At 60.5% G+C, this 46,060-nt stretch carries 38 protein-coding genes and 3 pseudogenes; 24 read left to right on the plus strand and 17 right to left on the minus strand.

Translation table 11 applies throughout. The annotated features are described in order from the left end of the window. Positions 1 to 177, plus strand: a pseudogene (locus tag R6U53_RS07280) (IS5/IS1182 family transposase); the annotation flags it as partial. Positions 178 to 222: 45 nt separating this feature from the next. On the opposite strand, the gene R6U53_RS07285 reads toward R6U53_RS07280, so the two are convergent. Then, positions 223 to 1,320: a Gfo/Idh/MocA family protein gene (locus R6U53_RS07285; RefSeq protein WP_410321702.1), complete on the minus strand. Its 1,098-nt coding sequence runs from the start codon at positions 1,318 to 1,320 to the stop codon at positions 223 to 225. A gap of 351 nt (positions 1,321 to 1,671) precedes the next feature. Next, positions 1,672 to 2,754 (minus strand): 2,3-butanediol dehydrogenase, encoded by a 1,083-nt coding sequence (locus R6U53_RS07290; protein ID WP_410321703.1) that lies wholly within the window; start codon positions 2,752 to 2,754, stop codon positions 1,672 to 1,674. Between the two features lie 143 nt (positions 2,755 to 2,897). Here R6U53_RS07290 and R6U53_RS07295 point away from each other — a divergent pair, with 143 nt between their 5' ends. Then, positions 2,898 to 3,701 carry a sugar phosphate isomerase/epimerase family protein gene (locus R6U53_RS07295; protein ID WP_410321704.1) on the plus strand — a complete coding sequence of 268 codons (804 nt, stop codon included), beginning with the start codon at positions 2,898 to 2,900 and terminating at the stop codon, positions 3,699 to 3,701. A 262-nt stretch (positions 3,702 to 3,963) separates the two neighbouring features. Further along, entirely contained in the window at positions 3,964 to 5,118 is a 1,155-nt protein-coding gene (gene iolM, locus R6U53_RS07300; RefSeq protein ID WP_410321705.1) for a scyllo-inosose 3-dehydrogenase, read from the plus strand. A gap of 11 nt (positions 5,119 to 5,129) precedes the next feature. On the opposite strand, the gene R6U53_RS07305 is transcribed toward iolM, so the two are convergent. Further along, a complete protein-coding gene (locus R6U53_RS07305; RefSeq protein ID WP_410321706.1) occupies positions 5,130 to 6,101 on the minus strand; it encodes a C-terminal binding protein in 972 nt (323 codons plus the stop codon). Positions 6,102 to 6,168: 67 nt separating this feature from the next. Between R6U53_RS07305 and R6U53_RS07310 the strand changes: the two genes are divergently transcribed. Further along, positions 6,169 to 7,161 carry an aldo/keto reductase gene (locus R6U53_RS07310; protein ID WP_410321707.1) on the plus strand — a complete coding sequence of 331 codons (993 nt, stop codon included), beginning with the start codon at positions 6,169 to 6,171 and terminating at the stop codon, positions 7,159 to 7,161. A gap of 121 nt (positions 7,162 to 7,282) precedes the next feature. Here R6U53_RS07310 and R6U53_RS07315 read toward each other — a convergent pair whose 3' ends face one another. Then, entirely contained in the window at positions 7,283 to 8,512 is a 1,230-nt protein-coding gene (locus R6U53_RS07315; protein ID WP_410321708.1) for a mandelate racemase/muconate lactonizing enzyme family protein, read from the minus strand. Positions 8,513 to 8,644: 132 nt separating this feature from the next. Beyond that, positions 8,645 to 9,385: an IclR family transcriptional regulator gene (locus tag R6U53_RS07320; RefSeq protein WP_410321709.1), complete on the minus strand. Its 741-nt coding sequence runs from the start codon at positions 9,383 to 9,385 to the stop codon at positions 8,645 to 8,647. A 477-nt stretch (positions 9,386 to 9,862) separates the two neighbouring features. Between R6U53_RS07320 and R6U53_RS07325 the strand changes: the two are divergent. After that, a pseudogene (locus R6U53_RS07325) lies at positions 9,863 to 10,551 on the plus strand (IS6 family transposase). Between the two features lie 214 nt (positions 10,552 to 10,765). Here the strand turns inward: R6U53_RS07325 and R6U53_RS07330 are convergent. Next, positions 10,766 to 11,212: a ferritin-like domain-containing protein gene (locus R6U53_RS07330; protein WP_410321710.1), complete on the minus strand. Its 447-nt coding sequence runs from the start codon at positions 11,210 to 11,212 to the stop codon at positions 10,766 to 10,768. Between the two features lie 200 nt (positions 11,213 to 11,412). Here R6U53_RS07330 and R6U53_RS07335 point away from each other — a divergent pair, with 200 nt between their 5' ends. Together R6U53_RS07335 and R6U53_RS07340 are read left to right on the plus strand one after the other, a co-directional pair. Next, positions 11,413 to 11,649, plus strand: a complete 237-nt coding sequence (locus R6U53_RS07335; RefSeq protein WP_410321711.1) for a hypothetical protein — start codon at positions 11,413 to 11,415, stop codon at positions 11,647 to 11,649. A gap of 122 nt (positions 11,650 to 11,771) precedes the next feature. Continuing rightward, positions 11,772 to 13,280 (plus strand): SLC13 family permease, encoded by a 1,509-nt coding sequence (locus tag R6U53_RS07340; RefSeq protein WP_410321712.1) that lies wholly within the window; start codon positions 11,772 to 11,774, stop codon positions 13,278 to 13,280. Between the two features lies 1 nt (position 13,281). Here R6U53_RS07340 and R6U53_RS07345 read toward each other — a convergent pair whose 3' ends face one another. The 3 genes from R6U53_RS07345 to R6U53_RS07355 all read right to left on the minus strand — a co-directional run bounded on the left by R6U53_RS07345 (position 13,282) and on the right by R6U53_RS07355 (position 15,221). Beyond that, positions 13,282 to 13,971 carry a helix-turn-helix domain-containing protein gene (locus R6U53_RS07345; protein WP_410321713.1) on the minus strand — a complete coding sequence of 230 codons (690 nt, stop codon included), beginning with the start codon at positions 13,969 to 13,971 and terminating at the stop codon, positions 13,282 to 13,284. Between the two features lie 179 nt (positions 13,972 to 14,150). Next, positions 14,151 to 14,483 (minus strand): hypothetical protein, encoded by a 333-nt coding sequence (locus R6U53_RS07350; protein WP_410321714.1) that lies wholly within the window; start codon positions 14,481 to 14,483, stop codon positions 14,151 to 14,153. A gap of 438 nt (positions 14,484 to 14,921) precedes the next feature. Beyond that, a complete protein-coding gene (locus R6U53_RS07355) occupies positions 14,922 to 15,221 on the minus strand; it encodes a rubredoxin-like domain-containing protein (protein WP_410321715.1) in 300 nt (99 codons plus the stop codon). A 760-nt stretch (positions 15,222 to 15,981) separates the two neighbouring features. Here R6U53_RS07355 and R6U53_RS07360 point away from each other — a divergent pair. The 3 genes from R6U53_RS07360 to R6U53_RS07370 all read left to right on the plus strand — a co-directional run bounded on the left by R6U53_RS07360 (position 15,982) and on the right by R6U53_RS07370 (position 19,260). Beyond that, a complete protein-coding gene (locus tag R6U53_RS07360; protein WP_410321716.1) occupies positions 15,982 to 16,731 on the plus strand; it encodes a GNAT family N-acetyltransferase in 750 nt (249 codons plus the stop codon). A gap of 15 nt (positions 16,732 to 16,746) precedes the next feature. Further along, the gene (locus tag R6U53_RS07365; protein WP_410321717.1) at positions 16,747 to 18,051 is read left to right on the plus strand and encodes a hypothetical protein; all 1,305 of its coding nucleotides are present in this window, start codon (positions 16,747 to 16,749) and stop codon (positions 18,049 to 18,051) included. A 210-nt stretch (positions 18,052 to 18,261) separates the two neighbouring features. Next, positions 18,262 to 19,260, plus strand: a complete 999-nt coding sequence (locus R6U53_RS07370) for a hypothetical protein (protein WP_410321718.1) — start codon at positions 18,262 to 18,264, stop codon at positions 19,258 to 19,260. A gap of 112 nt (positions 19,261 to 19,372) precedes the next feature. Here R6U53_RS07370 and R6U53_RS07375 read toward each other — a convergent pair. Further along, positions 19,373 to 19,568, minus strand: a pseudogene (locus R6U53_RS07375) (hypothetical protein); the annotation flags it as partial. A 58-nt stretch (positions 19,569 to 19,626) separates the two neighbouring features. Then, positions 19,627 to 20,382: a hypothetical protein gene (locus R6U53_RS07380; protein WP_410321719.1), complete on the minus strand. Its 756-nt coding sequence runs from the start codon at positions 20,380 to 20,382 to the stop codon at positions 19,627 to 19,629. Between the two features lie 133 nt (positions 20,383 to 20,515). On the opposite strand from R6U53_RS07380, the gene R6U53_RS07385 reads away from it, so the two are divergent. The 5 genes from R6U53_RS07385 (at position 20,516) to ppc (ending at position 27,422) form a co-directional block, all read left to right on the plus strand. Next, entirely contained in the window at positions 20,516 to 20,971 is a 456-nt protein-coding gene (locus tag R6U53_RS07385) for an Hsp20/alpha crystallin family protein (RefSeq protein ID WP_410321720.1), read from the plus strand. Positions 20,972 to 20,980: 9 nt separating this feature from the next. Beyond that, entirely contained in the window at positions 20,981 to 21,610 is a 630-nt protein-coding gene (locus R6U53_RS07390; protein ID WP_410321721.1) for a phosphoribosyltransferase, read from the plus strand. Positions 21,611 to 21,964: 354 nt separating this feature from the next. After that, positions 21,965 to 22,729 (plus strand): IclR family transcriptional regulator, encoded by a 765-nt coding sequence (locus tag R6U53_RS07395; RefSeq protein WP_410321722.1) that lies wholly within the window; start codon positions 21,965 to 21,967, stop codon positions 22,727 to 22,729. A gap of 134 nt (positions 22,730 to 22,863) precedes the next feature. Beyond that, positions 22,864 to 24,357: a CoA-acylating methylmalonate-semialdehyde dehydrogenase gene (locus R6U53_RS07400; RefSeq protein ID WP_410321723.1), complete on the plus strand. Its 1,494-nt coding sequence runs from the start codon at positions 22,864 to 22,866 to the stop codon at positions 24,355 to 24,357. 386 nt (positions 24,358 to 24,743) lie between these two features. Next, positions 24,744 to 27,422: a phosphoenolpyruvate carboxylase gene (ppc, locus tag R6U53_RS07405; RefSeq protein WP_410321724.1), complete on the plus strand. Its 2,679-nt coding sequence runs from the start codon at positions 24,744 to 24,746 to the stop codon at positions 27,420 to 27,422. A gap of 21 nt (positions 27,423 to 27,443) precedes the next feature. On the opposite strand, the gene R6U53_RS07410 is transcribed toward ppc, so the two are convergent. Continuing rightward, the gene (locus tag R6U53_RS07410; RefSeq protein ID WP_410321725.1) at positions 27,444 to 28,340 is read right to left on the minus strand and encodes an MBL fold metallo-hydrolase; all 897 of its coding nucleotides are present in this window, start codon (positions 28,338 to 28,340) and stop codon (positions 27,444 to 27,446) included. A gap of 218 nt (positions 28,341 to 28,558) precedes the next feature. Between R6U53_RS07410 and R6U53_RS07415 the strand changes: the two genes are divergently transcribed. Continuing rightward, positions 28,559 to 28,987 (plus strand): hypothetical protein, encoded by a 429-nt coding sequence (locus R6U53_RS07415; RefSeq protein WP_410321726.1) that lies wholly within the window; start codon positions 28,559 to 28,561, stop codon positions 28,985 to 28,987. Between the two features lie 920 nt (positions 28,988 to 29,907). On the opposite strand, the gene R6U53_RS07420 is transcribed toward R6U53_RS07415, so the two are convergent. Next, entirely contained in the window at positions 29,908 to 30,558 is a 651-nt protein-coding gene (locus R6U53_RS07420; RefSeq protein WP_410321727.1) for a cyclase family protein, read from the minus strand. A gap of 163 nt (positions 30,559 to 30,721) precedes the next feature. Between R6U53_RS07420 and R6U53_RS07425 the strand changes: the two genes are divergently transcribed. From R6U53_RS07425 to R6U53_RS07450, 6 genes are all read left to right on the plus strand, one after another. Then, complete coding sequence (locus R6U53_RS07425; RefSeq protein ID WP_410321728.1) at positions 30,722 to 31,921, plus strand: MFS transporter; 1,200 nt, start codon at positions 30,722 to 30,724, stop codon at positions 31,919 to 31,921. Positions 31,922 to 31,991: 70 nt separating this feature from the next. Beyond that, positions 31,992 to 32,762: an IclR family transcriptional regulator gene (locus R6U53_RS07430; protein WP_410321729.1), complete on the plus strand. Its 771-nt coding sequence runs from the start codon at positions 31,992 to 31,994 to the stop codon at positions 32,760 to 32,762. 76 nt (positions 32,763 to 32,838) lie between these two features. Further along, positions 32,839 to 34,191 (plus strand): MmgE/PrpD family protein, encoded by a 1,353-nt coding sequence (locus tag R6U53_RS07435; protein ID WP_410321730.1) that lies wholly within the window; start codon positions 32,839 to 32,841, stop codon positions 34,189 to 34,191. A 954-nt stretch (positions 34,192 to 35,145) separates the two neighbouring features. After that, positions 35,146 to 36,129 (plus strand): LLM class flavin-dependent oxidoreductase, encoded by a 984-nt coding sequence (locus R6U53_RS07440; protein WP_410321731.1) that lies wholly within the window; start codon positions 35,146 to 35,148, stop codon positions 36,127 to 36,129. Between the two features lie 114 nt (positions 36,130 to 36,243). Then, the gene (locus tag R6U53_RS07445; RefSeq protein WP_410321732.1) at positions 36,244 to 36,732 is read left to right on the plus strand and encodes an ester cyclase; all 489 of its coding nucleotides are present in this window, start codon (positions 36,244 to 36,246) and stop codon (positions 36,730 to 36,732) included. Between the two features lie 237 nt (positions 36,733 to 36,969). Further along, positions 36,970 to 37,446, plus strand: coding sequence for a YbaK/EbsC family protein (locus tag R6U53_RS07450; RefSeq protein ID WP_410321733.1), 477 nt, complete (start codon positions 36,970 to 36,972; stop codon positions 37,444 to 37,446). 3 nt (positions 37,447 to 37,449) lie between these two features. Here the strand turns inward: R6U53_RS07450 and R6U53_RS07455 are convergent, their stop codons facing one another. From R6U53_RS07455 to R6U53_RS07465, 3 genes are all read right to left on the minus strand, one after another. Then, positions 37,450 to 38,685 (minus strand): Zn-dependent hydrolase, encoded by a 1,236-nt coding sequence (locus R6U53_RS07455; RefSeq protein ID WP_410321734.1) that lies wholly within the window; start codon positions 38,683 to 38,685, stop codon positions 37,450 to 37,452. A 119-nt stretch (positions 38,686 to 38,804) separates the two neighbouring features. Beyond that, on the minus strand, positions 38,805 to 40,286 hold the full coding sequence (locus tag R6U53_RS07460) for a CoA-acylating methylmalonate-semialdehyde dehydrogenase (protein WP_410321735.1): 1,482 nt from the start codon (positions 40,284 to 40,286) through the stop codon (positions 38,805 to 38,807). 324 nt (positions 40,287 to 40,610) lie between these two features. Further along, positions 40,611 to 41,951 (minus strand): aspartate aminotransferase family protein, encoded by a 1,341-nt coding sequence (locus tag R6U53_RS07465; protein WP_410321736.1) that lies wholly within the window; start codon positions 41,949 to 41,951, stop codon positions 40,611 to 40,613. 458 nt (positions 41,952 to 42,409) lie between these two features. On the opposite strand from R6U53_RS07465, the gene R6U53_RS07470 reads away from it, so the two are divergent. Next, a complete protein-coding gene (locus tag R6U53_RS07470) occupies positions 42,410 to 42,931 on the plus strand; it encodes an Lrp/AsnC family transcriptional regulator (protein ID WP_410321737.1) in 522 nt (173 codons plus the stop codon). Position 42,932: 1 nt separating this feature from the next. Here R6U53_RS07470 and R6U53_RS07475 read toward each other — a convergent pair whose 3' ends face one another. After that, entirely contained in the window at positions 42,933 to 43,976 is a 1,044-nt protein-coding gene (locus R6U53_RS07475) for an LLM class flavin-dependent oxidoreductase (RefSeq protein ID WP_410321738.1), read from the minus strand. A 264-nt stretch (positions 43,977 to 44,240) separates the two neighbouring features. Here R6U53_RS07475 and R6U53_RS07480 point away from each other — a divergent pair. Next, positions 44,241 to 46,060 (plus strand): hydantoinase/oxoprolinase family protein (locus R6U53_RS07480; RefSeq protein WP_410321739.1); only part of this gene is annotated, 1,820 nt, incomplete at its 3' end.

The raw sequence follows: 46,060 nt of genomic DNA on the forward strand, positions 1-46,060 counted from the left end.
AACGCGCTCATCCGGGCGAAGGGCTACACACAGCGATGGATGGCAGAAACATCCTACTCGACGGTCAAGCGAACGCAGGACTCCGCCCTGCGTTCGCGGTTCTGGTACCGACAGTTCCGGGAGATCGTCCTCTCGTTCGCTCTCAACAATCTCAAGAAGCTCGTCAAAACGCTATGATCCGACTCACGTCCCGCATTTTCAATAGAGCAGACGGAATAGCCATCAAACGAGGATCCAGGATCCGTCCTCGTTGCTTTGCTGGATCGCATTAACCACTCGATGGACGGCTACCCCTGTCTCGAAGTCCGGGCTGTACGAGCGACCCTCCTCGATCGCGGAGAGGAACTCGTAGTGTTCATGAACGAACGTGTGTTCCCACCCGATGATATGACCGGTGGGCCACCACGCGTCCATGTATGGGTGGTCGTCGGCCGTGACGAGAACGCGCTCGAACCCATCGTCGTCCCTCGTGTAGACCTCGAGTTCGTTCAGCCGCTCCATGTCGAACCGGAATCCACCCCTGGAGCCGTACAACTCCAGCTCGTTTCCGCCCTCCCTGGTCGTAGCGACACGGGATCCTTCGAAGACACCTGTCGCACCGTTTTCGAACGTGGCGATCGCGGAATACTCATCGTCAGTCGTGACCGGCCGCGTTTCGTCCCCGCCAGCAACGGGACGCTCCGTAACGAACGTATCGAGGCGACCACAAACGCGATCGATCCCGCCGATTAGCCACCGAGCCAGATCGATCGTATGAGCGCCGACGTCCCCGAGCGCGCCGGAACCGGAACGTTCCACATCGTTACGCCAAACCCACTCGTCGTCGGGGTCGGCTTGCCATCCTTGAAGATACTGTCCCCGGATCCGCCTGACATCCCCAAACTCGCCGGCGTCTAGCATCCGCTTTGCGAGTTGCAGCGCCGGGACGTAGCGATAGTTGTATCCGACACCCGCGATCGCATCGCTTTTGCGTGCCGCCTCGGCCATTTTCTCTGCCCCCGCTGTTTGCGGTGCCAGTGGTTTCTCACAGAGGACGTGAATATCCCGGTTCAGCGCAGCAACGGTCGGGTCAACGTGGATCCGTGTCGGCCCGAGATTATAGAGGATATCGATATCGTCGAGTGCTGCCTCCCAGTCGGATTCGATTCGGTTGAAACCGAGCGTGTCGGCGGCCTCTTCGAGTGCTTCAACTGTGCGTCCAATGAGAACGGACCGCTCGACCTCCGGTGCGTCGGGGAAGAACATCGGCAACCGAGCGAGCGCGTTCGCGTGTGCTTTACCCATTAATCCGTATCCCAGGAATCCGGCTTTGAGTGTCATGATGGTGTGTGACTCTGAACTAACGGCATGTTGTTTTCCGTTCGATACCGGCTCGAGCTGGAATCGAAGGCACGACAGGAGTAACGAATCGAGATGAGCCCGTTCGTCATACGATCCGCGTTGCTCTCGAGAAACCTACCACAGGGGCGTGTACATCCGGGACATCGTTCGCTCCCCGTGTCTCTCGATGTGGTACTCATAGCCGTTCCGCCGTTAGACTTCGGGGCAGTATCGTTTCCCTGTCGCTGATAGTCTCGTTTATTTTCATGGGGGTAAGTATGTGATTTAACCACGCTGTGTGTTATCAATTTTTTGTTAGCGTTCCGTTGGTTGCTGAACCCTTCTGGAGTGCTACGGTTCGACGAGTATCTTGACGTGTTCCGTATCGGGGTCTAACAATGCGTCGTAGCCGTCTTCGACGATGTTTTCGAGCGGAATACGATCGGTGACGAACGTGTCCGTTTCGATGTGGCCGTCGGCGATCGCTTCGATAATCGCGTCGAATTCGGTCCGGAAAGAGGAGGGCGGAAAGCCATAACAAAACGTTCCCGTGACTGTCCGCTCATTCAGGACGAGTTCGTCGACATCCGTCGTAATTTCGTCTTTGCTGATGCTGCCGACGGTAATGGAGCCCCCCCGGCGCGTACTTCGGATCGCCGAGTTGAATGCGGGACCGATCCCAGCAAATTCGAAGGCGGCGTCGACGCCGCCCTCGGTCGCGTCGGTGATCGTCTCGACGACATCGTCCGCAAACGGGTCAAGAGCGACGTCCGCCCCCAACTGACGAGCGATCCCGCGCCGACTATCGTTCGGTTCGGAAGCAAATATTTCCTTCGCGCCCGCTCTCCGTGCGGCTTGTACCGCCGTGAGACCGATCGGTCCGCAGCCGAAGACCGCGACCGAGTCGCCGGCTTGCATGCCGGAGCGACGAACCGCATGGAGCCCGACCGCGAGCGGCTCGACCAGCGCACCTTCCCATAGTTCGACACCGTCGGGAAGGGCGTGGACCTGCTGTTCCGGGACAACCGCGCTCTCGGCGAACCCGCCGGAGTCCGTCTCGAATCCGATTCCGAGGCTGTTGTCGCAGTGGTTATACTCCCCGTCCGCACAGTACACACAGTCGTGACAGGGAATGTTCGGGTGCACTGCGACGTGATCGCCCACGATAAACCGGCTCACATCCTTGCCGAGCTCGCTAACGGTGCCGCTGAACTCGTGACCGATGATTACCGGCCGACTCGCCCCGGTTCGCGGATGTTCGTGTTCGGGTGTAAACTCCGGTTCCCTGTACTCGTGGAGGTCGGAGCCACAGATACCGCAGGCTTCGACATCGATCCGTACGTCCGTCGGTCCGACGGAACCGGGATCGACCTCATCATCGATTCCGATATCCGTTTTTCCGTATAGGCGTGCTGCTTTCATGAGTATGTACACAGGTGGCTTACGGTAGCACACCTCTATAAGAGTGGTCACCGGAAGTCACATACATTTTTCGGTCCCTCCCCTTCGAATCGCGGGAGCACATACGGGAGACCACAACCATCAAAGCTATTGTGATGAGACTGAAAATGTGTCTCATGGGACTCGGATACACGACTATGATGTACGACGAGGAATCGATCCAGGAGGGGATCAGTGATATCGCCGCCTGCCAATACGACGGCGTCGAGATGGGTTTGGAGAAACTTCGCCACGTCGGTCCGGACACCGTTTTGAACTGGCTTGACAAATACGCCCTAGAGTGTTACTGTGTAATGGGCGAGTGGCCCGTCAACGACGCTGCCATCGAACGTATCCGTGAGGGAGCAAAACTAGCCGCCGAGGTTGGGGCGACATACTACGGGGTTCTCCCACCCGAACGGCACCGCGAAGAACAAAAAACAGTCGCCGACTGGCTGGACGGGATCGGGGCTGCTGCCGAAGACGCCGGTATTACACCACTCATCCATCACCACGGTGCGACCGAAATCGAACAGCCCGACGAAATCGAACACTGGCTCGAGGTTGCTCCGGACAACTTCGAACTGCTGTTCGATACGGCACACTATTATCCATACGGTGATCCGATCGACGGCATCGAGCGATTCGCTGACGATATCGCTTACGTCCATCTCAAGGACGTCGATCCGTCGGCCGACTTCGACGCCCATACCGCCGCCCTCTCGAACGATGAATACCACCTCGATAACGTGATCAACTACTTCCGGGCGTTTACCGACCTCGGCCACGGCGTGCTTGATTTCGAAACGATCCATCGGACGCTGATCGAGACTGACTTCCAGGGGCATTTCACGATCGAGGTGGAAAACCGGACTGACCCCCGGCTGATCCACGCGAAACAGAACTTCGATTTCTGGACAGATATTACCGGCCAGAACTGATCCGAGATGGACCGTCATCGAGTACAACAGCGATCGGTGGGGATGCACACTCGAACGCACGATCGCGCCACGACCGATATGCGATCACTGTCGTCGGTTTCCGTACTATCGCCGAACCATGGGGGCTTGCCGATGAGCTACGATAGACCGTATGGAGCCAGCGCTGGCGTCATCGCCCCCGGGTAGCGGTATCTCGACTGTGAACGGACGATACCGATACGGCCACCCAATGTTTATCGTATCCCGGCTATTGGGTTCGATTATGAAGGCACTAGTGCTTGATGCGGAATGGAATCCACAGCCGCAATACGATCTCAGTGATCACGAACGGGAGTCCCAACGCGCCTCGAACAGTTCCAAAGTGTGGCAGGAACCGACCCTGCACCTGGAGGACCGCGATCGACCGGAGCCGGGCGAAGACGAGGTTCTGGTGCGCGTTCGATACGCTGGCGTCTGCGGGAGCGACGTGTCGATGGCCGGAAGCGACGACGAGGGCTACACGCATTATTCGGCCTACACGAGATTCCCGACGGTGATCGGCCACGAGTTTTCGGGGGAGGTCGTTGAGACCGGCGATAACTGTTCGCTCTTCGAGCTGGGGGATCCAGTAACGGCCGAGGTGACCGACTACTGTGGCCGCTGTCATATGTGTCGGCAGGGCTTCCACGGCCACTGTGAGAATTTCGAACAGCTCGGCTTCACGATCGACGGCGCATTCGCCGAATACGTCACCGTTCCGGAAAAGATCCTCTGGGACGTGTCATCGCTCGCAAACCAGTTCAAAGACGAGGACCGGATGTACAAAGCTGCCGCGACTATCGAGCCGAGTACGATCTCGTATTACGGCCTGTTCAAGCGGGCGGACGGAATCCTTCCGGGGGATTACTACGTCTTTCACGGGATCGGTCCCATCGGACTCACGGGAATGAACGTCTCACGGGCGGCCGGTGCGGGAAAGGTCATCGCGTTCGAACCCTCGGACCCCCGCCGTGAGATCGCCCACAAGCTCGGTTTCGAGCACGTATATAATCCTCTCGAAACCGATCCCGCCGCAAAGGTCGACGACGTGACCGGCGGCGAAGGTGCGGACGTACACGTCGAAACGAGCGGGGCCGTCAACGCGACGTATTCGGTGATGGAGGACTCTCTTTCTGAGCGAGCAAACGTCGTCCACATCAGCAACGCCGCGAGCGCCCCCGAAGTCGATCTGCGGAAGTATCAAGCTGCCAGCGCGCAGATCTATGGCACGGAAGGACACACTGGACAACGGGTCTATCCGCGAACGATCAGGATGATGGCGGCCGGGCAGTTGGATAACCTCCCGATAGTGACTTCAACGTTCAGCCTCGATAACGCCGTAGAGGCGGTCGAACAGGCCGCAAAACGGGTCGATGGAAAGGTTCTGATAGAAATGTAGGAGCGGTCAGCTCACAGCCATTCTTCCTCGAGTTCGACGGGATGTTCCGGCGATTCCCCCTTCAGGACGCGGCCGACATCCTCGCATACGCTTCGGGTAAGATCGCGTCGTGATTCCTCCGAATAAAATCCGACGTGTGGGGTGAGAATGACGTTCTCGAACGACGACAGCTCGGAATCGGACGGTGGTTCTGTCTCCCGGACATCCAGACCGGCACCGGCTAAGGTCCCTGAATCGAGCGCATCGATGAGATCGTCTTCGTCAACGATCGGACCGCGGGCAGTGTTTATCAAAATCGCGTGATCCGGCATCGTTTCGAAAGCGTCGGCATCGAACATCCCCTTGGTATCGTCGGTCAGCGGCGCGTGGACAGAAACGTAATCCGAATCGGCGAGCAAGCGATCGAACCCCACGCTCGTGACGTCGAATCCGGCGAGATCGGCCGAGGAAATGTACGGATCGTAGATGAGTATGTCGACCCCGAAGCCACGGAGCTTTGCGGCAAAACTGCGGGCGATACTGCCGAAGCCCACGATCCCGACAGTCCGCCCCTGGATGCGGTACAACGGCTGTGAACCCTCCCATTCCCATTCGCCACGTTCGACCGATCGGCTCAGCTGTGGCAGCTTTCGGGCACAGGACAGCAGCATCGCCAGCGCGTGGACGGAGACTTCGTCGAGACAGTAGTCGGGGACGTTTACGACAGCGATATCTTGATCCCGCGCAGTCTGGATATCGACGTTGTCGACACCGATTCCCGACCGCCCAACGACCTGAAGCGAATCGAGTTCCCGGAGAACGTCGGCTGTCACTTGCGTTGAGGCATCGACGATGAGCGCATCGGCGTCCGCTGCGGCGTCAATTAGTCCCGTTGGATCCCTGGCTGTGATCGTCTCCATCGTCACGTCGACATCAGGGAACGCAGTTTTGCTCGTTTCGATATCGATGACTTTCGAATCGGAAATCAGTATCTGATACGTCATACTAGTTTGTTATCCCATACTGATAAAAGTCTAATCGTTTAAGTGGGTCGTGGAGTAATACAGTCGTATGCGACATCGAACACTCGGAAGTACCGACATCCCGGTGACCGAAATCGGGCTGGGAACGTGGGAAATCGGCGGCGATTGGGGAAACGTTTCCGAACAGGAGGGGATGGAAGCGGTCACTACTGCGCTGGATTCGGGAATAGATTTTCTCGATACGGCCGATGTGTACGGTGATGGCCGAAGCGAACGGCTCATCCGGCGTGTTCTTGATACTGCGGACGTAGACCCCGAATCAATAACCATCGCGACCAAAGCGGGGCGGCGACTCGATCCACACACCGCCGACGGATACACTCGGGAGAACCTAGAGGGGTTCATCGATCGATCGCTCGAAAACCTCGGGCTCGAAACGCTCGACGTACTCCAGCTCCACTGTCCACCGACGGATGTATACTACCGCCCACGCGTCTTCGAAGGGCTCGAGGCGTTGAAACAAGCGGGGAAAATCGCTCACTACGGTGTCAGCGTCGAAAAAGTCGAGCAGGCGCTCAAAGCCATCGAATATCCGGGCGTCGAAACGGTCCAAATCATCTTCAATCCGTTTCGACAACGGCCCGCCGAGCTCCTTTTCGAGGAGGTCAAAAGGCGTGATATCGGTATCATCGTCCGAGTGCCGCTGGCATCCGGCCTCTTGACGGGTGTTTTGAACCGAAACACGGAGTTCGCTCCGGACGACCACCGGAACTTCAACCGCGATGGCTCCGCATTCGATCGGGGCGAGACGTTTGCCGGGCTCCCGTACGAGGAAGCGATCGAAGCCGTCAAGCAACTCCGCCCGCACGTCTCATCGGAGATGACGATGGCCCAGATGTCGCTTCGCTGGATCCTCGATCACGATGCCGTCTCGACGGTCATTCCGGGATCGACATCCCCACAGCATATTCACGACAACGCCGCAGTCAGCGATTTCGAACCGCTTTCGAACGAAACACACGGTGCGATCCGGGACTTATACGAGTCGTCAGTCTATGAGTTCGTCCACCACCAGTGGTGAGACCGGCGGACAGAAGACAACACGCGCGGGATCGCCGGATCGCGATGCCCGCTCCGCCGAGCCCTATGTGCCCGCAATCGCTGTGTGCGTGATTTCCCCAGCAGTGTGAGGGGAACTCAGTTCACTGTTTTTCGTGTTCCTTGACGACGTCCCAGTCGAGTTCGATACCCAATCCAGGTTCGTCCGGGACCTCGATCGTTCCGTCCTGTATGAGGTCCTCGCCGACGACGAGATCCTCCCACCATCCGACCTCGCGTGCGTGGTACTCGATAGCATAGAGGTTCGGGATCGTCGCACCCAGTTGTACCGTCGCCATGGTCGCGACCGGGCTGCCGATGTTGTGTGGGATAAGCGTCTGGTAGTAGCTTTCGGCCATATTCGCGATCTTCTTCGTCTCCGCGATCCCGCCGGCCTTCGGAACATCGGGTGCGAGAAAATCGACGGCCTGATTTTCGATGAGATCACGGAAGCCATGACGCTCATACCGATTCTCGCCCGTCAGAAGCGTCACGTCGACGCGGCGTTTCAACTCGCGCATCGCGTCGACGTTCTCGGGTGGGATCGGATCCTCGACCCATGCGAGTCCGGCCCCTTCGAGCGCCCGACAGAGCCGTTCGGCCGTCTCGGGACTGAAGTTCCAGTGGAGGTCGACCGCAACCTCCGCATCGGCACCGACCTCGTCCATCACGGCCTCGACGACGCGTCGTTTGTGCTCGATTTCCGGTGGATCGAAGTGCCCGGATTTCCGGTCGATCTCGCGGCCAGAGGGCACGTCAAGATCGAATTTCACGATATCGAAGCCATCGTCGACCGCGAGGCGAGCAGCTCGGGCGTACGCTTCCGGCTTGTATGTCGTCTCCTCTTGTCCTTCGTCGGCTGAGGTAACCATCGCCTCGCCCGCGTGGCAGTCGGCGTACACCTGCACTTCCTCTCGCATCTTACCGCCGAGCAGCTGATACACCGGCTGGTCCAGCAGCTTGCCTGCGAGATCCCACAGGGCGATTTCGACGCCGCTGATGGCGATCGTACCGACGCCCCACTGGGATCCCCGCCCCGAGAGGCTCGACCGCATGAGGTTGTACAGCCGTTCGACGTCGAGGGGCGTCTCGCCGACGAGCACCGGTCGGAGATAGTCGGTGATGATCTCATGGACACCCGGCGATGGATAGGCTTCTCCGATCCCGATAGTGCCGTCCTCGGCCTCGACTGTCACGATCGTCCACGGAAAGTTCCCGTCGACGACGATCGTCTCCAGATCGGCGATCTTCGGTCCGTCGTCCGCCCGTTGGGGGGGTTCGTCGTAGTCCGCCCACATGGTGGCGGCTAGTGTCGAAGCGAAGTCTTCGTACATCACGTCCACGTTAACCCAACACTGAGTTATACGTTTTGGTGAGCGCCGTCTCAACTGAGCAGACGATCTGGTCGTGCGTATAGACATTCGTTCGGATCATCCGAACGTAGGGCAGACAGCGACGGTCAGGACTCACGCAAACTTCGTGTTGATCTCGATCACGTTCGCCGACCGGGTCAACATATCGGGCAGTTCCTCGCGATACCACTCGCCCTCCATTCGCGTGGACGGCCCCGACACGCTGATCGCGCCGAATATCTCGCCGTTGGCCGTGATAGGAACCGCAGCACAGCGAACCCCCTCGATCTTTTCCTCCTCGTCGAAGGCGTAGCCCCGCTCCCGTATTTCGGCCAGACACTCGTGGAGTTCGGACCGAGTCGTGATGGTGTTATCCGTCGATGTGGGTAAGCCGTGTTTATCGACGATCGCGTCAACGCGATCCTCGGACATGAACGCCAACACCGATTTGCCCAGCGAGACACAGTGCATAAACTCACGCTTCCCGATCGAGGACGCGGTCTGGACAGCATCCTTCCCGCCGCTTTTGTATAGGTAGACGATCCGTCCGTGTTCGTGTGTCGCGAACTGGGCTAACTCACCGCATTTATCCGCGAGAGAGTCGATCTCTGAGGTGACGATGTCGTACCCGTTGATGCGGTTTTTGACAGTCTCGCCCAGATCGAGATATCGGAGACTCAAGCGGTAGCCATCATCCGTTTTGACGATGTATTCGTTCTCCAGAAGCGTCGCGAGATGTGAATGAACCGTTCCCTTCGATCGATCGAGCTCCGACGCTAACTCCGTGACGCCTGCGGACTCCTGCTGTTGTAGCATCTCGATTATGTCGAGCGTGGTCTGTACCGCCTCGACCATTCTTGGTTTTTTTTGCCCTGTCATCATATCTCATATCATAGCCGGCAAGGTCAAAACTCGTTCGATCAAGACGAACATCAACACAGTATTGACATATTACGATTTTCGCTTAGTAAACAGTATATACGACAATTTTGGAGGATATATTTTGTATTTCTTCCCGAGTATGTGAGCGAGACATATGAATCGTTGATCGGCCCGACAACGGTAGCAGGGTAGTCGCGTGTGGAAACCGGGACTTACCTTCGATCCGCCAACACGGGTTACAGTCAATAGCCCCTCCCGATGCGTTTCCGAATGGCATTCGTTTGGGAGAAACGAACGCTGCGGATGTGGGGGGTATCACGTGAAACCGATAATAATAACATTAACACTGTTATTTTAATCATCTACACAGGGGCGAGAAATCCATGGTCAGATGCGCGGGCGGTGTTCAGATACGGATGAAGAGTGAGACGGTGCGTTTTTTGCGTGTGTATGTCGAAAAACGACCGCCTCAACGACTGTTTGGACGAGGTCGAAGTAGGTTTTGTGGAGCGAGAAGCGACACCACAGTTTCTGATGAATCCCGGTATTCGCCCCAATTGGCTTTCCTATCACTTTCAAATATATTTTATATTATTTATATATTTGGTGTCGATCGGGCTCGATCTACCGTGCACAACTGGGTTCACGAAGCCGATCTACAGCCCGAATCTGCTCAGAGTCCGGAGCACGTTACAGCCGACGAAACGGTGATCCGACTCACCAATGAGCAATAGTGGCTGTACGCGGCTATCGACCCTGGAACGAACGATATACTTCATACGCGGCTTAAATCGATCACGAACAGCGTACTTGCTCGAACGTTCTTTGCCGAACTCCGCGAGAAACCCGACGTTGACGTCCCCAGAAATCGTCGAGTTCTGGTGTGCGAACGAGACGCGATGCGCCTCGTTAACGCTGTGTTGCTCGTCAACGGCTCGCACTCGTTGAAAGATCCTTGTCAACGACACGGCCTCGATTTCAGCTATGAAAAACATGGAACTCGGGATAACCACGAACATGTCTTGTAAAATATAAAATAGCTGATGTTCAGTTTCTCAAACTGTTTCAGCAACGCCGAAGCAGAAACTGCCGACGACCGGCTCAGCTCGTTCGGCTTCGCGTGGAATCAGCGTCTCTGAACACTACCTCTCGTACAGCCGCAGATATAATTTAAACCAACACGAGAGAGCGACCTCTCAGTTAAACGTGATTAATAAACGATATGGCTATTTCATATATAAAATAGATAACGGGCCAAGAGCGCGATGCTAAGTGTGTGCCGGGAGACGGTGACCGACGACACTATTGATTTGAAAATCGCGGGACTTAATGCGAATCCAAGACGAGCCCGGCTCAGTACTCCTTTTCGAATCCGCGGAACTCGGTCCGGTGGGCCTCCTCGTCCGCGAGTATCGTGACAGCGAGGTCCTCGGTAACCGGATCGTCCGCTTCCTCGGCGGCGTCGACGAGGTCGCGGTAGGTCCGGATGGCGTCCTCCTCGGCGTCAAGGACGCCGTTGATCACGGCGAGGACGTCCGTCGAGTCAGCCGGCGGCTGCAGCGATTCTTGTCTGGCGGTGAACTCCATCGACGAGGGCGGGCGCGCGCCCAGTTGCTTGAGCCGCTGGCCGAGCTGCTCGGCGTGAGAGAGCTCCTCTTGGATGTCCTGCTGGAGACTCTCTTTGATCTCCTCGGCGCGGACGCCGTCGAGAACGATCGCGTTCGTCTGGTAGTTCATTACGGTCTCGATCTCGTCACTGTACCCCTTTCGCAACAGGTCGATTACTCGATCGGACGACATGCACCTGCTCGTTCGGCGTACAGATATAAATGTCTGGTTGATCCGACGAGGGAAAGCGGCCAGCGAGGGCGTGCATCGTCCCGCGACGGGATCCCCACCGGAGTGATGTAAGCCTCGGATCGAGGTTTACGAACGGGAAAGCGAGACCAACCGAACGGCGGGGCGATCAAACCGGGAACCGCTACACCAAAGGCGGACGCGTGCTGGGCCGAATCAGTGGTTTCACGCGTAGGGGACTCGGGATCGAACTCCCCGACCTGGACGACCCCGACGGGATCGACCCGGAGGAACTCCCCGAACGGGTGTTCGGCGAAGGGTACCTCATGGGGCCCTGTGGCGAGTGCGGTGAGATAGGTGAACTGAATGACGGAGTTCCGGAGACCTGTCGGAGTTGCGGCGCGCCGCGCGAGGAGATGTCGGAGCCACAGGAGGACTGACAGCGGACCGTATCACGTTTGGCGGGACTGGTGGGGGGTCAATTGGGAGCCATGTCCTGGAGCAACTGGGGGTGTGGTTGGACACGTATACTTTTTACCTGATCGACCGACTGCCGAAACGGATGGGCGCGAGCGAGAACGGGTACGGACGATCCCAGCGGGCGGGGTTACTGTTGGGACCGCTTTTTTTCGTCGGTGCGCAGCTTTTCGTCTCGCCACCGGGGCTTTCAGCGCGGGCGAACGCCGTGCTCGCGAGTACGCTCTGGATCGCGACGTGGTGGATGACCGAGGCGGTTCCGATTCCGGTGACGAGCCTCCTCCCGATCGTCCTCTTTCCGACCCTCGGGGTGACGAGCGTCGTCGACGCCGCGGCACCCTATGCGGATCCGGTCGTCTTTCTGTTTCTCGGCGGCTTTCTCGTGGCGCTATCCATCGAACGCTGGGGTCTCCACCGCCGCATCGCGCTCAACGTACTGCACCGGATCGGTGACGACACGCGGCGATTGATTCTCGGATTCATGATCGTCACAGCCGTCCTTTCGATGTGGATCTCGAACACTGCGACCGCCATGATGATGGTCCCGATCGGAATGGCCGTCGTCGCCCAACTCGAGGCGTTCCGGACGGACGAAGCGGAAACGACCTCCCACGCCGACCCGTCCATCGAAGCGCTCGACACGCGCGACGTTCCCTCCTCGAATTTCGGCGTTGCCCTGATGCTCGCGATTGCGTACGCGGCGTCGATCGGTGGAGTGGCGACGATCATCGGGACGCCACCGAACGCGATCCTCGCGGGCATCGCACGGACCTCACTCGGGGTCGAGATAGGGTTTCTCGAGTGGATGCTCTTTGGCCTCCCGATCGCGGTCGTCTTTTTGCCCGTCACGTGGGTGGTACTGGTCACCCTCTTGAGCCCCGAGATGCGCACGATCCCGAAGAGCGGTGCGATGATCGAGAGACAACTCGAGGAGTTGGGTGCGATGGGCACCGGCGAGCGGCGGGTCCTCGTCGTCTTCGCGATCGTCGTGGCGGGCTGGCTCCTCCGACCGTTCGTCATCGAACCGATCGCACCGGGGATCACGGACACCACGATCGCCCTCGTCGGCGGCGTGCTCCTCTTTTTGATCCCAGTCGATCTGCAGCGTGGCGAGTTCCTCCTCGAGTGGGAGTACACGACGCGCGTTCCGTGGGGCGTGTTGCTCCTGTTCGGCGCGGGCTTTTCACTGGCCAGCGCGTTTCAGGCGAGCGGGCTGGACCAGTGGATCGCCGGGAATCTAACCGGGCTCCGCGGCGTGGCGTTCATCGTGATCTTACTCGCGGTGGCGACGCTCGTCGTGTTCCTCACGGAGGTGACGTCGAACAGCGCGACCGCGTCCCTCTTCATTCCCGTCATGGTGAGTCTCGCTGCCTCGCTCGTCGTCTCGCCGATCGTCCTCATGGTAACCGTGGCCGTCGCCGCCTCGTTCGCGTTCATGCTTCCGGTAGCGACACCGCCGAACGCGATCGTCTTCGGCAGCGGCTACCTCACTATTCCCCAGATGGCGCGGGTCGGATTTTGGCTGAATCTCGGCGGGATCCTGTTTTTGACTGCGATGGTGTACGTCTGGCTCCCGATCGCGTGGGGGCTTTGATTCACTGAACACTGACGGTCGAAAACGGGACCTCTCCGTCGGTCGGGACGCCGGAAAGCACGTCAACCAACAGCACACGTAGCCCCCGGCGAAGCCGCTGTGAGGCGGCCGTATCGGAGACGCCGAGTGCGTCGGCCAACTCCTGTAAGGTGATCTTTCGAGGGACCGAGAAGTAACCTCGTTCGAGCGCCGTGTAGATCGCCTCACGCTGCGGATCGGAGAGGTTCGACGCCAGGTGACGATCGGGCGAGCACGCGCCGGTTCGGATGTTCTGTATCGCCATGTTCCGGTCGTCGTTCGTACAGCGCTGATACCACTCGGCGAGCGCCGACGACGACTGGAACCGAAGGGAGAGGTGCCACGCGTCGTGCGTCCCGACGCACTTCAGACAGGTGGCGTTCGTGTCGACGAGGGTGCGCAGTACTCCGATATCCCGGTAACGCCACCGAACGCGGACCAGAAGTTCGTCGTCGACCCGATCGACCGACTCGACGTGCTTGACTGCCGGTTCCGATGCGATGGTCGCTTCGATCGTCTCCCCATCGGCGTTGGCGATCCACAGATACGGGGACGGCTCGGTATCCACGAGCACGGCCCGTTCGAGCTCGATCCGAAGTCGCGGGTGCGCTCGCAGCGTCCGGGCGAGGACGAACTCCTCCGGCGGAACCACGACATCGGAATACACGCACATGAGTGGTATCGGTGTACACGGTCCGGTAGCAAAAGCCTTATGTAGGCGAAGCGTACGGTGCCTCCCAAAAGACCGTTCGACGAACACCAGCGACGGACGCTCCATCGGAAACGCCAGACAGGGGAGCGTAGTGACCGTCGAGGGCGGTATGCTCGGGCGCGTAGAGCGGGCCTCGGGACTCACTTCTGGACGCGAAGCCGATCGGACAAGGACCCGACAGCCGCGTCGCTGAGCACGATTCGATCCTCCAACACGGCGTCGACGCACCCGGGATCGAGGGCGAACGCGTCGTGTTCGTCCCACGTTCCGGTGAGCCACGAGCCACACCCCTCGAGGAGGCCGGCGGTCGGAGCCACGTAGGCCTCGCCTCCACGAACCCGAACGATGGATCCGACCACGTCCCCACGGGGTGTGACGATCTGCTTTCCGTTGTCTTCGGGTCCGAACGGACGGACCGTACGTTCCCGCCGACGAGCCGAATCGCTTCCCGAGCGATATGCATAGGTCGTCATAGCGTGTTCTCACCTCGCATGGGGGGGCCGATCGTGAAAACAGGTCTCCATCGACACCGAGGGCATTGATACACGCGCCGTCGCGCAACGCTCTCGTGGGCCTCGCCGATTGGTCCCAGTCGGCACCATCACCGGTCGCGACCAGTCCGGCGGCACGGGCTCTCAGCGACCTCACGATCAGCGAGAGGGAGTCCGCCGGGCTGTTGGGGCTCGAAGGTAGCTCAGCGATCGATTCGGGGGTCTGCCGCAGTTCGAGTGATCTCTCGAGCCTGTCTGACAGTGTTATGGTCGCGTACAGAATCGCCGGGGATCTGAACGCATACCGTATACGCGGCTAGAACTCCGATAGACACCCGTGGTGCTATCGGCGTCCGTACACTGACAACGGACGGGCGGGCTCGTGCGATGCGCCCTCGCTCGCCGGTGGGCGGATCACGTTCAGTCCTCTCGGACCGTGGAGATCGCTTCCCGTGGAGCACTACAGTTCGGGCACACTTCTGGCAGCCCCTCATCCAGTTCGCCCATCTCGCCGCATTCGACACACCGCCACATGAGGTACCCTTCGCCGAACTCCTGCCCCGGTAGCTCCTGAGCCTCGTTCTCGTGGAGCCCCATCGCCTCCGCTTCGAATCCGTCGTCGGTGAGGCCGCTCACGCGCCCCACCGGTCGCCCGTTGCTGTCGTACACTACTTCTCCCGGTTCGATCGACGCACCGTGGATCTCGTTCTCGTCGTCCATACCGTGACGAATCGGTTCGCACGGTTATTCAATCTGTGGGGGAAGATCTGCGTAGAATCCGATCTGCATAATCCGTGAGGGTCGTTCGACCACAGGGAGATGACACATCTCGGTTCGACACCGTGTGTTCGCTCACGAACCGGGTTGGGCAGTCGCGGTAAGTGGTGGACCCCGGATGGCCCGTACTACCTTCCAAACGCCGACGAAAGCTAGTATCCCAGTCCTGTCGAAGGGCTATGATAACAAACAACTCCGACGACACCCGAAAGCTGGGCATCGAATGTGGCGCACTGATCGGAGACCTCGAGGACGAGTCCTACCCGCTATCTCACGGGACGATCCTCAGTCGGTCCGGTGGCCGCGAGCTCGGTCTCTTCGATAACTAGATCCCGCTACGTGAAGTGCCCTCTCCGAACACGAGAGGAGTATGGGGACGCGCAGAGCGTCCGACAGGCCCTGTTCGGTATGGTCAGTGACGAGGTGGTCGGCCGAGAAGGGTACAGCGCCCGTGGCGAGAATGCCACCTACGATGGCGACTCGACCGAGTCGAAATCGTTCTACACCGCGGCGTCGCAGCCGCCCCCAGACAGTCTGGTTTACTTCCGATCGATAGGGGATTTCACAGACACACTCGAGTTAGGCACGCAGAACCCACAGCCTGGTCCGATCTCCCGCCGGTCACGTTTTTGAGTAGGTGTTTGTTCTGCGCGGAGACGAAGACCAACCGACGACTTATCCCTGCTCGACGATAACTCGCGGCATGGAAGTTCGCCCTGCGGAGTCTGACGACCGAGAACGGATCAGAGCGATCACGCGAGACTCGCTGCAATCGTCGTACTCGCTCAGTCCACAGCAGATCGAGACCATACTCGAAGAGGAGTTCAACGACGCATCGCTGGCGGATCTGCTCGACGATGCGGACACGGCAGTGCTCGTCGTCGACGAGACGATCGATGGCACGGAGATGGTTTACGGGTTCATAACCGTCGAGATCGGAACGCAAGCAACGATCCGGTGGCTCCACGTGGATCCGGAGGCGCGGGGCAGGGGTATCGCCACGGCCCTGCTCAGTCACGTTCGCGAAGAGTTCGTCGAGAAACCGATCGCGGCATGTATCCTCGAGGATGCCGTCGAGGGTGGCGAGTTCCTCAAGGGGTTCGGCCTCAAAGAGAGTGACCACGACCAGATAATGGTCGGCGGGGAGGAGTTCGCCGTCACCACGTTCATCGAGGGCGAAGGGACGGAGACGTCGAACGAACCCACAGTCGCGGTCCCCGAGTCCGTCACCGTCGACGGGGACGACCGCCCCGTCGACAAAGACGATCGCATCCCCGGCAGGGAGGCCCCGTTCTTCAAGGTATACGTTGCGGACGATACGGAAGAGGCGTACGGATACTTCTGTTCACAGTGCGGCAGCACGGACGTCTCAGCCGACGGGCTCGACAGGCTCGAGTGCGGGAACTGTGGCAACACTCATCAGGCCGACGAGTGGGACGATGCGTATCTCTGACATGGCTGATGCCGAATGACACACCAGCCGACGAATCCCGGACACTCCGATGTCGACCGGAACGGCTCAGCAGACCCAGTAACTGACGACGATGAGGCGGAGCGGCCCGACCAGCCGACTGTGGACGACCGGAGTGACAACGAGGCTGCACCACAGATCGACGTAGGGGTCCTCATCGCTCATTCACCGGGTGGGGATGTCGAGGCGCTGCAATCGTTCGCCGAGCAGATGGCCCGTGATGGCGTCGAGGAGTTGGCGGCAGCCACGGACGCGGCCTGGCGGGTCCACTGTGCCGAACCGGACCCACTCTCCGACCGTGCTTCCCGACGGCCGTCCGAGTTCCTCGACGAAGCCGCGCTTCATATGGTGAAACGCCCGTACGACCTAGTCGTCGTCGTGACCGACGTGCCCCTCACCACGCGGGAAGAGCGATCCGTCGAGGGACTCGCTTCCCCGCTCGCCCGCGTCGTTGTCGTCTCGACGCGACGACTCCTGCGGACCCACGACCGGGAGGCGGTCAGGGCGCTCGATTCGGCGGCCGTCCGCTGGAACGCTGCGACCCTCCTCGTTCACCTCTTGGGGCACGTGTTTCGCGCGGACCACACCGATGGCGGTGTAATGGCACCGTTCTCGTTCGACCCTGCCCGACGGAGCGTCCCGCCGTTCGATGCGGACATCACGAATCACCTCAGAAGAATCGCCACGCGCATCCCCGAAGAAGACGTTTCGCGAGGGCGGCTCCGACGGCTGTCGTTTCACGCGCTAAGCCTCGTGCGGAACCCGGGTATCGTTACGGCGACGCTGCTGCAGAGTCGCGCACCGCTGCTTCCGTTCTCCCTCCCGCGCCTCTCGACGGCCGCAGTGACGCCGACATTGATCCTCGTGTTCAGTGCCGAGGCGTGGGACGTCGGGCTGAACCTGACCAACCGCACTACGGCACTGTTCGCCATCGGGAGTATCATCGCTGCCGCGGTCCATCTCCTGTACGTCCAGCGGCTATCGTTCCCGCGAGAGCGCAGCCAGGTGATCACCGAACACATGGCGTTGGTAAACGTGACGGTGTTTTTCATCCTCGTCATGGCGATGATGGGGCTCTTCCTCCTCGTCGGATCGATCATGCTTCTGATCGAGTTTGCCGTCTTCCCACCGAACCTGATGACGAACTGGCCGAGCCTCGAGGATCCCACAGTCGGGATTGTCGACCTCGTCCGTGTCGGGGGCTTCATCAGCACGCTGGGTGTGCTTTCGGGCGCGCTTGCCGGCGGAATCGAGAACCGGATGGCGCTCCGGCATCTCGCGCTCTTCGGTGACCGGCCGTAGGCCGTCGACGACGCGTGAGTGGCCGTTGTGGTGCGTGACCCATCGAGGAAAGGCCATCGAGTTGTACACTTTGCAGTGCGTGACCCATCGAAGCGAGACTGTCGAGTAGTGCGCACCCACAGGATTTTGCCACTGTGGGATATCTATAGACCTCATGAGTGCTCATCCAGGGGCGGGTCCCCCCGGTGATGCCGCTCGGGGGACCGTGTCATGAGAATCATCCCGAGATTCAGCCAGTGGCGAGACTGGTTTCCCGTCCCGAACTGGACCACCGGGTTCGACCTGAAACGGTGGGTATTGCTCGACGCTGACCGGATGGCGGTGACAGGGGCGTTGCTCACGGTGGTGTTCGTGACTTTCATGGGTATCGCAACGTTCTGGACATTCGAGATGCAGACGCTACTGACGGACACCTCGACCGTCCAGACGATCCTCAATACGCTCCTGAGCGGGATGATCCTCCTGGTCTCCATCGTCGTCTCGATTAACTCGATTGTCCTCTCACACGACATCACCTCCGTCGAAACCCAAGAGAACCGGATTCAGGGCGCGATAAAATTCCGCCGGAACCTCGGCGAAATGATCGACGACGGGGAGAACCCGTCCAACCCCTCGTCATTTCTCAGGGCTATGTCCCGAATCATCAGTGCCCGTGCAGAGGCGCTCACGAGCGAGTTGGACGGCGTCGAACAGGAGGTCATCGAGGATATCGACGAGTTCGCGGCCTCGGTCTCGGACGCCGCCGAACAGCTCGGGGCAGTCGAGGAGACCTCCGGTGCGGAGTTCGCCGTCCTCTGGAAGGGAATTGGGTTCGACTACGGTTCGCACATCGAACGCTCGCGATTGCTTGGTTCGTCCCCTAACGCCTCGTCGGAAAACTTCGACGACCTCATAGAAGCGTTCGAACTGTTCGCGATCGGGAAGGAATATTTCAAAACGCTTTATTATACGAGGGAAGTGTCACAGCTGTCCCGGACGCTGCTGGTCGTCTCGCTCCCGGCCATCCTGTTCAACGCCTCGGCGATTTTCGCGATCAACGGACAGGTCCTCCCCGACGGCACTTTCCTGGGCCTCCCACCGCTACAGACCTTTGTGGCCGTCGCATTCACCGTCTCCATCGCGCCTTACCTCGTGTTGACCGCGTATATGCTTCGCCTTTCGACCGTCGCGCGGTTGACTGCGTCGGGCGGGATTTTCTCGCTGAACTAGCGGGCATCCGGATGGTTCTCGCTTCGGGTGGCCCTCCGGTCGATGGAGGGGAGTGGCTCGAATGCCGCAGACGGTGTTCTTCATTATTCATGGATCCTCCAGCAAACCGGACCGCAAGCGCCTCGACGACGAGTCCACAGCCGTCGCAGGCGAAGTGGTTGCGCTCGTCGGGATCCAGCCGCGTGTGGGTGGCAGAATCGATACCGATCGTGTAGGCGACTCGTTCGTCCTCCCCTCAGCTATGCGTCCCGCCAGTCTCGGTGCCGGGCGGGGCGTCGAAGGGGCGCAGCCGAGAGCGTCTGCTGCATCGCTCACTCGTCCTCTCTTGGCCTGTCACGGTGGGCGGGGCTTCGAAACCCCCATCGCTCACCGCTCCGCCACCCCGGCGTACACGTCGTCGAGATGTTCCATGCCGACGATCGCAACGACATCGCCGTCCGAACGCAGATCGCGCAGTCGGTCGACCATCCCGTCCTCCCGCGCGGTATCGATGATCCGGGTCGCCTGCGGAACCTCGATCGCGCGGAGGAACGCCCGGCGCTGGTCGAGATGTTGGCTCTCGTGTGACGCCTGCACGAAGGGATTATCCAGGAGCGAACAGTCGTATTCGATGTGCGAGTACAGTCGCAATCGGACGGGCGTGATCGAGCCGACGAACGCGCCGACCCGACACGCCGCAGCGTGGACGAAACTGGACGCGAGATCACACAACACCGTTCGAACGACTCCGGTGGAGCGACGCTTCTCGAAGAGCCGGCGGGCGAGCGAGCGGAGATACTCGCGGTTCGGCGCATCGATCCCGACGACCGACGCGTCGTTCGCGGCGCTGATCGCCGCGCTCATCTCACCGCCGAACCGCGGCGGGACATACCGATCTCGTCCGTACAGCCGAAACAGCGTCACCGCGAGCGGCGGGAGTTCGACGGCGAGGGCGTCCGGAGAGATCGCCTCGAGGAGGCGGGTGACACGAAAGACGCTCGCGGGATGATCGTGGACGACACCGACAAACAACACGGAGCCGAACCGATCAGTGGCGGGGAGACAGCGAATAAACCGGTCGTCGATCCGCGGATCCTGGAACCGCTCGTCGGGGTCGTTCGTGAGATCGGAACACTCGAACATGGTCACTGGAGACGTTCCGGGCCGCTTGGATTTGACCACACCGGTTGTGGGCGCTGGTCACCCATACCCGCGGACTGATAATCACCAGAGAGTATTTCATTCTTGTCTCCGTATCCCCGTTGAGGGTTACACAATGAGCACACGAAGCAATCCCCTCGAAGAGTTAGAACGGTTCTTCGAACGCATGAGCCGCCAGTTCGACGACACACGGATGTGGGATCCGAGCGGATCGCTCGGACGGTTGTCATCGGAGATCGGGACGATGGCGATCGACCTCGTCGACCGAGACGACGAGTTCGTCGCGACCGTCGATATGCCGGGCTTCGACCGCGACGAGATCGACGTTCGAGTCACGGACCACGAGCTCCGGATCGAGGCCGAACACGAGGAGACGCTCGACGAGGAGGAGGAAGGCCGGTACATCCGACGCGAGCGCCGGCGCGAATCGGCCGACCGCTCCATACGGCTCCCCGAGAACGTGAACACCGACAATGTGAAGGCGACGATGAAAAACGGCGTGTTGACCATTACGCTCCCGAAACTCGAAGCCGAGGAGGCGCGGGGGATCGAGATCGAAGACGCGAGCTGATCGAACCGGATGTTCACCGATCGAACCGAGGGCGGCCGACAGCTCGCGGACACCGTTTCGGAGCGCGGGATCGACGCCGACATGATGCTGGCGATCCCACGGGGCGGGCTGCCGGTCGGACAGGCCGTCGCGGATCGACTCGGCGTCCCGCTCGATATCGTCGCCGCGCGAAAGCTCGGCGCGCCGTCGAACCCGGAGCTCGCCATCGGCTCGGTCGCCAGCGACGGAACGGTGTGGCTGAACGACTCGCTCATAGAGAACCTCGGCGTCGATGAGGCGTACGTCGAGGCGACGATCGAGCGCGAACGGGGAGTCGCACGCGAGAAGACCGAGCGATATCGCGGGGGACGGCCGCCCCTCGAACTGGCCGGAAAGACGGCTCTACTGGTCGACGACGGGATCGCGACTGGAGCCACGACGATCGCCTGTATCAGACAGTTGCAAAACGCGGACGCAGAGCGCGTAATCGTCGCGGTGCCGGTCGCCCCGCCGGAAACGGTCGAGCGGCTCCGCGAGGAGGCCGACGACGTCGTCTGCGTCGAAACGCCGGCCTACTTCGGGGCCGTCGGCGCGTTCTACCGCTCCTTCGAACAGGTTACTGACGAGGAGGCGATGGCGCACTTACAACTCGATGAGTGACTGCCGCTTTCCGGTCGAAGTCCGACACCAATCGGTTGAATAAGACACCATTATTCGTGATCAAAACCGCGTGTACAGGTACGTTACCCGAAGTGCTATCGATAGTTCGAAGCACGGGGGCGTACCGACGGTAGCGGGATCCTACTACCGATCTCTTTAGTTGTAGGTGAATATTACCGGACAGAGAGACACGAACTACGCTATAGATAACAACATTATTTCTGTTATGTAAAACAGGCTGAACGCGGATATCGTTGGTGTGAAATCAATATCAACAAGTCGATCGATCACGGGATAGTCTGAGTTCGCATCAGCCGAACACTTTTCTCCCCTGAGAACGCGATGCAACTACACATGCCAGAACAAACCAAACCCCGGACGGTCGAAGCGGTACAGACCACACTGGACATCATCGGGGTGCTCCAGAACCGCGAATCGGCTGGAGTCACCGAGTTGGCGTCTGAGCTCGGCCGGTCGAAGGGGACGATCCACTCGCATCTGGCGACGCTCTTAGAGAACGAATACATCGCCAAACGGGACGACTGCTATCGGTTGAGCCTTCGGTATCTCGAACTCGGAGAAACGATGAAAGAGCGAATTTCCGGATACGACATCGTGGCATCCGAGCTCGACGCACTCGCCGAAAAGAGCGGCGAGCTCGCTCAGTTCGCAACGCACGAACACGGACAGGTAGTCTATCTATACAAAACCAGCGGTGAGAACGCGGTCCAGACGGCTTCATCGATCGGAAAACGCGAGTACATGCACCGCGTTTCGCTCGGAAAGGCGATGTTGGCGTCCATGCCCGACGACCGCGTAGACGAGATCGTCGAGACACACGGATTGCCAACGTCTACAGAGAACACGATCTCGACGCTGGAGGAACTCCATGAGGATCTAGCGACGATCAGAGACCGGGGATACGCCTTCGACGAGGAAGAGAAGATCAAAGGTGTTCGTTGTGCTGCGGTTCCGATCAAATCGAACGGCGAGATATTCGGCGCGATCAGCGTGTCGGGGCCGTCAACGCGGATGGAAGGCGAGTGGTACCGCGAGGAACTGCCGAACATGCTGACCCGATCGGCGAACGTCATCGAAATCAACACCAAGTTTGCGTGAAGCCAAAGGGGAACCATCGAGCTCCACACGTTCGGACAGGACAAACGGCAACCGATGTGCATCGGGACGAAACGACGTACGGCTTCGGGTGGGCGGGAAACATATATATATGTGGACGGACTCAATCGAACCGCATGACAAAATCTCACGAGCAACCGCGGACGACAACCGCCGAGCCGGATTTCGCTCGGAACTACGTCGGCGGATGGACAGAACCGAACGGCGAGACTGAGGAGATAATAAATCCAGCAACCGGTGAAAAGCTCGCACAGGTACGCTACTCGACCGCCGACGATGTGGCAGATGCGGTTCGGACGGCCCACGACGCCTTCGAGGGATGGCGCGATACCTCACCCGTCGAGCGAGTGCAGTATATTTTCAGACTCAAACAGGAGCTGGAGGACCGACAGGAGGAAATCGCCCGTGCGCTCTCGCGTGAACACGGCAAAACCGTCGCCGAGGCCAGTGGAGAGATCCGACGTGGAATCGAGAACGTCGAGGTCGCCGCGGGAATGCCGAACATGCTCAGAGAGGGGAGCGGCGTCGTCGAGGGGGTCGCACCGGAGATGGACGAGTCAGCGGTACGACAACCGCTCGGCGTCTTCACCGCGGTCGTCCCGTTCAACTTCCCGGCGATGATCCCGCTGTGGTTCCTCCCGTACGCCGTCGCGACTGGTAACACGTTCATCCTCAAACCCAGCGAGAAAGTACCACTGAGCTCCCAACTCATCTTCGAAGCGGTCGACGCGGCCAGCTTTCCGGAGGGCGTCGTCAATCTCGTCAACGGCGGCGCCGATACGGTCAACGCGTTGCTCACCCACGACGACGTTGCGGGCGTCTCCTTCGTCGGTTCGACACCGGTCGCCCAGTACATTTACCAGACGGCGGCCGCGGAAGGCAAACGCGTGCAAGCGCAGGGCGGCGCGAAGAACTACGCGGTTGTCACCGGCTCCGCGGTGCTGGAGGAAACCGTGCCGAACATCATCGGCTCCGTGTACGGTAACGCCGGGCAGCGCTGTCTCGCCAACGACGTAGTCGTCGGCGTCGGCGACGTCTACGACGACCTCCGCGAACGATTGCTCGACGCCGTCGACGACCTCGTCGTCGGACCGGGTATCGACGAGGAAACCGACGTCGGCCCGCTCATCACGGCTGACTCGCGCGAACGCGTCCTCGGGATGATCGAGGATGCGATCGACGAAGGTGCCGACCTCGTCGTCGACGGACGCGACTTCGAACATCCTGAGTTCCCCGAAGGGAACTTCCTCGGACCGACGCTTCTGGAGGGCGTCACGACCGACATGGAGATCGCCCAGACGGAGATCTTCGGCCCCGTGCTGTGTCTGGCGTCGGCCGGCGATCTCGACGAAGCCATCGCGATGGTCAACAGCACCGAGTACGGCAACGCCTCCTCGCTGTACACAGAACGCGGGAGTGAGGCCAGACAGTACCGCTACGAGGTGGACGCTGGCAACATCGGGATCAACGTCGGCGTCTGCGCCCCGATGGGCTTTTTCCACTTCGGCGGCCGGAAAGGCTCGTTCTTCGGCGACCTCCACGCGCAAGGCGAGGACGCGGTGAACTTCTACACCGACAAGACGATCGAGATCGAGCGTTACTACAGCTAACGGACGCTTCGATCGTTCGGAAGGGACCCGATCGCGGGCTCGTTCCCGGGTGAGGCCGAGGACGGTGGGGATGTATCTACCACGACCTATGATTCAGTGTTGGGTTAACGTGGACGTGATGTACGAAGACTTCGCTTCGACACTAGCCGCCACCATGTGGGCGGACTACGACGAACCCCCCCAACGGGCGGACGACGGACCGAAGATCGCGAATATGGCCGAAAGCTACTACCAGACGCTTATTTCACACAACATCGGCAGCCCGGTCGCGACCATGGCGACGGCGCGGTCGAGTCGCTCGCTCGCTCCGCGCGTTTTAGTTGGCCGCGTGAGGAGGGAGTCACAAACTCACAAAAGTATTAGTGTGTCAAGACAAGTCATGTGACATGGAACTTTACCGCAGGGAGATACAACAGGACGTCCGCGAACTGGGAGCTCTCGTGGGGGACGTGCTTTCCGAACAGTCGTCCGACGACGCCTTCGGAACGGTCGAGTCACTCCGCACGTCGGCCATCGACTATCGGAACGGCGATATCGACACTCGGGAGCCGATCGAAGAGAGATTGCGTCAACTCGAACCGAAACGAGAACTCGTCGTCGCACGCGCGTTTACTACCTACTTCGAACTGATCAACCTTGCAGAGGAGCGTGAACGGGTGCGTTCACTTCGCGAGCAGTCACAGGCGGGGAGTCCGGACGGCGGCTTGAAAGAAACCGCCCAGGTGCTCTCCGACATGGACGGGAAAGCCGTAGCTCGCGTGCTCGACGACGTGCTCATCGAACCGACGTTCACCGCACATCCGACCGAGGCACGGCGAAAGACGGTAAAGACCAAACTCCGGTCGGTTGCGACGATACTGGAAACGCTCGACGAACGCCTGTTGACCGACGACGAGGAGCGAAGCCTCGAACGCGAACTTGAGGCGGCAGTGACGAGTCTGTGGCAGACCTCTCAACTTCGGGATCGATCACCCGAACCGCTCGACGAAGTGTTGAACGTCCAGTGGTATCTGGAGAACGTCCTCTTCGACGTCGTCGGGGACGTATACGCCGAACTCGAAGAGGCAACAGATGAATCGCGATCGATCCCGAAGCTGTTCGAGTTCCGCTCGTGGGCCGGCAGCGATCGGGACGGAAATCCCCACGTTACACCGGAGGTGACCGAGGAGACGCTCGACAGACAGCGACACGTCATTGTGGGCAAATACCGCGAACGGCTCTCCTCACTTTCGAACGTCCTCAGCCAGGACGAGGCCGAACTCACGCTCGACGACTCGATGCGAGCGTCGCTCGCCGCGGACAAAGAGCGGCTACCGGCCGTCGCCGACGAGGCCGAAACGCGCTATCCGAACGAGCCGTACCGCCAGAAGGTACTGCTCATGTACGAACGGCTCGATCGGGTCGGCGACGTCCGTCCGGGTGGGTACGATGACGTCGAGGATTTGAAAGGCGATCTCGAATCGCTCGCGGCCGAGTTGCGGACGAACGATGGCGACTGTATCGCCGCCGCCCATCTCGATCCGCTGATACGGACCGTCGAAACGTTCGGTTTCAATCTGGCGAGTCTCGACCTTCGGGATCATCGTGAGAACCACACCGAGACGGTCGCGGAAGTTCTCGACCGACAGGGAATCGACTACGAAGGGATGGCCGAAAGCGAACGCACCGAGTTTCTCGCGGATGCGATTCTTCAGTCCCCCCCGCTGGTGGACGTCGACGACACCGACAGCATCTCACCGACGGCGACGCGGGTGCTCGATCGGTTCCGAGCGCTCGCCTCGTGGCACCGCGAATACGGCACCGACGCCGTCGATACGTACTGTATCAGCATGTGCGAAGAACCTTCACACGTCTTGGAGGTACTCTTTTTGGCAAGCGAAGCGGGTATCGTCGATGTCCCCGATTACAGCGGACTCGATATCGTCCCCCTGCTCGAAACCGAGTACGCCCTATCCGGAGCCCGTCGCATCATGGGTACGCTGTTCGAGAACGACGCCTACGCGGCTGCCCTCGATGCGCGTGGGAACACACAGGAGATCATGCTTGGATACTCCGATTCGAACAAGGAGAACGGCTATCTTGCCGCGCGGTGGTCGCTGTACCGCAACCAGAAACGGCTCGGTGAGATCACCGATGACTACGGCATCGAGATGCGGCTCTTTCACGGACGGGGCGGATCGATCTCGCGGGGCGGTGGGCCAATGAACGACGCACTGCTGTCGCTCCCACCCGAGACCGTTACCGGCGAGGTGAAGTTCACTGAACAGGGCGAAGCGATCGCCGAAAAGTACGCCAATCCGACGATCGCCACGCGTGAGCTCGAACAGATGCTCAACGCTCAGATCCGAGCTCGTTGCCGGGCACTCGACCACGATCGGAAGTCGATCGACGAAGAATGGCTGGCCGCCATGGAAACCGCGTCCGCCGCCGCCCGTGAGGAATACCGAGCGCTGCTTTCGGCCGACGGGTTTCTCGAGTACTTCTCGCAGGCGACGCCGATTTCGGTCATCGAAGACCTCAATCTCGGCTCCCGACCGGCCTCCCGAAGCGGTAAGCGCACGGTCGCAGATCTCCGGGCCATCCCGTGGGTGTTCGCATGGACGCAAACCCGGTGTCCCATCACCGGTTGGTATTCGCTGGCGACGGGGCTCGATGCGTATCTCGGTGAGGGGGGCGAGATCGAAACGCTTCGAGAGATGTATTGGGACTGGCCGTTCTTTCGGACGATGCTGGACAACGCGTCGCTGGCGCTGGCGCGAACTGACATGGAGATCGCGGCCGGATACGCGTCCCTGGCCGACGAAGAACCGAGGGAGCGGGTGTTCTCTCGGCTCCGGACGGAGTATCGGCGGGCGGTCGAACTTGTTCGCGAGATCACGGGACGGGAAACGCTCACGAAACGCGGCTGGCTGACCGAAAGTATCGACCATCGAAACCCGTACGTCGACCCGCTGAATCTCCTGCAGATCCAGCTGCTGGAACGGGACTCACGATCGGAGATCGAGGAACGCACGTTGCGGCTGACGGTGAAGGGTATCGCCGCCGGAATGAAGAACACGGGCTGAACTGCCGTTCGGGGTGGACGGTTATCGAGTCTCGGATGCGCCGCGTGGATCGTCGATAGGACTATGCACGTCCGCCCGGCCATCGTTGAGGGCGACCGAGTCACCGATCTCGACGAGCGTGATCGATCTGGGATACTCGAAGCTCCTGACGTGGTAGTGGAGGGCGGTCGGATCGGCCGTGAGCCGCTTCCACATGTCCCAGTGGCTCGGGAGCACCCGATCGAGTTCGAGGGCGTTCGCGGCCTCGATAAGCTGAGTTTCGTCGTTGTACCACTTCGTGCGCGTCGGCTCGTGCGTCTCCCTGTCGGGCATCATCCCGACGGTGCCGAACGCGAGCACGCCGAGATCGATGTTCTGCGAACGAGCGATCGACTCGAACGCCGGCGTGGGTTTCGAATCGCCACCGTGGAAGAACGTGCCGGCCTCGTGGTCGACGACGTAGGTCACCGGATGGGCGGCGTCGGGGTCGTTGGCGGGATGGACGGTGACGGTGAATTCGCCGAGGTCGATCCGGTCGCCTTCCCTGACCGTTTCGATCTGCGTATCGTCGACGTCGTAGTCCGCCGTCCAGCCTTCCGACTCCGTGACGGCGACGCTCTCGTCCGGCCCGTAGAAGGTCGCAGCGGTGTTCGCGAGGATCGGGGCCTGCGAGGGGCCGTGCGCGTGATCGACGTGTTCGTGTGTCGCGAACACCGCGTCGGCATCGAGGACGTCGTCCGGATCGAACGGGATCGGGAGCATCCTGATCGTGCGGGGCGGGTCGCCGGTCCCGAGGTAGGGGTCGATGAAGAGCGTCGTCCCGCCCGAGCCCTTGAGGACGACCCCGTTGCAGCCGAGATACCAGATCCGAACGCCATTGGGGGAGGCGTCCGCGATCGCCGTCGGGAGCCAATCGCCCCAGTCGCTTTCGATCGTCATCAGAGTTCGACCTCGGAGAAGTCGTAGTCGGACTTCGGACTCCAATCGGCATCGAGTACTACTGTACGCATGGATGGATCTGATTAGGGCACTCGACATAATTCTATGGGGAGAGCCCACTCACGTTGTGACGGTGACGTGGCTGAAGACGTTCACGGGATTATAAATACACCACCGAAGTAGGTCGCGAGGATGAATCGATCGCGGACTCCGAGTACATGTACGACCGGTTTCTACAGGAAGTCATCCAAGGAAGGGAAAACCACGTCGAAGAGCGGATCGAGTCGATTCGGACGTTAGCCGAGAACATGAGTGAGAGCGGCTTCCGTACCCGGTATGAACTCGGCGAGAAAGGCGAAGGCGAGCCGGTGTACACGGAATCGGCGACCGGGTGGGGTGTCGTGGTGAATATCGGACGGAACGGGGAGATCGTGTTCAGTAACTCGGCGCACCACCGGCTCGCGATGAGCAAACTACTGGATATCGAGAAGATTCCAACGGTCGTCGTGGTCCGTCACCAGCAGTGGGAAGACGTTCGAAAGGAGCTCCGGGCGGCAGGCTCGTACGAACAACTCGGAGCGATCGCGAAGGAGCATCTCGATCACCCCGACGTCGAGACCATCGTTCCGGAAGACCGGATAGACTAACGAATCGCGTCCCGCTTTTGACCCAGCATCGGCCACAACGGCACGAACGATCGGTCACCGTTCGTTCCGATCACGGGGCCGGCATGGTTCAGGAGCGCCGTTCGGACACGCTCGATCGACCGATATATCCGAAGCGACCCCGACGTGTCTGCCGGCCGTGATCTGGCTTCGTTTGGACTACACGAACGGGCGACGCCGGTGAACGCTCGGGGAGAGAGACGGGGACGAACGTATCTGACAAGCCATTCCGACATAGCCCATATATGTTTATCCAATGAGGATATATTGAAATACAGACAACGAACGCGTTCACCGGTCAGTTGAAACGTGTCCGCACGGCCATGGTAGACACGCAGTCGTTCGGTTCTCGCGGACGGAGATGATTCGAATGCGATGATTTAATACAACAATATTGATATTATTACTTTAGAACGCCACCACGGACGGGTGATATAACAAAATAGTAGTAAGATAAATGAAATGAAAAACAAATACATAACACCGCAACGTCGATTGGTACATAGATGATAACTAATAAAATTTATATTTTTAGAAAAGTATATGTTGAATTTAACTATTTTCTACAATTATTTTAAATGATACGTCTCATATGCGCTGATAAACATCTGGGCTATGGTTTAGTAGATGATAAGTCAAACTTTCAATTAATATATTGTACAGATAAGTGAGTGCCCTCGACGAACGGGGCCGCGTTTCCGCTCCAGAATGCGGTCGAGTGTCGCACGCACGACGGCGGACCTGACACGTCCCGGTCCGAATCGTCGGGCCCGAAGACGAGTTCGACAGCAGGACATCGGAGACGACACCCATCACGCTCGCGCGGACGACCACTGTTTCCGTCAATGGGGGTGGAAACACCTCGCTCAGGATAGCTGAAAACAGGAGACGGGTTCGCGCGGTTACTCCTCGACGAGGAACACGCGGGCCGGGGCCCCCTCGCCGTTCGCCAGGTTCATCGGCACGACCCACGTCGTGAACTCGTCCGGGAGGCCGTCGAGGTTGGCGACGTTCTCGACGATGACGCGGTCGTTCTCACACAGGGTGAAGTGATTCGGCATCCCGTGGTCGCCCGAGTCGATCGGCGTGTCGGTGATGAGCCCTTTCGCCCCGGATTCGACGACGAACTCCGAGACCTCCGGATCGTAGTAGGGGCTTTCGAGGTAGTAGCTCGGATCGTCGATGCACTTGTCGGCCCACCCGGTGTGGACGAACAGATAGTCGTCCTCCTCGATCGGCGACGTGAGCGCCTCCTCGATCGGGGCGAGCGGAATCTTCGTTTCGGGGTCGTCCCAGCCGTCGCCGCGGATGTCGGCGCGTTTCGTCGGTCGGACGAGTTCTTCGAGGTCGAGTTCGGCGATCGGTCGGCCGTCTGGATCGAAGTGGTACGGCGCGTCGAGGTGCGTCCCGACGTGCAGCGTCGTGGTCATGTAGTCGCTCTCGTAGCCGTGGGATTCGTCGTTTCGGACGACGCCACCCTGACGGAAACTCGGTAGTCCAGGGGGTACGGTCGTGTCCTCGTCAACCGGAATGCTGAGATCTCGGAACTCCATACGACACACGCGCGCTCCTCATACAAAAATCGGTCTATCGTGGCAATCGCCACCGGACACCGTACCGGCCGGTCCATGACGCTTCGGCACTCGGACACCCGTTGGGGATGGTCTGACGCGCGAACCCAAACAGTCAATAGCCGTGCGAATGCCCACTCGAGCAATGGGTATCCGTTCGAATCGGACGCTCGAAGCGGCACGAGTGTACTATCTGGTTCTTCTGGTTTCGCTTCTGTGGTTCATGGTGCAGTTTCTCCGATTCGTCTTCCCGCCGCTGTTCGAGACGTTCCAAGCGGTCTACGACATCTCGAACACCGAAACGGGACTGTTGTTCACCTCGATCATGCTCTCGTACTCGGCGGTGCAGTTTCCGTCCGGCATCCTCGGCGATCGGCTGGGGCTGCCGGCCGTGATCATCGGCGGAGCGGCGGTCTTCACCGGCGCGGCACTGTTGGCCGCGCTGAGTCCGACGTTTCTCGTCTTGACGCTCGCGGCGATGTCGATCGGCCTCGGAACCGGCCCGCACAAGACGGTCGCCATCCCGCTGCTCTCGCGGCGCTACACCGAACATCCGGGACGCGTGTTGGGCGTGATGGACACCGTCGGCCAGTTGGGCGGGATGACGGCTCCGCTCGTCGTGATAGCGCTGACGAGTGTGTTCGTCTGGCAAAGCGTCTTCGTACTCGGAGCGGCGGTCAGCGCTACGTTGGCGCTTTTGTTTTATCGGGCGGTCCGACGCGATCCCTCGCTCGACGTCGACCGGCCGTCGCCGAAGCGACGTGATTCGAAGGCCGATGGCGATGGGCCCTCGTACCGAGCGGTCTTCGCCGATCGACGGTTGCTCGCGTTCGTCCTCGTGACGGTGCTGTTTACGTTTACGTGGAACGGGGTGTCGTCGTTTTTACCGCTTTTTTTGGCCACAGAGAAGGGGATTCCAACGGGCACCGCAGGCGTTCTCTACAGCCTCCTATTCGCGATGACGTTCAGCCAGACGATTACCGGCGAGTTGGGCGATCGTGCCGGAAAGCTCACCGTTTCGGTCGCGCTGTTTGCGACCATGTCGGTCGGGATCGTGGCGCTGTTGACGGCGAATTCGATCGTCGCCCTCATCGGTGCGACGGTCGTGTTGGGTCTCGGCTTCCACGGCTTTCGGCCCGTCAGGGACGCCTATCTGATGGAGATAATTCCGAAGGGCGTCGGCGGTGGGACGCTCGGGGCGGTTCGAACATTCATGACCGGGATCGGCGCGTTGGCACCTGCGACGATCGGGGTCCTCTCGGACGCGGTCGGATTCGTTTCGGCGTTCGTATTTCTCGGCTGTACCACGGCTGTCGCGGGAGCGGTGACGTTGGTGCTCCGATGAGGGCTCCGGGACCGAGGGGCATCGGCGGGCCCCAGAACAGATTTACGTGTAGAAACGCATGTGGTTCGATATGAACGAACAATCGACGTCACGGACGGTCGGATCGGACCGGACGCTGTTCGGCATCCTCGAGGCGCTCGTAGAGCTCGACGGAGCGACGGTGACGGAACTCGCCGGCGAACTCGGCGTCGCAAAGAGCACCGTCCACCAGCACCTGGCGACGCTCTTCGAACTCGGCTACGTGGTCAAAGACGACGGTGAGTACAACGTCGGTCTCCGATTTCTAACGATCGGCGAGTACGCAAAAGAGAGACACGCAGCGGTGAAGCTCGTCCGACCGATGGTCGAGCAGTTGGCGGCAGAAACGGGCGAACGGGCCCAGTTTTTCGTCGAAGAACACGGGCAGGGGATCTACCTCCACACGGTGACGGGCGAACGAGCGGTTCAAGCAAACCGCCACACGGGCGAACTCCGGTATCTACACTCGAGCGCGGGTGGGAAGGCGATACTCGCCCGGATGGACGAGTCGGCGGTCGAGACGGTGCTCGACGAGCACGGGCTTCCCGCCGAAACCGAACGGACGATAACGGATCGGGAGACGCTGTTTTCGGAGCTCAAGTCGACCCGCGAACGTGGATACAGTATCAACAAAGAGGAGTCGATCACCGGGCTGTGGGCGATCGGCGTGCCGGTCGTCGTCGACGGAGAGATGGTGGGCGCGTTCAGCGTGTCGGGGCCCCGCCACCGGCTCGAGAACTCCGGTATCGACGAGGACCTCTCCCGTCTGCTGCTCGCGACTGCCAACGAACTCGAGATCAAACTCCAGTACGACGAATCGTAGCGGGCGAATCGTTGGATCGTCCTCAGCAGTCCGTTTCATCGGTATTTTTATCTCACGGCCTGCGAAGCTAGCCAGCATGAGTCAGACAGCAGCGCTCGCGAAGTTCGTAGCCGAGAGTTCCCTCGATGACGTGCCGGAGCCGGTCCGCGAAAAGGCGACCGAGGCGATCGCCGACCTCGTCGGGGTCGCGATATATGGATCACACCACGAGGTCGGCGAGAAGGTCGCCTCCTACGTCGAGACGGCGTCGCCGGGAACCGACGCGACCGTCCTCGGGCGCGGGACTGCGAGCCCGTCGGGCGCTGCGTTGGCGAACGGCTCGTTCGGCCACGCGGTCGATTTCGACGACACGTTCGAGTCGATCGTCCTCCACCCCACCTCACCAGTCTTTTGTGCCGCCCTGGCCGCCGCAGAGGCCGACGGAGCGACCGGCCGCGACGTACTCGAAGCGTACGTGCTCGGGATCGACGTCGCCTACCGGACTGGCCACGCGACGTATCCGAGCCACTATGATCACGGCTGGCACAGTACGGGAACGGTGGGTACGTTCGGCGCGACCGCCGCCGCTGCGTCCGTGTTCGACCTCTCGGCGGAGCGGATCCGACACGCGTTCGGGATCGCGGCCTCCGCGTCCTCGTCTTTGAAGAAGAATTTCGGGACGATGACGAAACCGCTTCACTCGGGACACGCCGCGCAGATGGGGGTTCGATCGGCGCTGCTCGCAGCCGAGGGGTTCACCGCAGATCGCGAGATCTTCGGAGGGAAATTGGGCTACGGTAACGTGATGACTCCCGGTGGCGAGTACGACCCCGACGAACTCACCGCGGGGTTCGACGGTGGATGGGCCGTCATGGATCTGGGCTACAAGCCGTATCCCTCGGGCGTCATCACACACGCGGCGATGGACGCGATGCGTGAGATCGTCGTCGAGAACGACCTCGATCCAGACGACGTCGAGTCGGTCACCGTCGCGCTCGACGAGGCCGCCTCGGAGATGCTCCACCACGAACGTCCCGCGACCGGCCTCGAAGCGAAGTTCTCGATCGAGTTCTGTCTCGCCGCGATCCTCAGGGAGCGCGATCCGGGCGTACACGAGTTCACGACCGGATACGTCACCGACGACGAAACCCGGAACCAGACCGCGAAGGTCTCGCGGGCGTTCGAGCCGAACCTCTTCGGCGGGAGCTTCGCGAACTACGCCGCCCGCGTATCGGTGACGACGCGGGACGGAACCGAACACGCCGTCGAGGAGAAGTACGCCCCTGGATCGCCGAACAACCCGTTATCGGAGGATCGACTCCGAGCGAAGTTCGACGAGTGTGCGGCCGCCGTCGTCAGCGACGAGGAGGCCAATACCGCCTACGACGCGATCCGATCGCTGGAAGAGGAGGGCTCGCTGGAACGACTGCTCGACGCCGTCGGGAACTGATGGGAGAGTATCGTAAGGTCCGTAGCTACCCGGCGACGAATCGAAAGAGACCGCCGAAAGGCGGGGGTAAGATCCTCGACCAGCGACGATTATCGCTATCAGGGTTCGACTCCGTGTCAGTGCCCCACGACTGAACCCGTGGGCATCCCCGTTGATTGTTCGTGAGCTGCGGTCGTGTGGCGTTCGGTCGTATCGAATCGTAATCTCACAGTACACCCGGCTTTGGCGGCGTCGAAACCCGCGTTGAACGGGCCGCAGTCTCGACGTGTGGAACCGTCCGTTTCGATCAGCCACAGCGAGTGGCGCAAAACGGCGCTGAGGAGGCGGGTGATGGACAGCCGTCGGGACACGGTCGAGCGCGACGCGAAAGCGGGAGAGTATTCGTCTTGAGCGAACACGTTGCCCGACAGCGTCCCTGGATACTAACAATCATAGTTTTGTTATGCCTTCGGGGGGCGAGAAACAGCAAATACGGAGACGATCGAGCTCCCACAGCGCCACGGTAGTTCGCCGCTGACGAACAGTTCTGGACACCGCCGTCGACGGCGATCGAATCTCGGCGCGTTCCGTATTCGGGACTGATATGTTATATATATAAATTTAATAGTATAATAAGTTACTTAGTACAAGATAAATTACAATATAGATTAATAAATATATTGTATTTATACGTGGATATATCCGGTTAAAATATTTTAAAATTAAGTTATTAAAATTTTTAATTGATATTATTAGTGAATATAGTACTAAACGAAATGAGCATATATTATATTTTTCAGATATAATATCTGTTATATATTAAATCTTATATTTAATGGCAGGTTCAGATCATCCGACGAGATCGCCTATCAACGGAGAACAGTTCGAAGAGGGAGGGTGGCGAAATCGATTGTAGTGGGATGCGCCCACAGAACTCTCCGACCGATTTATATTCGCGCTGGGAGCGTATCGGGTATGGCAACTGATCTACTGTTACCGATGGTATCGGAGATGGACGACGCCAAACTCGCGACCTGGGCGGAGGACCTGGGTTACGACGGCCTCTGGCTGGGCGAGTTGTGGGGCGCGAGTTCGATCGTCCGGTTGACAGAGATCGCTACAGCGACGGAGGGGATCGATCTTGGAACCGCGATCGCCAACGTCTTTTCGCGGACGCCCGCGCTGTTGGCGATGACCGCGGCTTCGCTCGACGACGTCTCCGGCGGACAGTTCCGACTCGGCGTCGGCACCTCGACGAAGAAGGCCATCGAGGACCTCCACGGCGCGGACTGGGACGACCCTAACCCCGTACGGCGGGCCCACGAGACGATCGAACTGACGAAGAAGTTCCTCGGCGACGAGGGGCGCGTCGAGTACGACGGCGAGATCTTCGACGTGCAGGATTTCCCATCTCTCGACACCGACGTGCCGGTGTACCACGCCGCGTTGGGGAAGGCAAACCGCCGCGTCGTCGCCCGTCTCGCCGACGGCTGGATCCCACACAACGTTCCGTTCCCACTCCTCGACGAGCAGTTCGAATACATCGAAGAACACGCCGAGCAGGCGGGCCGCGACGTGACGATCGACGTCGCCCCGTACGTGCCGAGCGCGGTCGCCGACGACTCCGAGACGGCCAAAGACGTCGTCCGAGGCCACATCGCATACTACGTCGGCAACGGGAAGGGCTACGAGAACGCGGTCGGCGAACTGTTCCCGGACGGGGCAAGCGCCGTCGCGGAAGCGTGGCGCGGCGGCGACCGCGGCGAGGCCGCCAACGCGGTCACCGACGAGATGGTCGAGGCACTCGGCGTCGCCGGCACGCCCGAGGAGGCGCGCGAGCAGTTCGACGCGATCGCCGACATCGACTGCGTGACGCGGCCGATGGTGACGCTACCGAGCAACGCCGACGAGGAGACCGTCGAGCGAACGATCGGAACGCTCGCTCCGGGAAGTTACTAGAACGAACCGTTCCCGATCCGGAGGTCCACTGCGGCTGTCGACGGACGTCCGACGACGTGACAGCACTGCTCCTGCTGTGTTTATGTCCTCACGAAACCATAATGGATCTACACTATGAGCCCAAAAGCACATATCGACCGAACCCACGAGCTCGCCGAAGCGGTCTTCTCGAACGTCCTCAACGGGCGCGAGACCAGCCGTCTCGACGAGTACTACGCCGCCGACTGTCGGTTCTACGGGATGACCGGGGCGGAGGCCATCGACATCGAGGAGTACGCCTCGTTCCTCGAGATATACTTCGAGGCCTTCCCCGACCTCATCTTCGAACTCGACGAGATAGTCGCCGAGGACGGGACGGTGGCCACGCGATGGACCGCCACGGGGACTCACGAGGGGCCTCTCATGGACATCGCTCCGACCGGCGAGTCGGTGAGCGTCTCCGGGATGTCGTTTCAGCACATCGAGGACGGTAAGATCACCGCGGTGTACAGCAACCAGGACATGCTCGGACTGCTCCGGCAGCTCGATGCGATCCCGGACTCGCCCGGGAAGGTCGTCCGACTGCTGGTCGGGCAGATGCGAAGCCGGCTCTCAAACCGCTAGCTCGAGGGGAGCCGACCGTGATACCACCGCTCTTCCGACGATGCCCCGACTGTGGACACCTCGCTCGGAGCCGCCGGTTCGCTCTCGTCGACGACGGGGGCCAGTATCTCGTCGAATGTCCGCGGTGTGGACACCGATTCGAGCCGATCGAGAATCCATGGCTGAACTGAGCGGGGCGGTACACCGCCCTGCTCGGCGATCGGCATCGATTAGTTTCGCCGTTTCGCAGTGACCTCTATGCACCCGACAGTCGAGGAATTCCGTCGCCAAGCGACCGAGCGGTACGGATACAGTGGCGAAATCCGCGAGTTCGAGACTGGGACCAAAACCGCACAGGCGGCGGCAGAGGCGCTCTGCTGTGAACGCGGACAGATCATCAAGAGCATGATTATGCGAGTCGACGACGAGTTCGTCCTCGTGCTGACGAGCGGTGACCACCGCGTCGACGAGACGGCGCTCGCCGAGGCGTGCGGCGTCGATCCGAGCGACGTAGCGACGGCGAGCAGCGACGAAGTGAAAGCAGTGACCGGCTGGAGTATCGGGGGCGTCCCGCCGTTCTGTTACGAGCGGGACATCGCGGCGCTCGCCGATCCGACGCTGCGATCGTACGACGAGCTCTGGGGGGCCGCGGGCACGCCCAACGCGATGCTGGCGGTGCCGGCGGCCGAACTCGTCGAGTTCACCGATCCGCGGTTCGTCGACGTGCACGCGTGACGCTCAAGCCGAATCCGCGAGATCGAGGGCGGCGTTGGCCAGCGTGTTTGCCGAGGCATAACAGTCGTCCCAGCTGGTGTACTCCGCTTCGTTGTGGCTTTTCCCGTCTTCGCTGACCGCGAACACCATACTCGTATCACAGACGCTCGTCATGTGCGTCGCGTCGTGACCGGCACCGCTGAAGATGCGCATGCTGTCGTAGCCGAGGTCGTCAGCCGCCGACTGAACGGCATCGACGCACTTCTCGGAGAAGTCAACACTGGAGACGTCCATCCGCTGTTCCCACTCCCAGTCGACGCCCTCGCGCTCGGCGGCCGTTTCCGCTTCCATGAGGACGCGGTCGACCGCCTCCTCGATGATCTCGTCGTTCGGGTCGCGGAAGCCCCAGGTGAACGTCACCTCCTCGGGAATAATGTTGATCGAGTTGGGCTTGGCGTCGATGTATCCGACCGTCCCGACCGTCCGGTCGCCGAGCGTCGAGGGGATTCGTCGGATCTGCGTGATGACGTCGGCCGCGGCGACGAGCGCGTCCTTGCGGTAGTGCATCGGCGTCGGCCCGGAGTGATCGGCCTCGCCGTAATAAGTGATGGCACCCCAGTTGAAACCGACGATACCCGTCACGACGCCGACGTCCTTGCCGTTCTCCTCGAGGTACGGCCCCTGTTCGACGTGTAGCTCCAAGTACGCCTCGTAGTCGTCCTGCGGTTCGGCCGGAACGTCACCCTTGTAACCGATGCGTTCGAGTTCCTCTTCGAGGCTGGTACCGTCCTCGTCAGTCTTGGCGTACTCCTCCTCGATATCGTGTGCTCCCGCCCAAACGCCTGACCCCTGCATTGCGGGCTGAAAACGCGATCCCTCCTCGTTCGTCCAGTTGACGATTTCGATCGGATGGGCCGTCTCGATCCCCTCGTCGTCGAGCGTCCGGAGCAGCTCCAACACCGAGATGACGCCGAGCGCACCGTCGTAGATACCGCCGTAGGGTTGGGAGTCGAGGTGTGAACCGATCATGACCGGATCGGCGCTCGGGTCGGTGCCCGACCGGCGCGCGAACATGTTGCCAAACGCGTCGACGCGGACGTCCAGTCCCAGTTGCTCGAGTTGTTCGGTAAACCAGTCGCGTACCGCTTTGTCCTCGTCGGAGAGCGCGAGCCGGTGGAGGCCGCCGTTTTCCGTTCCACCGATCTCCGCCTGTTCTTTCATCGTAGATACAAATCGCTCCTTGTCGAGTTGGACACGCATACATACGAGTTTTAGATACACTCTTATTAACTTTTGTTCCGGTGCAAACACGTCGCTTCCGGTCGACTGTCCAGGTCGCCAACGTGAAAAAAACTCCCGCGAGGAATATCTGACGACGGTTACGACTCGTCCGGCCACCGCTCGATGTAGATCGTCTTGTCAGTGTAGAAATGAATCATGTCCTCACCCTGTGCGTGGAGGTCACCGAAGAACGAGTCCTTTCGGCCGCCGAAGTGGAAAAAGGCCATCGGAGCGGCGGTGCCCGCGTTGACCGCGACGTTCCCGACGTCGGCCTGGTGACGGAACTTGCGCGCGTCGGAGCCGCGACCGGTGAAGAGACTCGCCGCGTTCCCGAAGTCGCTGCGGTTCATCACGTCGATGGCCTCGTCGATACCCTCGACGGGCAGCAGACCCATCACCGGTCCGAATATCTCCTCTCTCGCGATCCGCATGTCCGGGTCGACATCGCCGAAGACGGTCGGAGCGAGGAAGTTCCCGCCTTCGTACCCCGGCACGTCGACGTCGCGACCGTCCAGCAGGAGTTCGGCACCCTCGTCGATGCCGCTGGCGATGAACTCGCGTACCCGCTCCTCGTGTTCGGGACTGATGAGCGCGCCGATGTCCGTCCCATCGTCCAGGCCGTCACCGACGACTTTCGATCCCGCTTCCTCGAGTACGAGCTCGACGAACTCGTCGTAGACGGACGCCTCGACGAGAATATTGTCGTTGGCGAGACAGCGCTCGCCGCCGCAGGCGAGCGCGGAAGACACCGTCTTCTGGGCCGCGAAGTCCAGGTTGGCCGTCTCGGTGACGATGACGTGGTTCTTCGCGCCGCCCTGGGCCTGCACGCGCTTGCCGTTTTTCGCCGCGCGCTCGTAGATCGCTTTGGCGACCGGGGTGCTCCCGACGAACGACGCGCCCGCGATACCGTCGTGGTCGAGGAGACCGTTGACCGTGTCGACGCTCCCGTGAACGAGCTGGACGACACCGTCCGGAAAGCCGGCCTGATCGATGAGTTCGAAGATGCGCTGGGCGACGACCGGATCCTGTTCGCTCGGCTTCAGAATGAACGCGTTTCCGGTCGCGACCGCGTACGGAAGGAACCACAGCGGGATCATCCCCGGGAAATTGAACGGCGTGATTGCGGTGAAGACGCCGAGGGGTTTCCGAACCGCCGTCTCGTCGATTTCGGGGGCGGCGTTGGGGAGATGCCCCGCCTGCATCATCGACGGGATCCCGCAGGCGACCTCGACGTTCTCGATACCACGGCGGAGTTCGCCGCTGGCCTCGCCGCGCGTCTTGCCGTGTTCGCGAACGAGCACCTCGGCGAGTTCATCCTGGTGTGCTTCGAGCAACTGTTTGAGTTCGAAAAGCGGCTGGATGCGCTCCTCCACGGCGGTGGTACTCCAGGTCTCGAACGCGTCCTGCCCGGCTTCGACTGCGGTGTCGATGTCGCTTTCGGAACTGAAACCGACGTGCGAGAGCGTCTCGCCCGTCGCCGGGTTGACGATATCCCGTCCGCCGTCGCCGGTCGGTGACTGCCACTCGCCGTCAATGTAGTTCTGCACGTCCTCCCACGGGGGGACAGTATTCAGCGTCATACTTTGAAGACAGACACTTCGCGTTAATAAGTTTTTGTTATGATTTCCGACTATATCGGCATAATCGAAATTCTATCCCCAATAGGAGAACGATCATAGAACACCGTACGACAGATTGCCAGCACAGGAGAAGATTGACCAATTTTAATAGTGTACCAAGTCGCGCCGTCGGCGACAACGGCGAACCAACCGCTCGTATCGTCGTACCCGCTTTTGTATAGGGCACTCGCAACCTCACGACGCCGGTTCCGGGGAAAGACAGCGGACTCGAACGGTTTGTTTCGGGTCGGAGTGGAAAACGGGGCGGCTACCGGGAACCCGAACTCACTCGTTCATCGCAGAGTCGGAGATCTCAAGCGCCTCGTCAAGTGCCTCGACAGCCTCGTCGACCTCGGCTTTACCGATGGTCAGCGGCGGCGTGACGACGATCGTGTTGACCGAGGTGTAAAAGTAGACGCCGTTCTCGAGCGCGTGTGCACCGACTTCGTCGAGGACCGTTTTTTTGCTAGATACCTTGTCGCTGCGCTTTTCGAACGGAACACGTTTCTCCTCGCTCCGGGTTAATTCAAGGCCCTGATGGAGGCCAATGCCCCGTCGCTCACCGACACTCGGGTGTCGCTCGGCGAGTGACTCCAGTTCGGAGCGCAGGTATTCGCCGACTTCACGCGCGTTCTCGACGAGGCCCTCCTCCTCGTAGGTCTCGATGGCTGCGACACCGGCGGCACAGGCAGTCGGGTGACCGGCGAACGTGTGGCCGTGGTTGAGCAGGTTGTCCTCGAAATACTCACCGATCTCCTCGGTGACCGTCGTCGCAGCCAGCGGCTGATACGATCCCGTCAGCCCTTTTGCCATCGTAATAATGTCGGGCTCGGCCTCATACAGCGTCGAGGCGAACCACTCGCCGGTGCGGCCAAATCCGGTCATTACCTCGTCGCAGATGAGCAATGCGCCGTGGTCGTGTGCGATCTCCTGCAGTCTCGGCAAGTAGTCGTCCGGCGGCGTCAATACGCCGTTGGAACCGACGAGCGGTTCGACCAACACGGCTGCGACGGTTCCGCCTTCGAGTCCGAGCATCTCGTCGATGTATTCCAGGCTTTCGTCGGGATCCAGACTCGACCCATAGGCGTACGGATCCGGTCCTTTCACCATACCTGGCACTTCGGGGTGGATCTCGGGACCCTGAGCGACGCGCCGGGGATCGCCCGAGGCGGACAGCGACGCGGCGGTCGCACCGTGATACGAGCGGTACCGTGAGAGGATCTTGTGCTTCCCGGTGTAGGCACGTGCGATCTTGAAGGCCACCTCGTTGGCCTCGGTGCCGCTCGTCGAATAAAACGTCTTTTTGAGCGAGCCGGGGGTGATTTCGGCGATTTTCTCCGAAAGGCGCGCCCGTGGCTCCGTCGACCAACCGGGGTTTACGTACGGTACGGTTCGAATCTGTTCGGCGACCGCATCGCAGACGCGCTCGGCGTCGTATCCGAGGCTCGTACAGACGTACTGGCTGCTGAAGTCGAGAATGGAATGGCCGTCCGCGGTCACGATCCGAGGCCCCACCGTATCGGCGATCTCGGTCGGGTTGAAGTCCCGCTGACGCGTCCAGGTACCGAGCGTGTACTCGCGGTCGAGCTGTTCGATTTCGTTTTTTTCCGATTGTTGAGTCGCCATGTCGGTATATTGTAAGGAACGGCTAAGAAACTTTTGTATAATGTCCTGGTTGATCCTCGAATCATCCCTCTCCGTTCAGACGACGCCCGTAGAACCCGGAATACGTTTTAATATACGAATGAAAACGTCACGGGCGGCCCGCGGTTTTACCGAGTGCAGGGAGAATGCCCCGGGGCTTGACCCCAAGGTACGTCACCTGATACAGTACGCGGTCGAACCGTGATCGAACGAAAACCAGAGGAGGGTCGGCGGGACCGGGGCGCAGATTCACCGACGCAAACCGCCGACGAGTAACTCGACGTTTCGGAGCAGCTAATGTGTTGAATCTCGGCCACTCCGGGATAAAAGTCGCCGTCAAGACAGCCCGGTGGCTCAAAGACGTCCAACTCACTCGCAGGGCCGACGACGATATCGATTGAAAACCGCTGTTTGAAGGGCGAGCAACTGGTTGATACCCTATGAGCGAGACACGACAGACGATTCGGGAACTCGACGAAACTGATCTTTCGATCCTCGAACGCGTCGAAGACGACTTCGACGTGAGTCTCGAGACCCTGGCCGAGGAACTCGACCTTTCGAAGTCCGCAGTGCACTATCGGTTGAGCAATCTCAAAGAAAGCGGAGTCATCCAGGGGATCACGGCCGACGTCGATCCGCTCGCGTTCGGGCTCGAACTCGTCGCCATCACGGACGTCTCCGTGACCCACGAAGCCGGCTACTCGGAGGAGCTCGGCACGGAGCTGATGTCGCTGCGAGGCGTCGAGCAGGTGTACTACACGATGGGTGACGTCGACTTCGTCGTTATCAGTCGCATCCAGACGCGCGACCAACTGAACGATCTGATCAACCGCATCGTCGCCGTCGAGGGCGTCAACGAGACGTCCTCCAAATTCGTGATGGAGGAGTTCGACAACGAACGAAAAGTGATCGACAACCTCACCGAGCAGGCCCGGGAGACGGTACTCGAACCGTCCGGCTAGGTCACTCCGGTGAGGCCTTCGCGGCCGCGACAGCGTCGATGACGTCCTCCATGTTGTCGGTCAACGGATAGACGACCGGTTCGCTACAGCCCGCCTCGCAGTAATCGCGGAGCCGTTCGATGACGTCGTCTTTCGTACCCGTCGCGACGATGTTCCGGACGACGTCGTCCGGAACGTGTTCCGCTGCGCGTTCGATATCCGCCGCTGTCGCCGGCCAGTCGAGTTCCTCTTTCACGAGTTGGGCGTTCTCCTCGGAGATCCCCGACGCCTTCGTGATATGGGGCTGCTGGCCGATATACTGGGTCGCGAGTCCCCGGGCCTCGTCGAGTGCGACGTCCACATCCTCGTCCATCGATACCGCGATGAGCTGTGGTCGATCGACGTCGTCCATCGACCCGTCCTGTTTTTCCACCCCTTTTTTCAGGCGTTCCAGCCCTTTGATGTTGTGCTCCGGTGGTATCAGGTAGTTCATGAAGATGCCCGAGACGATACCGTTCCCGACGAGTTCGCCCGTCATTTGGTGCATCGTCTCGCCGGTGGCACCGATGTAAATAGGGACGTCCCGGGGGTCGGCGTCGGAGCGAACGAGGTCGAGTTCGATGTCCTCGACTTGAATCTCGCTCCCGTCGTAGGTCACGTTCTCCAGATCGAGGAGTTTCCGGAGCACCGTGCAGTACTCCCACATGTGTCGGAGGGGGTTGCCGCGGTCGATCCCTACCTTGCTGGCGAGTGGGTCCCACCACGCTCCGATACCGAGTTTCATGCGGCTGTCGGAGAGTTCGTCGAGGGTCGAGAACGTCTGCGCCATCAGTGCGACGTTGCGGGTGTAACAGTTCGTCACTCCGGGGGCGAGGTCGATCTCGTCTGTGACCTGCGTGTACGCACCGAGAACGGTCATCGCATCGCGGACGAGCCGCGATTCCCCCTGCCAGACGGAGTCCAGCCCCGCCTCCTCGGCGTACTGTGCGTAGTGAAGTTCGTCTTCGATAGACGGCCGTTCCCAGTTCCAGATACCGGCGCGGGTGAATTCGCGGTCGAAGGACATCAGTAGCCCTCCGTCGTCGCGGAATCGATTAAATAGCCCACCCTATTGGAGGCGTTTATTGTTCGCATACTCCGAGAATTTCGGACACGTATTGTATAAATGTATGGGTGGTTTCCCGACGAGTTCGGACTCCGTGCCGTCGACTAGCGCCATCACCTCATCGTCGACCTCGTAGACTGGCCGCGACCGGACCGGGCGAACGGATACTGTTGACCCGACAGCACACCCATTTTTGTAGTAGTGTGTCAAAATGGAACCAAAGCAATGTCAAGCACACCCAACCAGAGTGACATCCGCATCGGCGTCGACGTCGGTGGAACGAACACCGACGTCCTGCTCGTCGACGGAACGGAGACGCACACGTACAAAGTACCCACGACTGACGATCCGTCTGAATCGACGGTTCAAGGGGTCGCTGAGGTCTGCGAAGAGGCCGACGTCGACCCCGGTTCGGTCGGGCAGATACTTCACGGCACGACCGTTGCAACGAACGCGCTCATAGAGTATGAGGGTGCGACCACCGGTATGCTGACGACGGCGGGCTTCCGGGACGTCATCCACATCGGTCGACACCGGAAACCGCACAACTTCTCGCTCCAACAGACGGTCCCGTGGCAGGAGCGCCCGATCGTCGAACGCCGCCATCGAAAGGAGATCCCCGAGCGCATCCAACCACCCGGCGAGACGGTGACGCCGCTCGACGAGGACGCCGTCCTGGAGGCGACGGCAGAACTCGTCGCGGATGGGGTAGAATCCGTCGCAGTCTGTTATCTCCATTCGTATATCGACCCGACACACGAACGGCGAACCAAGGAGCTCATCGAAGCGGAGTTTCCGGAGCTGTCGGTGTCGACGTCGAGCGGCGTCGTCGCGCAGTTCAGGGAGTTCGAACGCTTTACCACCACGGCCATAAACGCGCGGCTCGAGCCGGTGATGTCGACGTATCTCGAACGCCTCCGCGACCAACTCACCGATCGAGGCTTCGATTCAGAAGTGCTGGTGATGCAGTCGAACGGCGGCCTCGCGAGTTTAGAACAGGTGCGACGGATGCCGGTGACGACGCTCGTCTCCGGGCCGGCGGCGGGCGTGCTCTCGGCGGAGTTCGAAGGGCAACACGCGTCCGAAGACCGACTCATCGCGCTTGACATGGGCGGGACGAGCGCGGACATCTCGGTCTATCCGGGGCGCGTGCTCGAGCGCGACCCGCGAGACAGCAAGGTCGGCGGCTACCCGACCATCGTTCCGATGCTCGACATCGAGACCATCGGGAGCGGCGGCGGCTCGATCGCGTGGCTCGACCGCGCGAAGGGGTTCAACGTCGGGCCGAAAAGCGCCGGGGCCGATCCCGGCCCGGCCTGCTACGACAGGGGCAACGACCAGCCGACGGTGACCGACGCGCAGGTCGTCCTGGGACGTATCGACCCAGAGACGTTCCTCGGCGGCGATCTCGACATCAAGCCCGCCCGGTCGCGAGAAGCCATTCGGAAGTATCTCTGTGATCCCCTCGATCAGGAACGCTTCGCCACTCCCGAGCGGGCCGCGCTGGCGGTACTGGAACTGGCGACGGTCAACATGTATCGCGCCATCCGCGAACAGACCGTCCAGCGCGGGTACGACCCGCGGGAGTACACCATGGTGGCCTTCGGCGGTGCCGGGCCGATGCACGCCGCGGACATCGCCGACGAACTCGACGCGTCGAAGGTGCTCGTCCCGCCGTCACCGGGGATCGCCTCGGCCCGGGGATTGCTTACCGCCGACGTGCAGTACGATTACCAGGTGACGCTCAGCCGCGACATCACCGACGTGGACGGCGACACCGTCGACGAACGGTTCGACGAACTCGAACGACGCGGCCGCGAACAACTGGAACGCGACGAGATCCCCCCGGAGACGATGGCGTTCGAGCGTTCCGTCGACTGTCTCTACGAGGGACAGGGCTACGAACTCAACGTCGCCTTCGACGGAACGGACGGCGACTGGCAACAGCGCATCCGCGAACGCTTCGAGGCGAAACACGAGGCCGAATACGGCCACTACTTCGAGGCGGATCCGGTCGAACTGCTCAACCTCCGGGTCAGTTCTGT

Origin of the sequence: Natronomonas sp., assembly GCF_046483325.1 — an archaeon.
In the GTDB taxonomy this organism is placed as follows: domain Archaea; phylum Halobacteriota; class Halobacteria; order Halobacteriales; family Haloarculaceae; genus Natronomonas.

Coding starts and splice junctions, on each gene's coding strand:
- R6U53_RS07320 (WP_410321709.1), bottom strand. CDS start 9,385: ATGGTCGAGGCGGTACAGACCACGCTCGACATAATCGAGATGCTACAA.
- R6U53_RS07415 (WP_410321726.1), top strand. CDS start 28,559: ATGTACGACCGGTTTCTACAGGAAGTCATCCAAGGAAGGGAAAACCAC.
- R6U53_RS07305 (WP_410321706.1), bottom strand. CDS start 6,101: ATGACGTATCAGATACTGATTTCCGATTCGAAAGTCATCGATATCGAA.
- R6U53_RS07390 (WP_410321721.1), top strand. CDS start 20,981: ATGTTCACCGATCGAACCGAGGGCGGCCGACAGCTCGCGGACACCGTT.
- R6U53_RS07475 (WP_410321738.1), bottom strand. CDS start 43,976: ATGTCCTTCGACCGCGAATTCACCCGCGCCGGTATCTGGAACTGGGAA.
- R6U53_RS07445 (WP_410321732.1), top strand. CDS start 36,244: ATGAGCCCAAAAGCACATATCGACCGAACCCACGAGCTCGCCGAAGCG.
- R6U53_RS07315 (WP_410321708.1), bottom strand. CDS start 8,512: ATGTACGAAGACTTCGCTTCGACACTAGCCGCCACCATGTGGGCGGAC.
- R6U53_RS07450 (WP_410321733.1), top strand. CDS start 36,970: ATGCACCCGACAGTCGAGGAATTCCGTCGCCAAGCGACCGAGCGGTAC.
- R6U53_RS07310 (WP_410321707.1), top strand. CDS start 6,169: ATGCGACATCGAACACTCGGAAGTACCGACATCCCGGTGACCGAAATC.
- R6U53_RS07425 (WP_410321728.1), top strand. CDS start 30,722: ATGGGTATCCGTTCGAATCGGACGCTCGAAGCGGCACGAGTGTACTAT.
- R6U53_RS07455 (WP_410321734.1), bottom strand. CDS start 38,685: ATGCGTGTCCAACTCGACAAGGAGCGATTTGTATCTACGATGAAAGAA.
- R6U53_RS07470 (WP_410321737.1), top strand. CDS start 42,410: ATGAGCGAGACACGACAGACGATTCGGGAACTCGACGAAACTGATCTT.
- R6U53_RS07440 (WP_410321731.1), top strand. CDS start 35,146: ATGGCAACTGATCTACTGTTACCGATGGTATCGGAGATGGACGACGCC.
- R6U53_RS07385 (WP_410321720.1), top strand. CDS start 20,516: ATGAGCACACGAAGCAATCCCCTCGAAGAGTTAGAACGGTTCTTCGAA.
- R6U53_RS07435 (WP_410321730.1), top strand. CDS start 32,839: ATGAGTCAGACAGCAGCGCTCGCGAAGTTCGTAGCCGAGAGTTCCCTC.
- R6U53_RS07430 (WP_410321729.1), top strand. CDS start 31,992: ATGAACGAACAATCGACGTCACGGACGGTCGGATCGGACCGGACGCTG.
- R6U53_RS07465 (WP_410321736.1), bottom strand. CDS start 41,951: ATGGCGACTCAACAATCGGAAAAAAACGAAATCGAACAGCTCGACCGC.
- R6U53_RS07395 (WP_410321722.1), top strand. CDS start 21,965: ATGCCAGAACAAACCAAACCCCGGACGGTCGAAGCGGTACAGACCACA.
- R6U53_RS07340 (WP_410321712.1), top strand. CDS start 11,772: ATGGGCGCGAGCGAGAACGGGTACGGACGATCCCAGCGGGCGGGGTTA.
- R6U53_RS07345 (WP_410321713.1), bottom strand. CDS start 13,971: ATGTGCGTGTATTCCGATGTCGTGGTTCCGCCGGAGGAGTTCGTCCTC.
- R6U53_RS07350 (WP_410321714.1), bottom strand. CDS start 14,483: ATGACGACCTATGCATATCGCTCGGGAAGCGATTCGGCTCGTCGGCGG.
- ppc (WP_410321724.1), top strand. CDS start 24,744: ATGGAACTTTACCGCAGGGAGATACAACAGGACGTCCGCGAACTGGGA.
- R6U53_RS07460 (WP_410321735.1), bottom strand. CDS start 40,286: ATGACGCTGAATACTGTCCCCCCGTGGGAGGACGTGCAGAACTACATT.
- R6U53_RS07285 (WP_410321702.1), bottom strand. CDS start 1,320: ATGACACTCAAAGCCGGATTCCTGGGATACGGATTAATGGGTAAAGCA.
- R6U53_RS07360 (WP_410321716.1), top strand. CDS start 15,982: ATGGAAGTTCGCCCTGCGGAGTCTGACGACCGAGAACGGATCAGAGCG.
- R6U53_RS07420 (WP_410321727.1), bottom strand. CDS start 30,558: ATGGAGTTCCGAGATCTCAGCATTCCGGTTGACGAGGACACGACCGTA.
- R6U53_RS07355 (WP_410321715.1), bottom strand. CDS start 15,221: ATGGACGACGAGAACGAGATCCACGGTGCGTCGATCGAACCGGGAGAA.
- R6U53_RS07365 (WP_410321717.1), top strand. CDS start 16,747: ATGACACACCAGCCGACGAATCCCGGACACTCCGATGTCGACCGGAAC.
- iolM (WP_410321705.1), top strand. CDS start 3,964: ATGAAGGCACTAGTGCTTGATGCGGAATGGAATCCACAGCCGCAATAC.
- R6U53_RS07380 (WP_410321719.1), bottom strand. CDS start 20,382: ATGTTCGAGTGTTCCGATCTCACGAACGACCCCGACGAGCGGTTCCAG.
- R6U53_RS07330 (WP_410321710.1), bottom strand. CDS start 11,212: ATGTCGTCCGATCGAGTAATCGACCTGTTGCGAAAGGGGTACAGTGAC.
- R6U53_RS07400 (WP_410321723.1), top strand. CDS start 22,864: ATGACAAAATCTCACGAGCAACCGCGGACGACAACCGCCGAGCCGGAT.
- R6U53_RS07370 (WP_410321718.1), top strand. CDS start 18,262: ATGAGAATCATCCCGAGATTCAGCCAGTGGCGAGACTGGTTTCCCGTC.
- R6U53_RS07410 (WP_410321725.1), bottom strand. CDS start 28,340: ATGACGATCGAAAGCGACTGGGGCGATTGGCTCCCGACGGCGATCGCG.
- R6U53_RS07295 (WP_410321704.1), top strand. CDS start 2,898: ATGGGACTCGGATACACGACTATGATGTACGACGAGGAATCGATCCAG.